The organism is Oleispirillum naphthae, assembly GCA_027864655.1.
GTDB classification, from domain to species: Bacteria; Pseudomonadota; Alphaproteobacteria; order Rhodospirillales; family Rhodospirillaceae; genus Oleispirillum; species Oleispirillum naphthae.
The window spans coordinates 1-56,480 of the sequence record JAQAZG010000010.1 but is presented as its reverse complement, the minus strand read 5'-3'; the positions used below and the strand labels follow the sequence as shown (position 1 = coordinate 56,480).

Genomic DNA, 56,480 nt, shown 5'->3' with positions numbered 1-56,480 from the left:
GCTTCACCGGGTCGAGGGTGTCGCGCTTGCGCTTGGAGGAGATGATGTAGTCGGTGTTGACGTCGTCGCCGAACACCCAGGCCTTGCCGGCCGCCGGATCAGACATCGGACAACCTCCGCGGATCGGTGATGTGGCCGGTGGCGGCGGAGGCCGCCACGGTGGCGGGAGAGGCGAGGAAGACCTCGGAATTGACGTTGCCCATGCGCCCCTTGAAGTTGCGGTTGGCGGTGGAAACCGCGACGCCGCCGTCGGCGGGAACGCCGTTGAGCGCGCCGCAGCACGGGCCGCAGCCGGGCGGCACGATCACCGCCCCCTTTTCGACGAACACCGAGATCAGCCCTTCGGCGATCGCCTGCGCGAGAATCTGCCGCGACGGCGGCACCACCAGCAGCTGCACCCCGGAGGCGATGCCGCGCGGCGCGAGGATGGCCGCGGCGATGCGCATGTCCTCCAGACTGCCGTTGGTGCAGGTTCCGATGACCGCGGAAGAGATCGCCGTTTCCTGCCAGTCCGCCACCGGGTGGACGTTATCGACGCGGTGCGGCGCGGCGAGCATCGGCTCGAGGCGGGACAGATCGACGGCGAGACGCCCGGCATAGGCCGCATCCGCATCCGCCGCCACCCCGCCCGCCGCCGCCGCGTCTTCGAGGTGCGGGTTGTCGCGGATCCAGCGCTCCGTCACCGCGTCGCACGGCATCACCGCCGCCTTGGCGCCGGTCTCCACCCCCATGTTGCAGAGGGTGAAGCGCCCTTCCATGTCGATGGAGGCGACGCCCGCGCCGCCGTATTCCAGCACGCGGTAGGTGCCGCCGTCGGCGCCGATCTCGCCGACCACATGCAGCGCCAGATCCTTGGCGTAGACCCCGGCGCCGAGCGCGCCCGCAAGCTCGATGCGGATCGAGGCGGGCGCCTGCAACCACAGCCGGCCGGTGGCGAGCACCCCGGCGAAATCCGAAGAGCCGATGCCGGCGGCGAAGGCGTTGAGCGCGCCGTAGGTGGTGCTGTGGGAATCCGCGCCGACGACCACCGCGCCGGGGCGGACGTAGCCCTGCTCCGGCATCAGGCGGTGGCAGATGCCGTCTCCGGCGCGGAACAGCTTGATGCCGTGGCGGGCGGCGAAATCCGCCATTTCCTTGAGCAGGCCCGCCACCTTGTCGTTGGGGCAGGGCACGTAGTGATCGACGACGAGGACGATGCGCTCCGGATGGCGCACCGGCATCTCCAGGCGGTCGAACAGGCGGATCGACATCGGCCCGGAGCCGTCGTTGGCCATCGCATAGTCGGCGTCGATCACCACCACGTCGCCGGGCGCGACCGCGCGGCCGGCCCGCCGCGAGAGAATCTTCTCGGCGATCGTCGCGCCCATCACGGCCGCTCCTCGATCGTGCCGAGGAGAGCCTCCATCCCCGCGCCGATGCGCCGGGTGATGCCGAGCCTGCGGGCGGCGAACTCCAGCGCCGAGACGCAGATCAGCGCATCCTTCTGGCGGAAGTGGCCCATATGGCCGATGCGCAGCACGTTGTCCTTGTACTGCAACAGCCCCGACTTGCCGACCACGCCGAACATCTCCTGCATCGGCTTGTTGATCTGCGCGGCCTTGAGCCCATCCGGCATCCAGGCGGCGGAGAGGGTGTCGCTGCGCGCCGCGCAGACATCGGGGAAGAGCGGGAAGCCGAGGGCGACCAGCGCCGCCTTGATCCCCTGCGAGAGGCGGCGGTGACGGGCATAGACCACGTCGGTCCCCTCTTCGAGAATCATCGAGGTGCTTTCCAGCAGCGCCGCGACCAGGGCGACCGGGGTGGAGCCGGGGGTCTCCGGCCGCTCGCGGCAGACGTTCTTCCGGATCGAGGCGAACTTGGTGTAGTACTTCGGCAGCGTCGAGGCCTCCACCGCCTCCCACGCGCGGTCGCTCAGCGCGGCGAAGGACAGCCCGGTCGGCCCCATCAGCGCCTTCTGCGAGGCGGTGACCGCGGCATCGACGCCCCAGGCGTCGAACTCGAAGGGCATGCCGCCGAGCGAGCTCACCGCATCGACGAAGACCATCCGCCCGTGCGCATGCGCCACCTTGGCCAGGGCCTCCACGTCGTTGGCCAGCGCGGTGGCGGACTCGCTGTGCACCAGGGTGAGGGCCTTGGCCGCGGGGTGCGCGGCGAGCGCGGCATCGACCGCGGCGAGGTCGGCGTCCTTCTCCCAGTCGGTGCAGACGCGGTGGGCGGTGACGCCGTAGGCCGCGGCGATATCGGCATACATCTCGCCGAAGCGGCCGTTGCAGACGCTCACCACCTCGTCGCCGGGGCTGAGCAGGTTGGTGATCGTCGCCTCCACCGCGCCGCGGCCGGTGGCGTGCACCGGCAGGATCGGCTGCGCGGTGCGGAAGATCGCCTGCATGTTGGAAAGCAGGCGCGCAAGCAGCGCCGAGAATTCCGCCGAGCGGTGGTGCATCGAGCGGATCTGCATCGCCTGCAACACCCGCTCGGGAATATTCACCGGGCCCGGAGACAGCAAATAGGTTTCCTCGAACATGATGGACATCGCTTCGTTGTGGGAGAAATCCGGTCAGATAAAGACCTTCTGTTCGAGCAGCATCTGCTGCCGCCGCTCGAACGCGCGGAGGAGGCTGTCGCCCTTGGCGCGGGCGAAGCCCCAGACCAGGGCGTTCAGCACCGCCATCGGCGCGACGTAGGAATAGAAGGGCGTGATCGTCGGCGCGAACAACGCCACATCCGCCAGCGGCACCAGCGGCGAGGCGCGCACGTCGGTCAGCACGATCACCCGCACGCCGCGCTTGGCGGCGAATTCGGCGAGGCGCAGCGAATTCCGCGCATAGCGGCGGAACGAGATGACGAGGAGGACGTCCTCCTCTTCGCCGGTTTCGAGAATCTCGAAGGCGTCTTCCGCCCCGGCGGGGAAATAGCGGACGTTGTCCACCATCTCGCGCAGCAGGAAGCCGGTGTAGTTGGCCAGCGCATAGGCCGACCGCGCGCCGGTCACGCGGATGCGCCGCGCCGCGCAGAGCAGGCGCACCGCCTCGGCGAAGGAATCGTCCTGCTGCAGGTTGGCGAGTGCGGCGAGGCCCTCCGCCTCATGACGCAGGCCTTCCGAAAGGGTGGGGAAACCGCCGCTGCCCGCGGCCTCCAGCGAGGCCTTGAGCTGGCTCATCGGCCGCTTGCCCGCCAGCACCAGCTCGTGCAGCTCGTCGGCGAAATCCGCAAACTTCTCGAAACCGAGAAGCTGGGTGAAGCGCACCACCGTGGCCGCCGAGGTGCCGGATTCCTCGCCGATCTGGGTGGTGGAGAGGAAGGCGGTCTCGAGGCCGCGCTCCAGCACCAGATCGGCGATCGCACGCTGCTGCTTCGCCAGGGTGGGGTAAAGCTGCCGGATGCGGTCGAACACGTTGGACGCTTCGGCGGAACGGGCGGGTGCTGTGAGTGAATCGATCATGAAAGCAGTGTTCCATGATTTTTAAAAAGTGCAACAGTCTTTTCATTTTACGTGCACAAAAACCTGCCAGAGGCGGAAACCCGCCACCGTCTGCACATGTTTGCATCGGAAAAAGCGCCGCCCGGCCGCCCTAGCCGCCGTCGCGGGGCGCGAATCGCCCCCGCGCAGCCACGCACAACTGCGCCGCCGCCGCCGGGCGGGGTGACGATCCGATTACCGGAAAATCTCCGCGTATCTTTCCGGCTTGAAGCCGATTTCCAGGGTGCCGGGGGCTTCCAGCACCGGGCGCTTGATCATTCCCGGCTGGGCCAGCATCAGGGCGATCGCCTTTTCCCGCGTCAGGTCCGCCTTGGCCGCGTCCGGCAGTTTGCGGAAGGTCATGCCCGCGCGGTTGATCACCTTCTCCCAGCCCGCCGCCTCGCACCAGCGCGCCAGCGCCTCTTCCGTCACGCCTTCCCTTTTGTAGTCGTGGAAGGCATAGGCGACGCCCCTCTCCGCAAGCCAGGCGAACGCCTTCCGCATGGTGCCGCAGTTCTTGATGCCGTAGACGGTGACGCTCATCGGGGGCTTACTCCTTGTAGGAAATCCTCACCTTCGCCGCAGCCGCCTTCGCCGCGGCGCGGGCGGCGTCGGCATCTCCGCCGCCGCACATCCGCGCCAGGGCCACGCCCATGCGGCGGTAGGGCCGCGTCGTCGGCTTGTTGAAGATGCGCAGGTCGAGGTCGATGCCCGGAACCTCCGGCGTCAGCGCCGCCGCCAGCCCCCCGGCCACGAAGTCCGCGGAATTGCGGTCGGCGAGGATCACCGCCGAGGCGCTCGGCCCGTATTGCCGGATCGCCGGAATCGGCAGGCCGAGGATGGCGCGGGCATGCAGGTCGAACTCGGTGAGGTTCTGCGAGATCAGGGTCACCATGCCGGTATCGTGCGGCCGCGGCGACAGTTCGGAAAAAATCACCTTGTCCCCCAAAACGAAGAACTCCACGCCGAAGATGCCGTAGCCGCCGAGGTTGTCCACCACCGCCTTGGCCTGGCGCTCCGCCTCCGCCACCGCGGCGGCGGACATCGCGGCGGGCTGCCAGCTTTCCTGATAGTCGCCGCGCTCCTGCCGGTGCCCCACCGGCGGGCAGAACAGCACGCCTTCGCGGGTGCGCACGGTGAGCAGGGTGATCTCGTAATCGAAGGGAATGAACGCCTCGACGATCACCCGCCGGCGGTCGCCGCGCATCCCCGCCACCGCATAATCCCAGGCGGCATCCACCTTGGCCGCGTCGCGCACGATGCTCTGCCCCTTGCCGGAGGACGACATCACCGGCTTGACCACGCAGGGAACGCCGATCTGCTCCACCGCGGCGCGCATCTCGTCCAACGTCTCGGCGTAGGTGTAGGTGGAGGTGGGCAGGCCGAGCTCCTGCGCCGCCACCTCGCGGATGCGGTCGCGGTTCATCGTCATCATCGTGGCGCGGGCGGAGGGCACCACGGTGAACCCCGCGTCCTCCACCTCCTTCAGCACCTCGGTACGGATCGCCTCGATCTCGGGGACGATGTAGTCCGGCTTGTGCTTCGCGATCGCCGCGTTGAGCGCCGCCGCATCGAGCATGGAAAACACCTCCGCCTCGTCGGCAAGCTGCATCGCCGGAGCCCCGGCGTAGGAGTCGCAAGCCACCACATGCGCCCCCAGGCGCTTGGCGGAAATCACGAACTCGCGGCCCAGTTCGCCGGAGCCCAGCAGCAGAATCTTCGCAATCGCAGTCATTCGTCCCCCCATGCTCGATCGATCGCGGCATCATAGCCGCGATTCTCGCGGGGGAAAACAAGGTCGGGCTTCGCCCGAACCCACAAGGGGCCGGGAGGCCCCTTGACCCCCTAACTGGCTTTTCGCCGCGCAGCGGCAAGCAACCGTCACGCCGCGCGATGGCTCTATCGCGCTGCGCGCAAAAACCAAGTTATGAGGTCAAGGGGACCGAGTCCCCTTGCGGGTCCAGGGCAGCGCCCTGGCCTGGTTTTTGAATCGGCTTGCCGTAGAGGCCGATGTGCGCGTCGCCCCAGGTCTTGAGCGCGAGGAGGACGGGTTCCATGCTGCGGCCGAGCGGCGAGAGGCTGTATTCCACCTTGGGCGGCACCTGGGCATAGACCTTGCGTTCGATCAGGCCGTCCTCCTCCAGCTCGCGCAGCTGGTTGGTGAGCATGCGCGGCGTGACCTTGACGATATGCCGCCGGATTTCGCCGAAGCGCAGGGTGCCCGCGAGCAGGTGGAAGAGGATGACCGACTTCCACTTGCCGTCGATCAGGCCGATGGCGGCCTCCACGGGGCAGCCGGGGCTGCCGTCGAAGCGGGCGAAGCGGACCTTGGCCATGACGGTATCCTTTTTTACACTAATGGCGTTCTTTGTGCGTATTGGCTTCAAGAGCATATAGCAGCATCTTCGGCTCATAGCCATCGCCGCCAAGGAGCACGAACCATGAAAGCCGTCGCCTACAAGACCGCCGGAGCCATCGACCGGGAGGATTCGCTTCTCGACGTCGAACTGGACGACCCCACCCCCGGTCCGCGCGACCTGCTGGTCGAGGTGGCCGCGGTTTCCGTCAATCCGGTGGACACCAAGGTGCGCCGCCGCGCCGGGGCCGAACCCGGACAGTGGGCCGTGCTCGGCTGGGATGCGGTGGGCCGCGTCGCCGCCGCCGGGGCGGAGGTGCGGGGGTTCAAGCCGGGGGACGCGGTGTTCTACGCCGGGTCGCTGGCCCGCCCCGGCAGCAACAGCCAGCTCCATCTGGTGGACGAGCGGATCGTCGGGCACAAGCCGAAAAGCCTCTCCGATGCGGAGGCCGCGGCCCTGCCGCTCACCAGCATCACCGCCTGGGAGATGCTGTTCGACCGCATCGACGTGCGCCGCCCGGTGGCGGGCGGGGCGAACGCCCTGCTCATCGTCGGCGGCGCGGGCGGCGTGGGCTCCATCGCCATCCAGCTGGCGCGCGCGCTCACCGGCCTCACGGTGATCGCCACCGCCTCCCGCCCGGAGACCGTGGCCTGGGTGAAGTCGCTCGGCGCGCACCACGTGATCGACCACCGCAAGCCGCTGGCCGCGCAGGTTGCGGCGCTCGGCCTCGGCGCGCCGTCGTTCGTCTTTTCCACCACGCAGACGCGGCTCCACCTTGCGGAGATCGTCGAGCTGATCGCGCCGCAGGGCCGCTTCGGCCTGATCGACGACCCGGAGACGCTGGACGTTCTGCCCTTCAAGCGCAAGGCGGTGTCCATCCACTGGGAGCTGATGTTCACCCGCCCGATCTTTCAGACCCCGGACATGGACGAGCAGGGCAAGCTGCTGGACGAGGTGGCCCGCCTCGTCGATGCGGGGCGCATCCGCACCACGCTCACCGAGGTGATGCGGCCGATCGACGCCGCCAACCTGAAGACGGCGCACGCCCTCCTCGAAAGCGGCAAGGCGTGCGGCAAGATCGTGCTGGAGGGGTTCTAGTCTTCGCGGGGCTGCCGCCTCGCTCCCCGCCTGGAGGGCTTTCCCTCCGGGGGATTTCCACCCTCAAATCGCCCCACCGGGGCGATTTGTCCCCTTCGGGGATCGGGGTTCCAATCCCTCCAGGCCTCCCCTAAGTTTTTCGCCGCGAAAGCGGCAGGCAGCACCCCTGTGGCAACCGCCGCAAACCTATGGCGCTTCGCGCGAAAACAAGAAGTTATGGGAGGCGCGGAGGGTCTAGACCCTCCGCAAGGTTTTGGTTTTCACCCGCAGCGTGGCGAGCGCGATGCCGGAGAGGATCGCCGCCATGCCGAGGGCGTGGTAGAGGTGCAGCGTTTCGTGGAGGAACAGCACGGCGAGGATCACCCCGAACACCGGGATGAGGTGGATGAACATCCCCGCCCGCGCCGCGCCGACGCGGGCGACGCCGATGTTGTAGAAGAGGTACGCCAGCACCGAGGGGAACACCCCGAGGTAGGCGAGCGCGGCGAAGCTTTCCGCCCGCCAGTTCGGCGCATAGCCGAAGGCGAGTTCCCCCAGGTACATCGGCACGAGAAACAGGAACGCCACGGCGATCTGCGCGCCCATCAGGCCGATGCGGTCGATCTCCGGCGGGATGGCGCGCAGCCACAGGGTATAGAGCGCCCACGAGATCATCGCGCAGAACACCACGAGGTCGCCCGCCGAGAAGGAGAGCGTGGCGAGCCTTTCCCACTCCCCATGCAGGATGATGGCGAGCACCCCCGCGAACGACAGCGCGAGGCCCGCGGCCTGCGCCAGGCTCAGCCTCTGGCGGTAGAACACCGCGCCGAAGAGGACGATGAGGATGGGGATGAAGGAATTGAGCAACAGGCCGTTGGCCGCAGCGGTCCATTGCAGGCCGACGTAGATCAGCGAGTTGAACGCCGTCACCCCCGCCAGCGCGATGCGCAGCAGGTGCCGGCGATAGCGCCAATAGAGCGGCCAATCGCGGCGCATCGGCTTCCACGCGAAGGGCAGCAGGCAGAAAAAGGCGATCACCCAGCGCCAGAACGACAGGGTGAACGGCGGCACGTCGCCGCGCATCGCCCGCCCGACGATGAAGTTGCCCGCCCAGAACAACGGCGGCGGCACCAGCAGCAGCAGCCCTACCGCCCGCGCGCTCAACACGCCACGCTTCACTCGTCCGCCTCCTTCGACTCCGATGTGCGCACTATCCGCCGCCTGCGCGGCGGCGGCAAACGAAAAGGCCCGCCGACTCCCGCCTTTTCGCCCGCTCGGCGTCACCGGATTGTCAACCGGCGGCAATGGTGACACTCTCGCTGCGACCTGATTCCGCCCAGCCCTTTCACGCAAAAACCGAGACCGCCATGAATAAGATTTCCCCCGAGATCTGGTTTCCCGAGTGGAAACCGACCACCGCCGACCGCGTCGCCCCGGACGAGCGCCTGCCCTGGCCGCAGACCGTGGTCGCGGGCTTCCAGCATGTGGTGGCGATGTTCGGCTCCACCGTTCTCGCGCCGATCATCATGGGCTTCGACCCCAACGTCGCGGTGCTGTTCTCGGGCATCGGCACGCTGCTGTTCTTCCTCGTCGTCGGCGGACGGGTGCCCTCCTACCTCGGGTCCAGCTTCTCGTTCATCGCGGTGGTGATCGCGGCCTCGGCCTATTCCGGCTCCGGCCCCAACCTCAACATCGGCACCGCGCTCGGCGGCATCATCGCGGCGGGCGTGGTTTATGCGGCAATCGGCCTGGTGGTCATCCGCATCGGCTACGGGTGGATCGAGACCCTGATGCCCCCGGTGGTCACCGGCGGCATCGTCGCGGCGATCGGCCTCAACCTCGCGCCGATCGCGGTGAAGGGGGTCAGCGCCAGCGGCTTCGACCGCGCCTCGGGCCTCGTCACCATCGTCGCCGTGGGCGTCGCCGCGGTCTATGCGCCGGGCGTGCTGCGGCGCATTCCGGTGCTGATCGGCGGCTTCGTCGGGTATCTCTTCTATGCGGTGGGCGCGGGCAGCATGGGCCTGGGCAAGCCGATCGACTTTTCCGGCCTCGCCGCCGCGCCGTGGCTCGGCATGCCGCAGTTCACCGCCCCGGCGTTCAACGCGGGCGCGATGGCGCTGATCGCCCCGGTGGCGGTCATCCTGGTGGCGGAGAACCTGGGCCACATCAAGGCGATCGGCGCGATGACCGGGCGCAACCTCGACCCCTACGTCGGGCGCGCCTTCCTCGGCGACGGGCTGGCGACCATCCTCTCCGGCTTCTGCGGCGGCACCGGCGTCACCACCTACGCCGAGAACATGGGGGTGATGGCGGTGACCCGCATCTACTCCACCCTGGTCTTCGTCGTCGCCGCGGGCTTCGCCATCCTGCTCGGCTTCTCGCCGAAGTTCGGGGCGCTCATCCTCACCATCCCCGGCCCGGTGATCGGCGGGCTGTCCATCGTCATCTTCGGCCTGATCACCGCCACCGCGGGGCGCATCTGGGTGGAGAACAAGGTGGACTTCTCCGAGACCAAGAACCTCATCACCACCGCCGCGGCGGTGATCGCGGGCGCGGGCGACCTCACCCTCAACCTCGGCGGCTTCACCCTGGGCGGCATCGGCACCGCGACCTTCGGCGCGATCCTGCTTTATGCGCTGCTCAACCGTAAAACCGAGGAACCGGCGGAGGAAGTTTCGCCCGAAGCGGCGGAGTGAGACCGCACCGCATCCTTCACGACGAAAAGGGCCGCCCCCGACCGGACGGCCCTATTTTTAGCCTGTTCGCTTCTCAGGCGAAGCCAAGGAACACGGCAAGAAGCCGTGTAACCGAGACCATGGTCTCGTCGTCCAGTTGCCCGATAACCCGCCCGATCTTCCCGCGGGGAATGGACTGGGGCTTGTCGATCATGATCTGCGAAAACAGGCGAAGGCCGTTGCTGGGGGAGGGCCCCAAAGGCAGGCGATATAACGGCGCGTCCCGCAGTTCGCTGGTGATCGGCAGGATCGTCACCGACATCATCTCGGCGAACAGGTCGGACTGGATGATCAGGGCGGGCCGGGGCTTGCCGTAATCCCCTTGCAAAGCGACGGTGACGACGCTGCCCGTGGCAGACCGGCGCCGCTTTCCACGCAAAGGGCGCCTCGCGGCGCCCTTTGTCTTCGTGTGTGCAGCCCCGTTTCAAGCGAGGTCGAAGCGGTCCGCGTTCATCACCTTGGCCCAGGCGGCGGCGAAATCGGCGGCGAACTTGCCGGTGTTGTCGTCCTGGGCGCAGACTTCGGCATAGGCCCGCAGGATCGAGTTCGAGCCGAACACCAGGTCCATCCGCGTCGCCGTCCACTTCACCGCGCCGGTCTTACGGTCGCGGATCTCGTAATGTCCGCCTTCGACGGGATGCCAGGTGTTGCCCATGTCGGTGAGGTTGACGAAGAAGTCGGTGGTCAGCGCGCCTTCGCGGGCGGTGAGCACGCCGTGCTTGGCGCCGCCGTAGTTGGCGCCCAGAACGCGCAGGCCGCCGACCAGAACCGTCATCTCATAGGCGGTGAGGCCCATCAGCTGGGTGCGGTCGAGCATCAGCTCCTCGGGGCTGACCACGTAGTCCTTCTTCAGCCAGTTGCGGTAGCCGTCGGCCAGGGGTTCGAGCGGCGCGAAGGAGGCGGCGTCGGTGGTGGCGTCGGTGGCGTCGCCACGCCCCGGCGCGAAGGGCACCGCGACGTCGAGACCCGCGGCCTTGGCCGCCTGCTCGATGCCGACGTTGCCCGCCAGCACGATGATGTCGGCGATGCTGGCGCCGACGGCGGCCGCGATCGGCGTGAGCGCCGCGAGCACCTTGGCGAGCCGCGCCGGTTCGTTGCCTTCCCAGTCCTTTTGCGGCGCAAGGCGGATGCGCGCGCCGTTGGCGCCGCCGCGCATGTCCGAGCCGCGGAAGGTCCGCGCGCTGTCCCAGGCGGTGGAAACCATCTCCGCAATGGTCAGGCCGGAAGCGGCGATCTTCGCCTTGGCCGCGGCGATGTCCCACGAGGCGCTGCCCTGCGGCACCGGGTCCTGCCAGATCAGGTCCTCGGCGGGCACGTCGGGGCCGATGTAGCGCGGCTTCGGGCCCATGTCGCGGTGGGTCAGCTTGAACCACGCGCGGGCGAAGGCGTCCTTGAAGTACTCCGGATCGGCCATGAACTTGCGGCAGATCGCGTTGTAGACCGGGTCCACCTTCATCGCCATGTCGGCGTCGGTCATCATCGGGTTGTGGCGCTTGGTGGGGTCGCTGGTGTCGAGGGGCTTGTCCTCTTCCTTGATGCTCACCGGCTCCCATTGCCAGGCGCCCGCCGGGCTCTTCCTCAGTTCCCACTCGTGGCCGAACAGCATGTCGAAGAAACCCATGTCGAATGTCGTCGGATGCGTCGTCCACGCGCCTTCCAGGCCGGAGGTCACGACACGGTTGGCGAGCCCCTGCTGGTCCGGGTTGTCCCAGCCCAGCCCCTGCATCTCGACGCCCGCGGCTTCGGGGTCGGGGCCGAGCTTGCTCGCGTCGCCGTTGCCGTGGGTCTTGCCGACGGTGTGCCCGCCGGCGGTCAGGGCCACCGTCTCCTCGTCGTCCATCGCCATGCGCGCGAAGGTCTCGCGCACCTGCGCGGCGGTCTTCATCGGGTCGGGCTTGCCGTTCACGCCCTCGGGGTTGACGTAGATGAGGCCCATCTGCACCGCGGCCAGCGGGTTTTCCATGGTCGTGGGGTCCTCGACGTCGCCGTAGCGCTCGTCGGAGGGGGCGAGCCATTCCTTCTCGGCGCCCCAGTAGGTGTCCTTTTCCGGATGCCAGATGTCCTCGCGGCCGAAGCCGAAGCCGAAGGTCTTGAGGCCCATGCTCTCATAGGCCACGGTCCCGGCGAGGATGATCAGGTCCGCCCAGGAAATCTTGTTGCCGTATTTCTTCTTGATCGGCCAGAGCAGCCGCCGCGCCTTGTCGAGGCTGACGTTGTCCGGCCAGGAATTGAGCGGCGCGAAGCGCTGATTGCCGGTGCCGCCGCCGCCGCGCCCGTCGGCGATGCGGTAGGAACCGGCGGAATGCCAGGCCATCCGGATGAACAGGCCGCCGTAGTGCCCCCAATCCGCCGGCCACCAGGTCTGGCTGTCGGTCATCAGGGCGAGCAGGTCGGCCTTGATTCCCTTATAGTCCAGCGTCTTGACCGCCTCGCGATAGCTGAAGCCCTTCCCCATCGGGTCGGTCTTGGCGTCGTGCTGGTGCAAGATGTCGAAGTTGAGCGCGTTGGGCCACCAATCCATGACCGAACTGCCGGCATGGGTATTCCCCCCGTGCATGATGGGGCATTTGCCCCCCATCGGTTTCATAGTGTCGCTGCTACCCATATCCTGCTCCTTCTTCGTTGTCCGAAACTTTCCAGGTGCAGCCCCTCCGTCGGGGCAGACCGCGCCGATACGCAAAAACCAGTGGAAGAACATCGGCATATGGCCGCCCGGGTCTTGCACCGCCCGGGTTCGGGCCCCGCGCACGGGGCCCAGGCGCGTTTTGCCGGCACGGCCTTCCGCGGCGCGTGCCGAGGCTTTCGCCTCACCATACGAGGACGGCGGGCACAGAACGTCCCGCGCATCAACCGAAACGGGGATCTCCCCCTTTGCACGATACGTCAAACAGATAAGATCGGAGCCCCCGCGGAAACAGAGAGCCGACCGGCGCGGCGCAGCGCGAAACCCGGATTTTCCGTCCAAAACGGCGGTTCTCCGTTCTGAATCAACGGGATAAATCTGCGGATTTTAATTATGGTTTTATTCTGAAATTACCGACGCTTTTGCCGATGCGTCAGGGGCCGCCGGAACCGGGGCAAAGACCGCGGAACTTGCGGATGCCGCGCAAATCGCCTAAAACCACGAAACCGTGGATGCAACGAACCGCAAAGGAGATTTTCGTGACGACGGCTGTTTTCGACACGGTCGGCAAGGCCGGGTGATCGGTCCCGCCCCCTGGGCGTGACTCATCGGCCTTGGAAACCGACCCTGCGGCCGGACGCCCTCAAACGGGCTCCGCGCCTGTTGTCGTACCTTCCGATTCCGCAGAGGAATCGCAACTGCCGGTGACACTCGAAATGACTTCACGGTTCTCCAGTCTGGCCGACCTCGGCTGGACCTCGTTTTTCGCCTCCCAGTTCTCCCCCGGGGACTCTCCCGATTTCCGCGCCGTCCGCGTCATGGCGGTGCATCGCGGCCTGCTCGCCGTCGCGGGGGACGGCTTCGAGTCCACGATTTCCTCCCACATGCCGAACGCGACGGCGGAGGAAGACTTCCCCACCATCGGCGACTGGCTGGTCGTCGAACGCACCACCCTGCGCCCCGAACGCATCCTGCGCCGCGCCAGCCTGTTCAAGCGGCGCGCCGCCGGAACCGGACGCGGCATTCAGTTGATCGCCGCCAACGTCGATACGCTGTTCGTCGTCTCCTCCTGCGACCGGGATTTCAACCCCGCGCGGCTGGAACGCTACCTGATCCTGGCGCGGGAGGCCGGGGTGATGCCGGTGGTGGTGCTGACCAAGGCGGACCGGACCGGCGACGCGGCGGACTACGCCAACGCGGCGCGGCGCCTCCTCCCCGGCCTCGTCGTCGAAACCCTCGACGCCCGCGACGCGGACGCCGCCGCCGGGCTCGGCGCATGGTGCGGACCGGGGCAGACGGTGGCCCTGCTCGGCTCCTCCGGCGTCGGCAAATCGACGCTGATCAACAGCCTTTCGGGAAGCTCCGCCGCCACCGGAGAGACCCGCGCCGACGACGACAAGGGGCGGCACACCACCACCGCCCGCGAACTGCACCGCCTGGAACGCGGCGGCTGGCTGCTCGACACCCCCGGCATGCGCGAACTGCAACTCGCCGACGCGCACGCCGGAACCGAGGAAGTCTTCGACGACGTCACCGCCCTGGCGCAAGAGTGCCGGTTCTCCGACTGCTCCCACGACGCCGAACCGGGCTGCGCGATCAAGGCGGCGATCGCGGCGGGAAGCCTCGACCCGGAACGCCTCGCGCGATGGCGGAAACTCGCCGCCGAGGAAAGCTTCAATACCGCCAGCCTGGCCGAACGCCGCGCCCGCGACCGCACCTTCGGCAAGATGGTCCGCGCGGTGATCAAGGACAAAACCACCCCCAAACGCCGCTAACCCGCCGCCGCTGCCATACGCAAGCTTAAGGGCGCTGAAAAGCGCACTTAAGCTTACCGGGCTGCCGCCCGGACCCGCCTGGAGGCACAGCCTCCAGGCCTCCGGTTTGTTTGCCAATCAGGCGAGGATGACCCGACGGCGGCCCGCCCCCGCAACACCAAACGACGGTACATCGGATACCGAAAGATGGGCAGCAGACCTGTCGAAACCCATCATGTCCTTCGTCAACCAAGAAGGTTAAGCGAATACGCAAATCAATTATGCTCTCTATACGGGTTTTTGCTTGATGCAACACGAACTCGGGACAATTATCTGTCCGAAGGCCGTGCATAGATCAAGAGGGACAGAAAATGAAATTCGTCGGTTTTTCAGGCCGGAAGAATATAACAAAAGCCGATGTCGAATCGCTACGGGGCACTGGCGTGCACAGAATTTGCTTTGCGCATCAACACGCAAAAGAGCCAAAACGAGCCGATCCGCCTAACATTGGATTCTTTAACGTACCCTTCCTCAATTCCGTAGGGTTTATTCTTGGAGAAGAAACAGATCTTGAGCTTTTCAAGGGAAAATATGGTTATTTTAGGTCAATTCAATCTGAAAGTGAATTTCGCACAATTGATACGTGGTGCAGAGGGCAAGGAACACGTATTTTCTTACGAGATTGCCTTGATTTATCAATTGCCCTCGACCAAAACCTTGTAGACAACGAATCAGGAACATACACCCATCTTGGTGCCTTAGAAGCAAGAGCAAAGAACGCGCCTGATGAAGCGGCCCTTTCTGAATTAACCGACATAATTGCAGATCAGATTCGCTCATTACCTGGATACCGAAATGCCCCTTTCATCGCCGCAGTTCCCCCAAAGCCCGGCAAAACCTACGATCTGCCCTCAGTTCTAGCCGCACGTGTAACGGCGTCACTTGGGAAAGAAGACCTAACCCCTCGCTTTTCTTTCAAAGAGAAGAAAGGAACTGTGAAGCAGCTTCCCGTTGATCAAAAATGGGAAGCATGGGAATCTACCGGCTTGGAACTCTCTCCACCAATTAAAGGCGGCGCGGTGATCCTTGTCGATGATAAGTATCAGTCGGGAACCACGCTCCAGTTCGTGGCATCAAAATTAATTAATGCCGGAGCCGATAAGGTATTTGGTCTTTGTATCGTTAAAACGCTCCGAGACACTGATAACACATAGAAAAAGCAAAAGAGTTCATAACAATGAATGCACCGCCCATCACTCAATTGACGCCGGAAAACGACTTATATCCTGGATCAGTGGTCGCTGCATTCAACGGCAAGGCTCCTACCCTCTGGTGTCAAGGTAACCTCTCTCTCCTCACAAAACCCGGCGTTGGATTCTGTGGATCGCGCAAGGCCAGCGACAAAGGGTTGGAAACAGCGAGAGACTGCGCGGAACAAGCCTGTTCCTTAGGTATCTCCGTAATCTCGGGCAATGCCGCAGGAGTCGATTTCATCGCGCATCGGACTACTCTAGAGGCCGGGGGAACCACGATTCTAGCCCTTCCGGAGGGGATAGATCATTTTCGCATTAGAAAAGAATTCCAACCCATATGGGACTGGAACCGAGTTTTGGTAATCAGCCAATTCACGCCAGATGCCGCCTGGAAAGTATACCGGGCAATGGATCGGAATACCCTGATCATCGCTTTAAGCCGTGCGATGATCGTGATCGAAGCGGGGGAGAAAGGTGGAACCCTAAACGCGGGACTTACCACGCTTTCCTTGTCCAAACCTTTATTTGTTGCCGTTTACGAACAGGCACGAGAAAGTGCTTTGGGCAATACTATCTTGATCGGAAAAGGAGGAATTCCGCTTGCTCGAAATCGAAGCACCGGGCGAGCTAACCTAAAGCGTGTACAAGAAGCTATCGAAGGCCAGTGGGAAGCCCCAGCGTCATACGGGCAACCATCTCTATTTTGAGAAAATCATTATCCGTATCGTAACCTCATAAAGTTGCGATGACTGCGAAACAATGAAAACCTGAAGGTCTCTAGGCTGCGCTCCAGGCGGGGCCGGGCGGGCAGCTCGGCCTTGGCGGCAGCCCGGTTCAACGAAAAGGGCGCTGTGCAGCGCCCTTGTTCATTCGTCGGGGGTGAGTTTGTGTCGGTCGAGGCGGCGCTGGGCGAGGGTTTCCTCGGCGGCGGCGTGCGTCTTTTCCGCCTTGGGGCGGCCGAATTTGGCGCGGTTTTCCTCGGCCCGGCGGTCCTTGTCCGCCCGCTGTTTGTGTTTGCGGGCCTGGCGCAGGTTGACGACCTCGGTCATCGACCGTTCACTCCCACTCGATCGTCCCCGGCGGTTTCGAGGTCACGTCGTAGGTGACGCGGTTGATGCCGCGCACTTCGTTGATGATGCGGTTCGCCACCCGCGCCAGGAACGCCATGTCGAAGGGATAGAAGTCGGCGGTCATGCCGTCGGTGGAGGTGACGGCGCGCAGGGCGCAGGCATAGTCGTAGGACCGCCCGTCGCCCATCACGCCGACGGTGCGCACCGGCAGCAGCACGCAGAAGGCCTGCCAGATCGTATCGTAGAGGCCCGCATTGCGGATTTCCTCCAGGTAGATCGCGTCCGCCTTCTTGAGGATGTCCAGCTTTTCGCGGGTGATCGGCTGCCCGGGAATGCGGATGGCGAGGCCGGGCCCGGGGAACGGGTGGCGGCCCACCATCTCGTCCGGCAGGCCGAGTTCGCGGCCCAGCGCCCGCACCTCGTCCTTGAACAGCTCGCGCAGCGGCTCCACCAGCTTCATCTTCATCCGCGCGGGCAGGCCGCCGACGTTGTGGTGCGACTTGATCGTCACCGAGGGCCCGCCGGTGAACGAGACGGACTCGATGACGTCCGGGTACAGCGTGCCCTGCGCCAGGAACTCCGCGCCGCCGATCTTCTTCGCCTCTTCCTCGAACACGTCGATGAAGGTGGCGCCGATGGTCTTGCGCTTCTTCTCCGGGTCGGTCTCGCCTTCCAGCTTTTCCAGGAACAGGTCCGAGGCGTCGCGCGTCACCAGCCGGGTGTTGAAGCGCCGCCCGAACACCTCTTCCACCTGGTCGCGCTCGCCCATGCGCAGAAGGCCGTGATCGACGAACACGCAGGTGAGCTGATCGCCCACCGCCTCGTGGATCAGGGCCGCGGCCACCGAGGAGTCCACGCCGCCGGACAGGCCGCAGATCACCCGGCCCTTGCCCACCTGCTTCCTGATCGCGGCGACCGCCTGATCGCGGAAGGCGGCCATCGTCCAGTCGCCTTTGCAGCCGCACACCCCGTGCACGAAATTGGCGAGCAACTGCGCGCCGTGGGGGGTGTGCACCACCTCGGGGTGGAACTGCACGGCGTAGAATTTCTTCGCCTCGTCGGCGATGGCGGCGAACGGCGCGCCCTCGCTGGTGCCCACCGCCTGGAAACCTTCCGGCAGGCGGGTGACGCGGTCGCCGTGGCTCATCCACACCTGTTCGCGCGCGCCCGGGGCCCACACCCCGGTGAACAGCGCGCAGTCGCCGGAGACGGTCACGTAGGCGCGGCCGAACTCCCGGTGGTCCGAGCCCTCCACCAGCCCGCCCAGCTGCGTCACCATGGTCTGCTGGCCGTAGCAGATGCCGAGCACCGGCAACCCCATCGCGAACAGGCCCTGCGGCGCGCGCGGGCTGTCCTCTTCCGTCACCGAGGCCGGGCCGCCGGAGAGGATCACCCCCTTCGGCCCGAAGGCGGCGATGCTCTCCTCCGTCACCTTCTGGAACGGGTGGATTTCGCAATAGACCCCGGCCTCGCGCACCCGGCGCGCGATCAGCTGCGTCACCTGGGAGCCGAAATCGACGATCAGAATCCGCTCGCTCATGGCGTCTCGTCCCCTTCCTCTGCCGCTGTCTCGGCGCGGCGCATCACCGCGACGAAAAATCCGTCCGTCCCATGCCGTCCCGGCGTCAGGTTCAGCGTCTGCATCTCCGCGAACGCCGCGGGAACCGGCCCCGCGCTTTCGGGCCACGCCTCCGCCACCGGGGCCAGGGAAAACTCCCCATGCGCCGACAGAAAGTCTTCGACCCGTTCGCGGTTTTCCTCAAGGAAAAGCGAACACGTGGCATAGACCAGCCGCCCGCCGGGCCGCACCAGCCGCGCCGCGCTCGCCAGAATCCGCCCCTGCAACGCGGTCAGCTCCGCCAGTCCTTCCGGCGAAAGCCGCCAGCGCGCATCCGGGTTGCGCCGCCAGGTGCCGGAGCCGCTGCACGGCGCATCCACCAGCACGCGGTCGCAGGTGCCCTTGTGGCGCTTCACCCACTTGTCGGCCTCGCCCGCCAGCACCCGGCGCATCACGTTGAACGCCCCGGCGCGGCGCAGGCGGACGGCGGAACGGTCGAGCCGCGCCTGCGCCACGTCGCAGGCGATCAGGCGGCCTGCGTTCTTCATCGCCGCGGCGAGCGCCAGCGTCTTGCCCCCGGCCCCGGCGCAGAAGTCCACCACCGTCTCGCCGGGCTGCGCATCCACCAGCAGGGCGGCAAGCTGCGCGCTCTCGTCCTGCACCTCCACCCAGCCTTCGAGAAAAGCCTTGGCCGCCGCCACGTTGGCGCGCTCGCGGCAGCGCAGCCCCAGGGGGGAGAACCGCATCGGGTCGGTGGCCACGCCCTCTTCGGCGAGGCGCGCCGCCGCCTCTTGCCGCGTCGCCTTCAGCGCATTGACCCGCAGGTCCACGCCCGCCTCGGCGCGGGCCGCGGCGATCTCCGCCTCCGCCGCGTCGCCATAAATCTCCTGAAAGCGCGGCCACAGCCATTGCGGCGTCTCGGCCCAGGCCCAGTCCGGCCGCTCCGCAAGCTTCGCCTGCTTCAGCGCCTTCACCCACGCCTGCTCCCGCGCCGCAATTTCCGCAGGCGCATAGTTCTGCCCGTCGAAGAGGGCGAGATCGGCCACCCCCGCCGTCTTCTCGCGCACGCACAGCGCAATCGCCAGCCGCCGCCCCGCCTCGGCGCGCACCGCCGCATCGGTGAGGTTGCGCCCGTCGGCCAGGGCGCAGTCGGCGGCCAGCCGCGCACGGCTGCGCATCAGGCCCCAGAACAACTCCGAAACCGCACGCCGGTCGCGCGCGCCGATGTAGCGCCGCTCCCGCAGATAATCGTGCAATACCCGGTCCGCCGGGCGATCCTCTTCCCGCGCCCGGTCGAACGCCTCGATCGCCGCCTGCAACCGCCCGCCCGGTGTCATGGCATCCCCCTGGAAACAACGAGGCCAGGGGTTTCACCCCTGGACCCCACCAAGGGCCTTGAGCCCTTGGATCCCGTCACTTGGCTTGCCGTGGGGCGGGGCGGAGCCCCGGCCTGGTGGTTTCCACGCGGCCCCATCACACCGACGGCGGCTGGTAGTTGGGGGCTTCGCGGGTGATCGCCACGTCGTGGACGTGGCTTTCGCGGAAGCCCGCGCCGGTGATGCGGCGGAAGCGCGCCTTTTCGTGCATGTCGTCGATGGTGGCGTTGCCGGTGTAGCCCATCGCCGCCTTGAGGCCGCCGACCAGCTGGTGGACGATCGGCGCCACCGGCCCCTTGTAGGGGACGCGGCCTTCCACGCCCTCGGGCACCAGTTTCAGGCTGTCCTTGACCTCGGCCTGGAAGTAGCGGTCCGCCGAGCCGCGCGCCATCGCGCCGATCGAGCCCATGCCGCGGTAGGACTTGTACGAGCGTCCCTGAAACATGAACACCTCGCCCGGGGCCTCGTCGGTGCCGGCGAGCAGCGAGCCCATCATCGCGGTGTCGGCCCCGGCGGCGATCGCCTTGGCCATGTCGCCGGAGTTCTTGAGGCCGCCGTCGGCGATCAGCGGCACGCCCGCGGCGCGGCAGATCTTCGAGGCCTCCATGATCGCGGAGAACTGCGGCACGCCGACGCCCGCGACGATGCGGGTGGTGCAGATCGAGCCCGGGCCGATGCCGACCTTGACGCCGTCCGCGCCCGCGTCGATCAGCGCCATCGCGCCTTCCGGCGTGGCGATGTTGCCCGCGATGATCTGGGTGGTGGCGGAGAGCTTCTTGATCGCCCGCACCGCCTCGAGCACGCCCCTGGAGTGGCCGTGCGCGGTATCGACGACGACCACATCGACCCCCGCCTCGATCAGCGCCAGCGCGCGGTCCATGCCGTCGGAGCCGACGCCGGTGGCCGCGGCGCAGCGCAGGCGGCCCTGCACGTCCTTGCAGGAATTCGGGAAGGTTTGCGCCTTCTCCATGTCCTTGACGGTGATCAGGCCGATACAGCGATAGGCGCCGTCCACCACCACGAGCTTTTCGATGCGGTGCTGGTGGAGCAGGCGTTTCGCCTCGGCGCGCTCGACGTTCTCGGTGACGGTGATCAGGCCTTCCTTGGTCATCAGTTCCGAGACGCTGAGCATCGGGTCGGTGGCGAAGCGCACGTCGCGGTTGGTGAGGATGCCCGCGAGCTTGCCCGAGCCGCGCTCCACCACCGGAATGCCGGAGATGTGGTGGCGGTCCATCAGGGCCAGCGCGTCGGCGAGCGTCTGGTCGGGATAGATGGTGACCGGGTTGACCACCATGCCGGACTCGAACTTCTTGACGCGGCGGACTTCCTCCGCCTGCGCGCCGATATCCATGTTCTTGTGGATCACGCCCATGCCGCCGGACTGCGCCATGGCGATCGCCATCGGCGCCTCGGTCACCGTGTCCATGGCCGCAGAGATCAGGGGAATGCCGAGTTCGATGTCGCGGGTGAGCCGGGTCTTGGTTTGCGCCTGCGCCGGCAGAACGCTGGATTCGGCGGGGACCAGAAGCACGTCGTCAAACGTCAGGGCTTCTTCGATGCGCACCTTCGCCTCCTGGAGAATTTCCGTTGCCGCACTATACACATTTAGGCGTCGGAGGGAAGGCGGCGGCCATGCAAAAACCGCGCTAGAGACTTGACGGTTTGCGGAAGCCCTTCGCCACCACATAGATTTCCGCGGAATCCTTGCGGCTGGCGGGGGGCTTGGCGTGGCGCACGGTTTCGAAGTCCTGCTTCATGCGGGCGAGGAAGTCCGACTCCGCGCCGCCCTGGAACACCTTGGCGACGAAACAGCCGCCCTCGGCCAGCACCTCGCAGGCGAAGGCGTAGGCCATTTCCAGCAGCGCGATGATGCGCAGATGGTCGGTCTGCGGGTGGCCGGTGGTGTTGGCCGCCATGTCGGAGAGCACCACGTCCACCGGCCCGCCGAGCAGCGCCTTGAGGCGGCCCGGCGCATCGTCGTCGGTGAAGTCGCAGACGAAGGTGACGGCGCCCGGCACCGGGTCCATGTCCAGCAGGTCGAGGCCGACCACCTGGCCGCCCGAGGCATCGGGCTTCACCGCCGCCACCGCCACCTGGGTCCAGCCGCCCGGCGCGCAGCCGAGGTCCACCACCCGCCGGCCGGGCTTGAGCAGGCCGAAGCGCTCGTCGAGTTCCAGCAGCTTGAAGGCGGCGCGGGAGCGGTATCCCTCGCGCCGCGCCGCGACGACGTAGGGATCGTTGAGCTGGCGCTGCAACCAGCGGGTGGACGAGGACTTGCGCCCGCGCGCCGTCTTCACCCGGGTGTGCAGCATGCGGGTGTTGCCGCGTCCGTCTCCCCCTCTGCGGCCGTCGCTCATATTCGATTCTCCGTGTTCGTTATTCTTCCGCCGCCGCCTGCGCGCGCGGTGTGGAACGCTTGCCGCCGGTCGCGGCGATCGCCGCGGTGTCCTCGTACATCATGTGCGGCAACAGGCAGGATACCACCCAGCGCGCCAGTTGCGCGCCGACGCCGGGATGGCGCGACACCAGATTGAAGCGCATCGATTCGACGTCGAGGACCAGCGAGGCGTGCATGCGGCGGTGCCTGGCGAGGCTAGGGGCGCGGATCGAGGCGAAGTAGGCCTCCTCCTCCGCGAAGTGATAGCGGGTGTAGTTTTCGAGAGCGGCGAGCGCCTCGGCGGCGATCTCGTCGGCGCGCCCCGCCGCCAGCGCCTCGCCGAGCAGGCTCGCCAGCTCGAGAAGACGGCGGTGCTGAGCGTCGATCGCCCAGTTGCCGGTGGCGTATTCATCCGACCAGGGAAAACTGTCCACGCCGCACCTCATCCGCCGTGCCACGGGCGGGATATACCTCTCCGGCGGCGGTACGGCAATCGCTTTCGGTCAAGAGGCGGGCGGAAGCGCCCAGGCGCGCGCCCAGACGGCAAGGTGCGCCGCGATATCGGCCACCGCCCAGCCGCCGTCCCGGGTTTCGGCGAAGGCGCGGATGCGTTCCGAGTCGCCCGCGCCCGCGCCGCGCAGCCACACCGCCCGGCGCGCCGCCGCGGCGCGCCGGGCGAGCGCCGCGTCGTCGGTGATGAGGAGGTCGCAGCGTTCGGAAAGCGCCGCCGCGGCGGAAACCGCCACCGCCTCCACCCCCGGCAGCGCCCACACCGGCTCCCAGTCCGGCGGCAGGCCGCCGCCGGCGCAGCACAGCGCGACGCGCGGCCGCGGCAGCCCGGCGGCGCGGCGCGCCGAAAGCAGGCGGGCGAGGTCGGCGTTCCACCCCGATTCGCCGGGGCGGTGCGCCACCGCGGCCTTGAGGTCGCGTTCGGCGGCGGCGGCGTCGCCGAGCTTCCCGAAGACCAGGCCGCGTTCGTGCAGCAGTTCCGGCGCTTCGGGGCGCAGGACGAGCGCCGCGGCGCAGTCGGCGAGCGCCGCCTCGGCGCGGCCGAGGCCGCGGCGCGCGCGGGCGCGGTTGAGCAGCGCCTCGACATAGCCTTCGCGCAGGGCGAGCGCGCGCTCCGCCGCCTCTTCCGCCTCCGCATGGCGGGCGAGCGCATTGAGCGCGGTGGCGAGATTGTTCCAGCTCACCGCGTTGCCGGGGCGGCGGTCGGTGGCGCGCCGCAGCACCGGCACCGCGGCGGCGGTGTCGCCCTTCTGGATGAGCAGGGTGCCGAGGGCGTGCAGGGTTTCCGGATGGTCCGGCGCGGAGGAAAGGATGCGCGAGAACACCTGCTCCGCCTGGTGCAGACGCCCGGCGCGCTGGTGCGCCAGGCCCTGGCTCAGCGCCTGCGGCAGGGACATCTCCGCCGCGGGCTCGCCCGCCCCGGCCTGGGCGGGCGGCGGGCGCAGCCCGGCGGCGGCCTCGATCACCGGACGGAAGCACGCCTCGGGCGACAGCGCGCCCACCGCCACCGCGAGCCCCGCATCGACCAGGCGGCGGCGCTCCACCGCGCTGCCGACGAGGAGCGCGAGCGCGGCGGCGAAGTCCTCCGCCGCCTCGGCGAGCAGGCAGGCCGGCGCGGCCAGGGAGAAGAGACCGGCGATCGCCGCGGGGGTGGCGAGCAGCGGCCGCGCGTGGCCCAGCGCCTCCACCACCGTGCGCGCCGCGCCGGGGGCGCGGTGCGGCGCCGCCACCACATCCACCGCGGCGAAGAACGGCAGGGCGCGGTCCACCGGCCCGACGAAACGGAAATCCGGGCACGCCTTCGGCAGGTCGCCCGCGCCGCCGACCGCGCCGCCCACCACCACCTCCACCGCGCCGCGCGCGGCGGCGAGCTCGGGCCGCCGCCACACCGCGTCGTGCAGCCAGGAGAGCGCCGCGGCGTCCACCCAGCCGTCGCCGAAGAACACGCCGATGCGCGCCACCTCGCGGCGCAGCGGCGGCAGGGGGTCGGCCACCGCCACCGGGTGCGGCGCAAAGCCGCAGCGCGCCGCACCCAGCGCGGCGGCGGCGCGGGCGTGCATGCCCTCGCAGGCGCACAGCACCCGGTCGAAACGGCGGGCGAGGGCGAAAAGCTCGGCCTCGCCCAGGCGCACCGGGGTTTCCGCCGCTTCGGCGTCGAGCAGAACGGGAATGGTGGCGGGCACGAAATCCGGCACCCAGGCGAGATCGTCGGACATCACCAGGACGCGGGAGGGGCGGCGCTCCGCGATCAGCCCGCCGAGGCGCGCCGCGGCGCGCCGCAGGTCCAGCGTCGGCACCAGAGCCTCGCAGCGGATCTCCCGCGCCGCGGCGGAGGCGGCGAGGTTGGCGGCAAGCCGCTCGAACTCGCCGAGCGCGGTGCCGAGGTAGATCAGGTCCACCGGCCCCTGTTCCGCCAGATAGCCCAGCATCTCGCGCTGACGCGCCGCGACGCCGGAGCCGGGACGCCAGAAGGCGCGGTCGGTGATGAATACCGAGCCGAAGGACAAGACCGCTCTCCCCCATGCGCCGGCCGCCGCGAGCCGCGCCGGCTTCAGGATTTTTTAACGGAACCCGAAGATAGTATACTGCGACGGCCTGTTTTCAAACGGAGTGTCCGACGGTGTGGAGGGTTCCTCTTTCCTGTCTCGCCCTGCTTACGCTCGGCGGGTGTTGGTTCTCTTCCCTCGACGACGCTGTGCCGAGCGCCGGGGTGGAGAAGCTCACCCCCTTCAACCACGGCTACCAGGCGCTGTTCGCCGCCGACGTCGCCACCCTGATGGTCACCGACAAGACCATGGTGGACCACATCGTCTCCTACTTCCGCTCGGAAGATTGCTCCTCGGTGCGCGCCAGCCAGGGCGACCGCTACTGCCGCCCCATCCGGATCGCCTATACCCCGCCGCCCGAGCCCTTCTGCTACCGCTCGCTCGCCGACGTCTCCTGCTTCGCCGCGCCCAACCCCTACGGCACCGACACCCGCATGGGCAGCTTCCTTCCCGGCATCACCCGCGTACGCTGAATGGACTGGACTCTCTACTGGGCGTTTCTCGCCGCCGCCTTCGCCCTTGCGGTCACGCCGGGGCCGGACCTCACCTACGTGATCGCCCGCAGCATCGCCCAGGGGCGCGGCGCGGGGCTTCTCGCCACGCTCGGCATCGCAGGCGCCCTGGTCATCCACGTCACCCTGATCACCCTCGGGCTGTCGCGGGTGTTCCTCGCCCTGCCGTGGGCCTATGCGGCGATCAAGATCGCGGGCGCGGTCTACCTGATCTGGCTCGCGGCGCAGGCCTTCCGCGCAGGGGCCGCGCCGCAGGCGGCGCTCGCCGCGGCGCGGCCCCTGGTGATCCTCCGCCAGGCGGCGCTGAGCTGCCTCCTCAACCCCAAGCTCGCGGTGTTCTTCATCGCCTTCCTGCCGCAGTTCACCAACCCGGCGGCGGGGCCGATCACGCCGCAGCTCTTCCTCCTCGGGGTGAGTTTCGCCGCGCTGGGGCTGACCGTGCTCGCCTCCGCGGCCATCGCCTTCGGCCCCATCGGCGCGGCGCTGGCGCGCCATCCGGCGGTGTGGAAGTGGCAGAGCCGCTTCACCGGCACGGTGCTCGCCGGGCTGGCCGCGCGGCTCGCCTGGCCGGACGGCGCATAGGCGGAAAACGCGCCGCCCCACGCCGCGGCGCAAACATTGAAATACCTCCCCGGAGATGCAACCTGTTCTTTATGACGGTCGCTGCGACGAAGAAGACCGGAGAATACCCGGAGGGAGAACGGACGCGATGCAAGATGAGATCGACGTCTCCGGCCTGCGCAAGTTCGTCGCCCCGGAATTCGTCTTCGGCGGCGGCTCCCGCAACCTCGCCGGACGCTACGCCCGCAACCTCGGCCTGTCCCGCATCCTGGTGGTGAGCGACCCCGGCGTCGCCGCCGCGGGCTGGCTGGACGAAACCCTTTCCACCGCCGCCGCCGCAGGGGTGGAGGCGGTGGCCACCACCGAGGTCAGCCCCAACCCGCGCGCCGCCGAGGTGATGCGCGGCGCGGCGCTCTATGCGGCGGAACGCTGCGACGGCATCATCGCCATCGGCGGCGGCAGCGTCATGGACTGCGCCAAGGGCATCGGCATCGTGGCGTCCAACCACCGCCCGATCGAGGACTTCGAGGGCGTCGATGCGGTGGGCAGGCCCTGCCCGCCCCTGATCTGCATCCCCACCACCGCGGGCACCTCCGCCGACGTCAGCCAGTTCGCGATCATCCGCCACCCCAGCGAGCCGGTGAAGATGGCGATCATCTCCAAGGCGGTGGTGCCGGACCTCGCGCTGATCGACCCGGAAACCACGGCGAGCATGCCGCCCTTCCTCACCGCCTGCACCGGCATCGACGCCCTGGTCCACGCCATCGAGGCGTTCGCCTCCGTCGCCTCCGGGCCGCTCACCGACATGCACGCGCTGGCCGCGATCCGCCTGATCCGCGAGAACCTGGCGGGCGCAGTGGCCTCCCCGGCGGATGCGGCGCGCCGCGAGGCGGTGATGATGGGCAGCCTGCAGGCCGGGCTCGCCTTCTCCAACGCCAGCCTGGGGGCGGTGCACGCCATGGCGCACAGCCTCGGCGGCCTGCTCGACCTGCCGCACGGGCAATGCAACGCGCTGTTGCTGGAGCACGTGCTCGCCTACAACTTCCCCGCGGCGGAGGACCGCTGCCGCCGCATCGGCGAGGCGCTCGGCCTCGACCTGCGCGGACTCTCCGGCCCCCGGGCGCTCTCCCGCATCTTCGGCTTCATCCAGGATCTGAAACGCGAGGTCGGCATCTCCGGCACGCTGGCCTCCTGCGGCGTGAAGCGTTCCGACATCCCCGACCTCGCGGACTATGCGCTCGCCGACGCCTGCATCGTCACCAACCCCCGCCGCCCCAGCCGCGGCGACATCGAGACGGTCTATGCCGAAGCGCTCTAGGACCATCGACTGGCAGGAACTCCAGGGCCGGATCATCGGCCTCGGCGAAGAGTCCCTGAAGAAGAGCCACTACCCGGAATTGCAGGAACGCCTGCGCGAACTGGAACGCTTCCGCGCGCTGTTCGACCTTTCCTCCGACATCGTGCTGATCCTCGACATCGCGGCGGAGCGCATCGCCGACTGGAACCGCACCGCCCAGGACGCCCTCGGCCACGCCGCGCCGCCGCCGCTTTCCGCCATCGGCGCGGAGGAGGTGCTCGCCTTCCTGCGCGAGGACCACTCCGGCTGCGCGCAGCGCCCGGAGATGTGCAGCCGCACCATCGTCACCGCATTCCGCCGCGCCGACGGCAGCCGCTTCCCGGTGGAGATCGCGGTCAGCCTGCGCGCCGGCGATGCCGAGCGCCTGGCCATCGCGGTGGGGCGCGACATCACCGAGCGCATGCGCACCGAACAGCGGCTGCGCCAGGCCGCGGCGGTGTTCGACAACGCGGTGGAAGGGATCATGGTGCTCGACGCCGCGCGCGACATCGTTGCGGTCAGCCCCGCCTTCGTGCAGGTCACCGGCTATGCCGCGGACGAGGTGGTCGGCCGCCCGGTGGCGGTGATGCGCTCGCTGCGCCACGGCGACGCCTTCTACGCCGCACTGTGGGCGGCGGTGGAGCAGACCGGCCAGTGGCAGGGCGAGATGTGGAGCCTGCGCAAGTCCGGCGAGGCGCTGCCGATGTGGATGGCGATCGGCACGGTGCGCGACGATGCGGGCGCGCCCGCGCAATACGTCTGCGTGTTCTCCGACATCTCGCGGCTCAAGGAGTCCGAGCGCCGCCTCGAACACCTCACCCACCACGACCCGCTGACCCAGTTGCCCAACCGCCTGATGCTGGGCGCGGCGCTGGAGCGCGCGCTGACCCGGGCGCGGCGCACCGGCCGCGCGCTGGCGCTGCTGTTCATCGACATCGACCGCTTCAAGACGATCAACGACACCCTGGGGCACCAGACCGGCGACCTTTTGCTGCAGGCGCTCGCCTCGCGCATCGCCAACTCGGTGCGCGCCGCCGACCTGGTGGCGCACATGTCGGGCGACGAGTTCGCGGTGCTGCTGGAGGACGTCTCCTCCGCCGACGACGCGGCGCGGGTGGCGCGCAAGGTGGTGCAAGCCTGCACCGAGCCGTTCGACCTCGACGGTTTCGAGGCGTTCGTCACCCTGTCCATCGGCATCACCCTCTTCCCCGAGCACGGGCAGAGCGTCACCGCGCTTCTGCGCAACTGCGATTCCGCCGTGCACCACGCGAAGAGCGAGGGCGGCAACCGCTTCCGCATCTATACCCGCGAACTCACCAAGATCGCCTTCAAGAACCTGCGGATCGAGACCAGCCTGCGCCGCGCCATCGACGCCGGCGAGATCGAGCTGTTCTACCAGCCGCAATTCCGCCTCGCCGACGATGCGCTCTGCGGCGCCGAGGCGCTGGCGCGCTGGCGCCACCCGAAGCGCGGCATCATCCCGCCCGACGCCTTCATCCCGCGCGCCGAGAAGACCGGCCTGATCGTGCCGATGGGCGAACACCTGCTGTTCGACGCCTGCCGCCGCGTCAAGACCTGGCTCGATGCGGGCCTCGCCGCGGTGCCGGTGGCGGTCAACATCTCCGGCGTGCAGATCACCTCCAGTCCGATCGTCGAGACCGTCGCCGCGGCGCTGGCGGACTCCGGCCTGCCGCCCGAACTCCTCAAGCTCGAAATCACCGAGAGCTTCGCGATGCGCGGCACCCAGGGGTCGATCGACCGCCTGCACGCCCTGCGGACCCTCGGCGTGGAACTCGCCATCGACGACTTCGGCACCGGCTACGCCTCGCTCGCCTACCTGCGCGACCTGCCGGTCACCATCATCAAGATCGACCGCGAATTCGTCCACAACGTGCCGGACCACCGCGGCGACTGCGCGATCATCGAGGCGATCGTCGCCATGGCCCACGGCCTCGGCCTGATGGTCGTCGCCGAGGGGGTGGAAACCGAGGCGCAGAAGGCCTTCCTCGCCCGCTCCGGGTGCGACATCATGCAGGGATACCTGGGCGGCCACCCCGCGCCGCACCGCGAGTTCGAACGGCGGCTGCCCCGCCGCACCGGCCCGCGCGGATGACAGGAGAGGCGGTTTGGCGCATAGTACGGCCTCGTCGCCTGTTGTGGGGGAAAGCGTGCTCGATATCCGTCCGGTGGTCTTCGTCGTCGGGCTGTTCCTGATCGTTCTGGCCGTGGCCATGGCGCCCGCCGCCGCCGTTTCCCTCTCCGAGGGCGGCGGCGACTGGGTGATCTTCGCCGCCGCCGCCGCGGTCACCGTGTTCGTCGGGCTGGCGATGATTCTCAGCTGCGGCGGCGCGAAACGCCGCGTCAACCTGCGCCACGTCTTCCTGCTCGCCACCTCGATCTGGGCGATCCTGCCGGTGTTCGCCGCCCTGCCCTTCTGCTTCGGCAGCGCCGCCCTGCCCTATACCGACGGCTTCTTCGAGGCGATGTCCGGGCTCACCACCACCGGCGCCACCATCCTCGCCGACGTCGGCGCGCAGAGTCCGGCGATCCTGCTGTGGCGCTCCACCCTGCAATGGCTGGGCGGCATCGGCATCGTGCTGATGGCGGTGACGCTGCTGCCGATGCTGCGCGTCGGCGGCATGCAGGTGTTCAAGACCGAGGCCTTCGACACCCCGGACAAGATCTTCTCCCGCGTCAGCCCGATCGCGCTCGAACTCGCCGCGATCTACGCGCTGCTCACCGCGCTCTGGGCGGCGCTCTACTGGCTCGTCGGGATGACCCCCTTCGACGCGGTCAACCACGCGATGACGACGCTTTCCACCGGCGGCTTCTCCACCCGGCCGGACGGCTTCGCCCATTGGCGCTCCCCGGCGATGCTCTCCGTCGCCACCGGCGGCATGATCGTCGCCGCCCTGCCGTTCGCCCTCTACCTACAGGCGGCGCGCGGCAACTGGCGGCCGCTCTTTTCCGACGATCAGGTGCACGTCTTCCTCGCCACGCTGGGCCTCGCCGCCGCGCTGATCGCCGCCTGGCTGATCTCCGACAGCGGCTACGACATCGGTCTCGCGGTGCTCGGCGCGGTGTTCCACGCCACCTCGATCATCACCGGCACCGGCTACACCGCCACCGACATCCAGCTGTGGGGCGGCCTGCCGGTGCTTCTGCTGTTCGTGCTGCAATACGTCGGCGGTTGCGCCGGGTCCACCACCTGCGGCTTCAAGGTGTTCCGCTTCCAGGTGCTGTTCCTCGCCGCGAAGCAGCAGGTGGCGCGCATGCTGCGCCCCCACATCGTGATGCTGCCGCACTACAACGGCCGCCCGCTCCTGACCGGCACCACCGATGCGGTGATGGCCTACTTCTTCCTCTACGCGCTGTCGGTGTCGTGGCTGGCGGTGGGGCTGTCGTTCCTCGGCCTCGACTTCACCACCGCGATCTCCGGGGCCTCCTCGGCGATCTCCAACGTCGGGCCCGGCTTCGGCGAGATCATCGGCCCGGCGGGCACCTACGCCACCCTGCCGGATGCGGCGAAGTGGATGCTCGCTTTCGGCATGCTGATCGGACGGCTGGAGATTCTCTCGGTGCTGGTGCTCCTCCAGCCCGCATTCTGGCGCGAATAGGCCACGGAAAAGCCGGGTTTCCCCGGCTTTTCCGTTTCCGCTCAGTTGCCCAGCGCCTCGGGCAGATAGCGCTTGATGTTGGCGCTCATCGCACGGTCGAACTCCTCGCCGAGCTTCTTGGTCAGCTCGTACCAGGCCTTTTCCCGGTCGTTGATCGAGGCGCCCTCCTGCACCGTCAGGCTGCGGCTGGCGGTGGTCTCCACCGAGCCGTGGTAGCTGCGCTCCGGATCGTCGAGGGTCAGCCGCGCGGTCAGCGTCGCGTCGTAGCGCTCCGCCGGTTCGTCGGTGAAGGTGCCGACGATGCCGGTCTTGACCTTGAGTCTGGTCTCCGTCACCCGCGCGTCGAGCACCTCGAAACGCGCCACCGCGCGGCCCGCGCGCAGCGGTTGCAGGCGGTCGAGCGCCCACTGCCGCGCCATGCGCTCCGGCGAGACCGGCATCAGGTGCTCGACGTTGGGCGACGCGAAGGTCGGCTGGTAGGAGGAAGAGATGTCCACCCGCATCGCCCGGATCGGCAGGGCCTCGCCCTGGCTGAAGCGGATGTCCGGATAGGTGGGCGCGGGCGGCGTGCTGGTGCAGGCGGCGAGCGCGAGCGCCGCGAAGAGGCCGAGCAGCAGACCGCGCCGGAAGGGGGAGAAGAACGGCATTTCGAAGCTCCTCGAAGCGATACCGGGGTTCAGGGTGCCCGCAGCGGGGCGTCCGATCAAGCGGGTTTATCGGACTCGATCGCCGCCGGGTCGAAGGTATAGCGCGTCTTGCAGAAATCGCAGGTGACCTCGATCACGCCGTCCTTCGCCGCAGCGGCGAGGTCGGCGGGCGGCAGCGCGGCGAGCACCGCGGCGAGGCGGCCACGCGAACAGCGGCAGGAAAAGCGCACCTCGGAGCCCGCATAGACCGCAAGCCCCGAAGCGTGGAACAGGCGGCGCAGCACCTCGGCCGCGGGCAGCGCCGGGTCGAGGAGTTCGTGCGCGGTGAGGCTCGCGTGGAGGATGCGCGCGGTCTCCCAGGCGTCCGCCTCCTCGTCGGCGGAGAGCGCCGCCCCGTCGGTGGGCAGGCGCTGCAGCAGGATGCCCCCGGCGCGCCAGCCGAAACCGTCCGCGGGCGGCGCGGCGGCGAGGGTGAGCGCGGTGTCGATCTGTTCCGACTGGCGGAAATAGGCGGCCGCGGTCTCCGCCAGGGAGGCCCCCTGCAACGCCACGATGCCCTGGTAACGGTCGGTGTGCTCGCCCTGGTCGATGGTGATCGCCATCCGGCCGTGCCCGGCAAGCGCGGCGAAGGCGGGCTCCGCCGCCGCCCGCAGCAGCGCGGCGAGCCGGGTTTCATCCACCGCCAGGCTGGCGCGGATGCCGCCCGCGGAGGTCATGTCGGCGACGATGCGCGGGACCGGCCCGTCGGAGGCGGTCTGCACGGTGATCACGCCGTCGAACTTGAGGCTGGACCCCAGCGCCGCGGCGAGCGCCAGCGCCTCACCGGCGAGGCGGCCGACCGCGGGGTGCGGCGCGTGGCCCGCAATCGCGGCGTCGGCGGCGGCGGAAAGGCGCACCAGGCACCCGCGGAACGCCCCGCCGCCGACGGTGAACGGCAGCACGAGATCCATGCTGCGCGCCGCATCGATCATGAAATCTTGCCCATGCACCAGACCATGATCGCCTTCTGCGCGTGCAGGCGGTTTTCCGCCTCGTCCCACACCACCGACTGCGGACCGTCCATCACCTCGTCGGTGACCTCTTCGTTGCGGTGCGCGGGCAGGCAGTGCATGAACAGCGCCGTGGGCTTGGCGCGGCTCATCAGGCGGCGGTTGACCTGGTAGGGCATCAGCAGGTTGGAGCGGTCGGTGTCGGTGTCGTGCATCGAAAGCCAGGTGTCGGTGACGACGCAGTCCGCGCCGTCCACCAGCGCCTCGGGGTCGGAGCCGAGGACGATGCTGCCGCCCGCCTTGCGCGCCGCGGCGACGATCTCCGCATTCGGCTCCAGCCCCTCGGGACAGGCGAGGCGCATCTCGAAGCCGAACTTCGGGGCCGCCTCGATCCACGACTGCGCGACGTTGTTGCCGTCGCCGGTCCAGGTCACCACCTTGCCCTCGATCGGGCCGAGATGCTGCTCGAAGGTGGCGATGTCGGCCATCACCTGGCAGGGGTGGGTCTCGTCGGTCAGGCCGTTGATCACCGGCACCGAGGCGTGGTCCGCCAGTTCGTGCAGGGTGGCCGGGTCGAAGGTGCGGATCATCAGGATATCGACGTAGCGCGACAGCACCCGCGCCGCATCGGCGATGGTCTCGCCGCGGCCGAGCTGGGTGTCCTGGTGGCTCAGCACCACCACTTCGCCGCCGAGCTGCTGCATGCCGACCTGGAAGGAGACGCGGGTGCGGGTGGAGGGCTTCTCGAAGATCATCGCCAGCGTCCTGCCGGCGAGCGGATGGCGCAGCGCCTCGGGGGCGGCGCCTTCGCGGTAGTGGGCGGCGAGGTTGATCATCCGCCGCAGGGTGCCCGCGTCGATCTCCGCGAGGTCGAGGAAATGCCGGGGCGGCGCCGTCCGTGACGGCGCTACGGCCCGGGGGGAAGTGGTTTTCATGACTTTTCGCTCCACGCCTCGCAGACCCGGTCGAGCTTCGCCATGGCGGCCTCGACATGCCCCTCGTCGATGATCAGAGGGGGCACGAAACGCAACGTGTTGTCGCCCGCGGGAACGGCGAGCAGCCCTTCCGCGAACAGGCGATCGACCAGATCGGTGTTGGCGACCCGGCATTTCAGCCCGGCCATCAGGCCGAGACCGCGGATCTCCTCGAAGATGTCGGGGTAGCGCTGCACCCGGTCGGCGAGCGCGCGGCGCAGCACCCCGGCCACCGCGTTGACGCGGTCGAGAAAGCCCGGCGCGGCGATCACGCCGTACACCGCGTTGGCCGCGGCCATCGCCAGCGGGTTGCCGCCGAAGGTGGAACCGTGGGTGCCCGCGACCATGCCCGCAGCGGCCCGCTCGGTGGCGAGGCACGCCCCGACCGGGAAGCCGCCGCCCAGGCCCTTGGCCACCGCCATCACATCCGGGGCGACGCCCGACCACTCGTGGGCGAAGAGCCTGCCGGTACGGCCGACGCCGCACTGCACCTCGTCGAACAAAAGCAGCAGGCCGTTCTCGTCGGCGAGCTTGCGCAGCGCGCGCAGATAGGCGAAGTCGGCGGCGACCATGCCGCCCTCGCCCTGCACCGGCTCCAGCAGGATCGCCGCGGTCTCCGCCCCGACCGCCGCCTTGGCCGCGTCGATATCGCCGAACGGCACGCGGTCGAAGCCGTCCATCTGCGGCCCGAAGCCGTGCTTGCCCTTGGCCTGGTCGCCCGCCGCCACGGTGGCGAGCGTGCGGCCGTGGAAGGCGTGCGTCATCACCACGATGCGGTAGCGCTCCGGCCGTCCCTGGTCGAACTGGAAGTGCCGCGCCACCTTGATCGCGCATTCCACCGCCTCGGCGCCGGAGTTGCCGAAGAACACGGTGTCGGCGAAGGTGGTCTCGGTCAGCCGCTGCGCCAGTTCCTCCTGCCCCGCGATGCGGTAGAGGTTGGAACAATGCCAGAGCTTTTCCGCCTGCGCCTTCAGGGCTTCCACCGCCACCGGGTGGCAGTGCCCGAGGGAGCACACCGCGATGCCCGCGGCGAAGTCGAGGAATCGTCGCCCGTCGGTCGCCACAAGCCAGGGACCTTCCCCATGCTCGAACACGACGTCGAGCCGCGCATAAGTCGGCATCACGGACGGGATCACGTCAACTCCTCCAGCGCAGGCGCCCGGCGCTGCCGGGACGCGGATTTCGAAAACACTTCAGGCGGTGGGTCCGTCCACCGCCTGGAATCCGGACGGGCCGGGCGATGGTCCGCCCGGTCTCTTTTTTAGAAAGCGCCTATTAGAAGGGGGCTCCGGGTACGGCGTCAAGCTCTTTCAGCGGCTTTTCACGCCTTCAGCTTGTAGCCGATGCGGAAGAGATGCTGCGCCCACCAGAGCAGCGCGAGGTTGGCCGCGGTCAGCGCCGCCAGCACCGGCAGACCGTGCGCCCCGCCGCCGAGAAACCCGGAACGGAAGCCGTCGATCAGGTAGTAGAACGGGTTGATCACGGCCACCCAGTGCAGCGCCGCGGGCAGGTGGTCGATGGAATAGAAGGTGCCGGAGAGGAAGGAAAGCGGCGTCACCACGAAGTTGGTGATCACCGTGGACTGGTCGAACTTCTCCGCCCAGATGCCGGTGAGCACGCCGATCGTCGAGAGCATCACCGAGCCCTCCAGCATGAAGGCGAGCGCGGTCGCGGGCGCGTGCAACGGCACCGGGGTGAACGCCAGGAGGATCGCCCCCACCGCCACGCCGACCAGCATGCCGCGCACCGCGCCGCCGCCGACATAGGCGAGCGCCAGTTCCCACGGCGACAGCGGCGGCATCAGGATATCGACGATGCTGCCCTGCACCTTGGAGATCACCAGCGACGACGAGGTGTTGGCGAAGGCGTTCTGGATCACCGTCATCATCACCAGGCCGGGCAGCAGGAACTGCTCGAACGGCACGCCGCCCATCACCCGCCCGGTGCGGCCGAGCGACAGGGCGAAGATCGCCATGAAGATCAGGGTGCTGATCACCGGCGCGGCCACCGTCTGCAGCCACACCTTGAGGAAGCGCCGCACCTCCTTGGCGAACAGGGTGTAGAAGCCGATCCAGTTGATCGGCCCCAGCGGGGTCATGCGTTCGGGAAAATGCGGTGTCATCGCGTCCGTCGTTTCTTCTGCGTCTCGGGCCAACCATATGACATCGCCGCGCCCGCGTCTCAAGTGCTATGATCGCCGCATGTCCGCAACCCAGCCGCCGAAAAGCCGCCGCGCCGCGCTGCGCCGCATCACCGCCGCCTCGCTGGAAAACGCGGCGCTCTACTACCTGCAACGCTTCGACGGCACCGCCGCCCACCTGCGCCGCGTGCTGCAAAACAAGGTGCGCCGCGCCGCGGCCCATCCCCAGGCGGAGGTGGATACGGAGGCCGCCCAGGCCTGGATCGACGCCGCGGTCGCCAAGATGCTGCGCCTCGGCTACATCGACGACGCGCGCACCGCGCGGAGCAAGGCGCGCGGCCTCTATGCCCGCGGCACGCCGCCCGCGGCGATCCGCCGCCGCCTCGCCGCCGCCGGGGTGGGCGCGGAAGACGCGGAGGCGGCGCTCGCCACCCTTTCGGAAGAGGAAGGCGAGAACCGCGACCTCACCCTCGCCGCCGCCCTCACCCTGGCGCGCCGCCGCCGCCTCGGCCCCTTCCGCGCCGCGGCGGAGCGGCAGGACAGGCGCGACAAGGACCTCGCGGCGCTCGGGCGCGCCGGTTTCGACTACGACACCGCGCGGCGGGTCATCGACGCGCCGGATGCGGAAGCCCTGGAAGAAGAAATGTCCTAGTTCGGCGGATTCACCGGAACCGCTTCCACCGCATAGGCGCGGTGGCCGTCGAGGCCGCTGTCCGCGACCTCGGGCCGCAGCACGTCGCGCAGATGCCGCGCCACGCCCTCGCGGAACTCCGGCTTGACGAACGACCAGGTGACATACACCCCGCCGCGCGCCTCGTAATCCATGATGCCCTTGTCGTCCTGCGCCGCGTCCAGCAGCGCGCCGAGATCGTCGGTGGCGCAGACGAACACCCAGCCGGGCTTCACCCCGCGGTGGAAGAACGCCGCAACGCCGCCACGGCCGGCAATCCCAAGAGTTGAGGGCCGGACCATCAAGAGTTTCCAAAAACGGCCCTTGTCGTTCTTCTCCCACGGAATGTCCATCGGCTCGGAGACCGCGACTGATGCATCATCCCGCTTCAGAAAACCGAACCACATGCGCGACCCTTTTCATGAATGCCGCGAAAAGTTCCTTGCCTCGGGCGAAGGTTGACGCGATTCCGCGCCGAGTCGTATACTATATTACGTAACTTTTACAATTATTCAACGTTTCTTCACAACCCTCGCGAGACGCATGGACCCCTTGATTGACGCACTGATCACCGAACTGGGATTGATCCCCCACCCCAGCGAGGGCGGATACTTCCGCGAAACCTGGCGCGCCGCGCAAATCCTCGCCGATCCCGCGCTCAGCCAGGCCTACGGCGGCCCGCGCTGCGCCGGAACCGCCATCTACTACCTGCTCACGCCGCAGACCCTCTCCGCCATGCACCGCGTGCGCTCGGACGAAATCTTCCACTTCTACCTCGGCGACGCCGTCGAGCAGCTTCGCCTAACCCCTGGAGGAAAAGGCGAAATCGTCCGCCTCGGCTCCGGCATCGCCGCCGGGGAACGCCCGCAGTCCCTGGTGCCGCACGGCACCTGGCAGGGCGCCCGCCTCAAACCCGGCGGCCGCTTCGCCCTGATGGGATGCACCGTCTCGCCGGGCTTCGAATTCGCCGACTACGAACACGGCGACCGCGCCAGCCTCACCGCGGAATGGCCGGAGTTCGCCGAAATGATCGCAACCCTCACCCCCGCCGACCCGGTGGCGCGGGGGTAGCAAGGGAAAACTCAGGAAAAGAAAAAACTTTACGAGGGATCTTGGACCCCTCGCGCTCCCCATAACTTTTGGTTTTTGCGCGTAGCGCCATAGAACCATCACGCCGCGTGACGGTTGATGGCCGCTGCGCGGCAAAAACAAGTTAGGGGGGTCAAGGGGTCTGCGACCCCTTGCGGGGGCCAGGGGCAGCGCCCCTGGCCTGGTTTTTACTTCCCCGCCGCGGGCGGATAGCCGGTGAAGCGGCCCATGCGGAAGAGGTTCAGGGTCAGGGTGTAATCCCTGTGGATCGGCACCGAGAGGGTGACCGGGCCGGAGACCGGGCCGGTGAATCCGGCGGCGTAGTCGGCGACGTCGGCGCGGCGGGTGGCGAGCCAGACCTCGCGGCCCTTGAAGTTCTTGAGGTCGGCGGTGAGGTCGTAGTGGTCGTCGATGTGGCCGTCGGCGTTCCATTTGGCGAGCGGCGGCTGCGGCTGCGGCAGGTAGTAGAGCATCGGCGTGAGGATCTTGCGTTCGTCGAAGGCGAGCACCGCGCCGTCGGTGCGCGCCGGGCCGAGCGCGTCGGCGAGCGCCATGCCCATGCGATCCCAGCCGCGCAGGCGCTTCATCGGGTCGGTCTTGGCGGAGAGCTGCACCCCGGCGGTGCGGGCCAGGGCGTCATAGTTGACCATGGCGAGCGCGGCGAGGAGGTGCACGCCGATGGCGAGGCGCAGCCAGATGTCGCGGCGGGAGAGCGCGGCGGCGACCCACAGGCTGCCCGCGACGTAGGCGGGGGCAGCCCAGTTGGCGTTGGCGCGGGAGAGGAAGCCCTCCACGGTCATGATCGCGAGCAGCGGCAGGGCGAAGGCGGCCATCAGGATGGTGCGGCGGCCCTCCGCCGTGGCGGCGTCGGGGCGGCGGCGGAAAAGCAGGACGGCGAGGCCGAGCAGCGCGGCGAAGGGGATCGGCCCGAACACCCCGAACTGCCCGCCGAGGAAGGCGAGCGCCTTGAGCGGGTGGAGGCCGCCCGCGTCGAGGTGGGCGTTGGCGCGGGTGTGGGCGAAGCTGACGAAGTGGTTGGCGGCGTTCCACGCGACGTTGGGGGCGAAGATCAGCGCGCCGAGGGCGAGCGCGATCCACGGCCCGGGTTTGCGCCACAGGCCGCGCCAGGCGGGCACGCAGGCGAAGGCGAGCGCGGCGGACAGCGGAAAGGCGATCATCGCGTACTTGGCGAGCATGCCGAGGCCGAGCGCGACGCCGAGGCCTATCCAGGCGGCAAGGGCGGGCCTGCCCTCCTCCTCATCGTCGAGCGCGGCGGCGAGCGCGGCGAGGCCCCAGCCCCAGGCGCACATCAGGAAGGGATCGGTGGAGATGAGGAGCGCGGAGAGCGACACCCCCGGCAGGGTGAGGAAGAGCACCGCGGCGAAGAAGCCGACGCGCCCGCCCCACAGCCGCCGCCCCAGCGCGAACAGCGCGAGCGCGGTGCCCGCGTGGGCCAAGGGCGAGCCGAGGCGCACCGCCCATTCCCCGTCGCCGAACAGCGCGGTGGTGACGGCGATCGCCCAGGCGACCACCGGCGGCTTGGAGAAATAGCCGAACGCCGGGGTGAGCGACCACGACCAGTACTGCGCCTCGTCGAAGGAGAGCGACAGCGGCGAGGCGGCGAGTTCGGCGATGCGCCACAGCGTCACCGCGGCCACCGCGAAGAGGACGAGGCCCCGGCCCGGCTCGCGGGATGCTGCCGCGGCGTCGCGCGGGGTCATCTCAGCCGTCCTCCTGGTGGAGCAGCACGGCGAGCGACATCAAAAGCGTCACCGCCACCGGCGACCAGGCGGCAAGGAACACCGGCAGGGTGTTGGAGAGCCCGAGCGCGTAGGTGATGCGGGTGAAGAAATAGAAGGAGAAGCCGACGGCCACTCCGGAGATGACGCGGAACAGCAGGCCGCCCTTGCGGATGTTGGGGTTGAGCGAGAACACCGCGGCGACGCACACCATGGCGCAGAGCAACAGCGGCGAGGCCAGGAGCGAATGCCAGTGCAGCAGGTGGCGGTGCGCCGAGAACCCGGCGGACTCGAAGAAGCGGATGAACCCCGGCAGATCCCAGAACGACAGGCTGGCGGGGGAGGAGAACTTCTCCTGGATCTTGGAGAGCGACAGCGCGGTGGGCTGGTGGATTTCCGCCACGTGGCGCGAGGGCTCCCCGGCCTTCAGCACCCAGACGTCGGCGAGGGTGAGCACGCGGTCGTGGATCGCGCCGGAGGCCGCCTCGTAGCGGGAGGCGAAGCCGCCGCCCTTGCCCATGGCGAGCACGCTCACCTGGCGCATGAACAGACGGCCCTCGCGCTGGTGCACGTCGAGCGCGTGGATCACCGCCTGGCCGCCGTCGCCGGTGGCCTCGCGCATCCACAGCCCGCCGGAAGAGAAGGTGAGCGGGTTGTCCATGCGCATCTGGAGGCTGTCTTCCATGCGCTCGTACTCGCGGTACATCGAGGCGGCGAGCGGGTTGATCGCGAACAGGTTGAACAGCCCGAACAGGAAGACGACCAGCAAGACCGGCGCGAGGAACTGCCACGCCGAAACCCCGACGGCGCGGATCACCACCAGCTCGTGGGTGCGGGTGAGCCGCCAGAAGGCGATCATCGCGCCCAGCATCACCGCGAACGGCAACACCGTGGTCATCATCTGCGGCATCTTGAGCACCGCCATCTCCAGCACCACGGAAAGGCCGACGTCGGCCTTGCTGGTCAGGCGGCGCAACAGCTCGATGCTGTCGAACAGCAGCGTGACGCCGATGATTCCGAGCAGCGTGAACACGAACGCCAACACGAAATGACGCGCGACATAGAAACTGATGATCGGTGACAGTCGCATTCCCGCGTCTCGTTGGTTACACTGCCGTCTTGCATCGTCGCGCCATAGCTTTCACGATCTAGGCGTCATTGCAACCGGAAATCCGGAGAGCCGCCCCACGCGGCCTCGGGGAGGGCCGGAAGACGGTGCGCGACCTCGAGGCAGGAAAGGATCACGGCAGCCATGGTACAGCTCACGCGCATTTATACCCGAGGCGGGGACAAGGGGAAAACCTCTTTGGGCGACGGCACGCGCGTCAACAAGGGGGCGCTCCGGGTCAGCGCCTACGGCACCGTGGACGAGGCCAACGGCATCATCGGCCTGGCGCGGGCGCACACCGCCGCCGACCCGGCGATGGCCGAGTCCGACGCGATGCTGGGGCGCATCCAGAACGACCTGTTCGACCTCGGCGCCGACCTCTGCACGCCGATCAAGGAAGGCGAGGACGCCTCGATGGCGCTGCGCATGCAGCCCGAGCAGGTGAAGCGCCTGGAAAAGGAAATCGACGCGATGAACGCCGACCTGATGCCGCTCAAGTCGTTCATCCTGCCCGGCGGCAAGCCCGCCGCGGCCTATCTGCACCTCGCCCGCTCGGTGATCCGCCGCGCCGAGCGCGAAATCTCGGAGCTGATCGAGAAGGAGCCGGTCAACCCCGAGGCGCTGAAATACGCCAACCGCCTCTCCGACCATCTGTTCGTGCTCGGCCGCTACCTCAACGACAAGGGCGCGGCGGACATTCTGTGGGTGCCGGGGGCCAACCGCTGAGCGGGGGACCCCCGCGCGGATCACGAATATCTTTTTTTCCGCGGCGGGAACGCGTAGCCTGCCGTCGCGGAGAACTGTGCGTGCGTAACATCAGGTGAGGGTGCGCCGATGAAAGTCCTGGTCGCGGTGAAACGCGTCGTCGATTACAACGTGAAGATCCGGATCAAGCCGGACGGCTCCGGCGTCGATACGGCGAATCTCAAGATGTCGATGAATCCCTTCGACGAGATCGCGGTCGAAGAGGCGGTGCGCTGGAAGGAAAAGGGCCACGCGGCGGAAGTGGTTCTCATCGGCATCGGGCCGCAGGCGGCGCAGGACACGTTGCGCACCGGCCTCGCCATGGGCGCGGACCGCGCCGTCCTGGTGAAGACCGAAACCGAGACGGAACCCCTGGCGGTGGCGAAGCTGATCGCCGCGGTGGCCAAGACGGAAAAGCCCGACGTCATTCTGCTGGGCAAGCAGGCGATCGACGACGACTCCAACCAGACCGGCCAGATGCTCGCCGCCCTGCTCGGCCTGCCGCAGGGCACCTTCATCTCCGCCGCGAAGCCGGACGAGGCGGGCCGCATCACCGTGATCCGCGAGATCGACGGCGGGCTGGAGACGCTCTCGCTGGCCACCCCCTGCGTGCTCACCACCGATCTGCGCCTGAACGAGCCGCGCTACGCCTCGCTGCCCAACATCATGAAGGCGAAGAAGAAGCCCTTGGACGTCACCACGCCCGCGGACCTCGGCGTCGATGTCGCGCCGCGCCTCGCCCTGCTCAAGGTGGCGGAGCCGCCGACGCGCAAGGCCGGGGTGATCGTCGGCTCGGTCGCCGAACTCGTCGATAAACTCAAGAACGAAGCGAAGGTGCTCTGAATGCGCGCCCTGGTCATCGCGGAACACGACAACCGCCACCTCAAGCCCGCCACCCTCGCCGCCGCCGAGGCGGCGCGGCAGCTCGGCGGCGGCGTGGACATCCTCGTCGCCGGGGCGCGCTGCGCCGCGGTGGCCGAGGCCGCCGCCGCCATCCCCGGGGTGGAGACGGTGCTGCTCGCCGACGACGCGGTGTTCGAGCAGGCGCTCGCCGAACCGCTCGCCGACCTCATCGCCGGGCTGGCCGGGGGCTACGATGCGCTGCTCGCCGCCGCCACCGCCGCGGGCAAGAACGTGATGCCGCGCGTCGCCGCCCTCCTCGACGTGCAGCAGGTCTCCGACATCGTCGCGGTGGTCTCCCCCGACACCTTCGTCCGCCCGATCTATGCGGGCAACGCGCTCGCCACGGTGCGCTCCGCCGACGCCAAGAAGGTGATCACCGTGCGCACCACCGCCTTCGAGGCGGCGGCAGGCAGCGGCGCGGCGGCGGTGAAGCCGGTGGCCGCGGTGGCGGACGCCGGGCTGTCGCAGTTCCTCGAACGCCGGGTGACGGAATCGGTGCGGCCGGAACTCACCTCCGCGCGCGTCATCGTCGCGGGCGGCCGGGGCATCGGCTCCGACGGCGCGTTCGCCCTGGTTTCGCAGCTTGCCGACATTCTCGGCGGCGCGGTGGGGGCAAGCCGCGCCGCGGTGGACGCGGGCTTCATCCCCAACGATGCGCAGGTCGGCCAGACCGGCAAGATCGTGGCGCCGGACCTCTACATCGCGGTCGGCATCTCGGGCGCGATCCAGCACCTCGCGGGAATGAAGGACTCCAAGGTCATCGTCGCGATCAACAAGGACGGCGAGGCCCCGATCTTCCAGGTCGCGGACTACGGCCTCGTCGCCGACGTGTTCGAGGCGGTGCCCGCGCTGATCGACTGCCTCAACCGCTGATCCGCCCGACGACAGAATGAAGGGGGCCCCTCGGTGCACCGCCTGCTGACCGGTTTCCGCCCCTATCTCGCGCTGCTGCTGCTCTGCCTCGGCCTCTATCTGCCCGGGCAGGCGGCGGTGCCGCCCTTGGACCGCGACGAATCCCGCTATATGCAGGCCTCCCGCCAGATGCTGGAGAGCCGCGATTTCGTCTCCATCCACTTCCAGGACACCCCGCGCAACAAGAAGCCGGTGGGCATCTACTGGGCGCAGGCCGCCTCCGTCGCCCTCTTCTCCGACGCCGCGTCCGGCGCCGCGTGGCCCTACCGCCTGCCCTCGCTGATCGGCGCCGCCGCCGCGGTGCTGTTCACCTTCGGCTTCGGTCAATACCTGTTCGACCGGCGCGTCGCCTTCGTCGGCGCGGCGCTGCTCGCCTCCTCGCTGATCCTGGTGGCGGAGGCGCACCAGGCGAAGACCGACGCGGTGCAGCTCGCCTGCGTCGCCGCGGCGATGGGCGCGCTCGGGCGGCTCTACATGCAGGCGCGCAAGGGTCCCGCGGTGCCCGCGGCGCAGGTCGCGGCGATGTGGCTGGCGCTCGGCGTCGGCATGCTGGTGAAGGGGCCGATCCCGCCGATGGTGATGATCCTCGCCATCGCCGCGCTCGCCATCGCCGACAAACGCTGGCGTTGGCTCGGCACGCTGCGCCCGGTCACCGGCATTCCCATCGCGCTCGCCGTGGTGGTGCCCTGGCTCGTCGCCGTGGCCGCCGGGCCGCAGACCGGATTCGTCTCCGAGGCGGTGCAGAAGGACCTGCTGCCCAAGCTGATCGGCGGGCAGGAGGCGCACGGCGGCTTCCCCGGCCTGTATGCGGCCATCGCGCTCGCCACCCTGTGGCCCGGCTCGCTGCTGCTCGCCCCCGCGCTGGTACGCGCATTCAAGGAGCGCGCCCAGCCCGGCGTGCGCTTCTGCCTCGCCTGGGCAGTGCCCTCGTGGCTGGTGTTCGAGATCGTGCCGACCAAGCTGCCGCACTATCCGCTGCCGGTCTATCCGGCGCTCTGCCTGCTCATCGCCGCCGCCCTGTTCGCGGTGCGGGAGGACGCCTACGCCCTGTTCTCCCGCCTCTGGGCGAAGGCGCTCGGCGTGCTGTGGGCGGTGGTCGGGGTGGCGCTCGCCGCCGCTTCCCTGGTGCTGCCCGTGGTCTACGGCGACGGCTTCGCCTGGATGAGCGTGCCGGTCGCCGCCTGCGCGCTCGCCGCCGCCGCCATCCCGCTCGCCCGCTTCCAGCGCGGCAGGCCGCTGCCCGCCGCGGTGTTCGCCATCGCGCTTTGCATTCCCGTCTACGCCGGGGTGTTCCAGGTGGTGCTGCCCGCGCTCTCCCGCCTGTGGGTGGGGCCGCGCCTCGCCGAGGCGGCGCGCATCCTCGCCCCCGAGGGCGCGGCGGTGGCGATCAGCGGCTATCACGAACCCAGCATGGTGTTCGCCCTCGGCACCGGGACCCGCCTCACCGGCCCGGAGGGCGTGGCCGACGCCCTCGCCGCCGATCCCGCCGCCATCGGCATCGTCGAGGCGCGCGGCGAAGAAGCCTTCGCCGCGCACATCGCCGCCCTCGGCATCGCGCCGCCCGCGCCGCGCGCCGAGGTGGACGGCTTCAACTACTCCAAGGGCAAGCCGGTGCGCCTCTTCCTCTATCGCCTGCAGGGCGGGCCATGACGCCCCGCGAGGCCGCCGCACGCGCCGCCGCCGCCGCGCGCGCCTTCGGCCGCTTCTGCCGCCGCCACCCCTGGACCGCCGCCACCTGCGGCGTCTGCCTGCTGTGCGCGGCGATGATCGCCTGGATCGACCTGCCGCTCGCCCACGTCCTGCGCAACCGCCTGCCGCCCAACACCTACGGCTTCTTCAAGGTCCTCACCGACGTCAGCCTCACCGGCCTGTGGTACGTGCTCGCCGCCGCGCTGCTGCTCGGCGCGCGCATCCTCGCCGGGTTTTCCGGCTCCACCACCACCCACGACCAGTTCATGAACCTCGCGCGCTCCGCCTGGTTCATCATCGTCTCCATGGCCTCCTCGGGCATCCTCGGCCAGATCGTCAAGTTCTGCGCCGGACGCTACCGCCCGCGCTACCTGTTCGAGGAAGGGCTCTACGGCCTCGACCCCTTCGGCGTCCACATGGGCATGTACAGCTTCCCCTCCGGCCATACCCAGACCATCGTCGCGGCGATGACCGCGCTGATGCTGATCTATCCGCGCTACAACCTGCTCTATGTCCTCATCGCCGTGCTCGTCGGCAGCAGCCGCGCGCTCACCACCATCCACTACCCCTCCGACGTGATCATGGGGGCCTATCTCGGCTTCGCCGTCACCATGGGCCTGCGCCGCCTGTTCGAACGCCACGGCCGGTCGTTGCGGGTGGACCGGTAACGGGGGAAAACCAGGCCGGGGCTGCAGTTCGGAAAATGCTCAAGGCATTTTCCTCATCCTCGGCTTCGCCTCGGACCGTTGCCTTCGGCAACGTCCCTACGAACGCCTTCGGCGTTCTCCGTGCCCCGGACCCCGCTGGGGCCTTGGCCCCAGACCCCATAACTGGTTTTTCGCCGCGTAAGCGGCAGGCAACCGTCACGCCGCGTGATGGCTCTATGGCGCTGCGCGCAAAAACCTAAAGTTATGGGGTGCGCGAGGGGACCGAGTCCCCTCGCAAAGTTTTGGTGTTTAGGGCAGGGTGCCGGTTTTGGCGAAGATGCGCAGCAGGTCCTGGGCGGGTTGCTGGCGGAGGTCGAGGTCGTTGGCGAAGGCGAGCGCCCGGCCGTCCTTGTCGATGAAGAAGAGGCTGGGCAGCGCGCGGCCGCCCATCGCTTCGAGGAATTCCTGGCCGTGGTCGAGGAAGAACGGCAGGGTATCGACATCCGCGCCGCGGAAGAAGTGGCGCGCGCCGTCGATCCCCGACTTGTCGGCGGTCATCACCGGCACCACGGCGAGGCCGAGGCGGGTGAGTTCGCCGTACATCTTGTCGAGTTCGATCACCTCGGGGCGGCAGGGGCGGCACCACGACGCCCAGAAGGCGAGCAGCACCGGCCGGCCCGCGAAGTCGGCGATCGAGGCTTCGAGCCGCCGGGTGCTGCGGGAATCGATCGGGATGTGCTGGGTGAAGGTGTTGGGCGGCACCGGACGCGGCGTCTTGAAATCGATCACGCGGGCGCGCGCCGCGGCGACGTCGCGGTACTTTTCGTCGTCTCCGGGTCTTGCAAATTGCCGCTGGATCAGCAAGAAGAGGCTGCCGACGACGGCGAGGAGCACCGCCGCCGTGGCGATCGCCTTGATCAGCGTGCGGCGGTCCGTCTCCGGGTTTTCGGCTTGCGGATTCTCCGGCGGCGTGGAAGGCTCCAAGTCCATCGTTCTGCGTTCCCCAGGTGTTCGTCGCGCGACCCGTTTTTCTCAGATTACAGAGACGCTCATGAGCCAGACTTCCGATTCCGAGACCCCCAGCAGCATCTGGGGCGGGCGCTTCGCTTCCGGCCCCGCCGCCGTGATGCAGGAAATCAACGCCTCGATCGGCTTCGACAAGCGTCTCTACCGCCAGGACATCGCGGGGTCGAAGGCGCACTGCGCGATGCTGGCGGCGTGCGGCATCATATCCGAAGCCGACGGAAACGCCATCGTTTCCGGCTTGGACGCCATCCTCGCGGAAATCGAGGCGGGCGCCTTCCCCTTCCGCGTCGCCTTCGAGGACATTCACATGAACGTCGAGGCGCGGCTCAAGGAACTGATCGGCGAGCCCGCCGGGCGGCTGCACACCGCGCGCTCGCGCAACGACCAAGTGGCCACCGACTTCAAGCTGTGGGTGCGCGACGCGCTGGACGCCGCGGACGTCCAGCTGCGCGCGCTCCAGTGCGCGCTGCTCGCCCAGGCGGAGGCGCAGGCCGATGCGGTGATGCCGGGATTCACCCATTTGCAGACGGCGCAGCCGGTGACCTTCGGCCACCACATGCTGGCCTATGTGGAGATGTTCGGCCGCGACCGCGGGCGCTTTGCGGATGCGCGCAAGCGGGCGGGCGAATGCCCGCTCGGCGCCGCCGCGCTGGCCGGAACCTCGTTCCCCATCGACCGCTTCCACACCGCGGCGGCTCTCGGTTTTGCCGCGCCCACCGCCAATTCGCTGGATTCGGTCTCCGACCGCGATTTCGCGCTGGAGGCGCTCGCCGCCGCCGCGATCGCGGGGGTGCACCTGTCGCGCCTCGCCGAGGAACTGGTGATCTGGACCTCGGCGCAGTTCGCCTTCGTGCGGCTGCCCGATTCCTTTTCCACCGGCAGCTCGATCATGCCGCAGAAGCGCAACCCCGATGCGGCGGAGCTGTGCCGCGCCAAGGCCGGACGCCTGATCGCCGACCTCAACGCGCTCCTGATCGTGATGAAGGGCCTGCCGCTGGCGTACTCCAAGGACATGCAGGACGACAAGGAGCCGACCTTCGAGGCGTTCGACACCCTCGCGCTCTGCCTCGCCGCGATGACCGGCATGATCTCCGAGCTTGCCGTGGACCGCGAGGCGTGCAAGGCGGCGGCGGGCAAGGCCTTCGCCACCGCCACCGACCTCGCCGACTGGCTGGTGCGGGCGCTCGGCATGCCCTTCCGCGAGGCGCACCACGTCACCGGCGCGCTGGTCAAGGCGGCGGAGGCCGCGGGCTGCGGCCTGACCGACCTGCCGCTCGCCGCGATGCAGGCGGCCGAACCGCGGATCACCGCCGACGTCTATTCCGTGCTCACCGTCGAAAGCTCGGCGGCGAGCCGCATGAGCTTCGGCGGCACCGCGCCCGCGCGGGTGCGCGAACAGTGCGCCGCGGCGCGCACCCGCTTCGGACTGTGAGGGGAACCGCCATGGCCAAATCCCGTTTCCTGATCGCCGCTGCGCTGCTCTCCGCGCTGCTCGCCACCGCCGCCTGCGGCAAGAAGGGACCGCCGGAGCACGTGCCCGACGGCAACTACCCCACCACCTATCCGACCCGCTGAGGACAGCCGCGATGAACCATTTCCATTACCGCGACGGACGGCTCTTCGTCGAGGACAAGGCGCTCGCCGACATCGCGGCGGAGGTCGGCACGCCGTTCTATTGCTATGCCTCCGCCACCCTCGCGCGGCACTACGACGTGTTCGCCGCCGCGATCGCCGACAACGGCCTCGATGCCGCGATCTGCTTCGCGGTGAAGGCCAACGCCAGCCTCGCGGTGATCCGCACCCTGGCGCAGCGCGGCTGCGGCGCCGACGTGGTGAGCGAGGGCGAGCTGCGCCTCGCCCTGCGCGCCGGGGTTCCGGCGGAGCGCATCGTGTTTTCCGGCGTCGGCAAGACCGGGCGCGAACTTTCCTTCGCCCTGGTCTCCGGCATCCGCCAGATCAACGTCGAATCCCTGCCGGAGCTGGAAAGCCTGAACGCGCTCGCGGTGCGCATGGGCAGGCGCGCGCCGGTGGCGGTGCGCGTCAACCCCGACGTGGACGCCCACACCCACGCGAAAATCTCCACCGGCGCCGCCGAGCACAAGTTCGGCATCGCCTGGGACTCCGCCCTCGCGGTCTGCCGCCATGCCGACGAACTGCCGGGCATCGACTTCCGCGGCCTCGCGGTGCACATCGGCTCGCAGCTCACCGAGCTTGCGCCCTTCGCCCAGGCCTTCGCCAAGGTGCGGGACCTCACCCTCGCCCTGCGCGAGGCGGGCGTGCCGGTCTCCCACCTCGACCTCGGCGGCGGCCTCGGCGTGCCCTATGCGCCGGGGGAGGAACCGCCCTCGCCCGCCGCCTATGCCGCGATGGTGCGCGAGACCCTGGGCGGCCTCGGCTGCGCCCTGATGTTCGAACCCGGCCGCATGCTGGTGGGCAACGCGGGCGTGCTCGTCGCCAAGGTGATCTACGTCAAGGAAACCGGCACCAAGACCTTCGTCATCGTCGATGCGGCGATGAACGACCTGATCCGCCCCTCGATGTACAGCGCCCACCACGAGGTGATCCCGGTGGCCGAACCCGCGCCCGACGCCGAGATCGCCCCGGTGGACGTGGTCGGCCCGATCTGCGAGACCGGCGACACCTTCGGCCGCGCCATGCTGCTGCCGCCGCTCGCCGCGGGCGACCTCGTCGCCTTCGGCACCGCCGGGGCCTACGGCGCGGTGATGTCGTCCTCCTACAACGGACGCCCCCTGGTGCCCGAGGTGCTGGTCAAGGGCAGCCAAAGCTGCGTCACCCGCCGCAGACCCGACTACGAGGACATGCTCGCCCTCGAAACCCTGCCCAACTGGCTGTGACGGGTTGAAAACCAAAACGTCGCGGGGGGACTCGGCCCCCCCGCCCCCCCATAACTTTTGGGTTTTGCGCGCAGCGCCGCAGAGCCGTCACGCGGCGTGACGGTCGATAGCCGCTACGCGGCGAAAAAACTTGGGGGAGGTGCGGAGGGTCCGCGACCCTCCGCGAAGTTTTGGTTTTACGGCTTGGCCGGGGCCGGGGCTTCCGGCTTGGCGGCAGGTTTTTCTTCCTGCATCGCGGACTTGGCGGCCGGGGCCTCGGCGAAGGTGACCTCGTAGCGCACCGCCGCGGCGGAGGGGTCTTCCATACGGATCTGGAAGCCGACCTGGGCGCCGCCTTCGAGGCTGTCCTTGCGCGGCTTGGCGTAGGCTTCCTGGATGGTGCTGCCGCCGGTGTCCAGGAGGACGAGGCGCAGCAGGGGAACCGGGCGGTCCTCCTTCACCACGTTGGCGATGACGCCGCGCACCAGCAGCACGGAGAGCTTGCCCTCCTTGACCATTTCCGAGGTGACGCCGCGGAATTCCAGGCCGTCGCCGAGGACCTCGATCGGCACGCCGAGCGACTTGTAGAGCGGCGCTGCGCCGGGGAAGCGCTGCACGATCTGCACCCGCGCGAACCACAGGGCCGCGCCGATGCCGCCGAGCAGCACGACGAGGAAGATCAGCTTGCCCCAGATGCCCTTCTTCTCGGTGGTTTCGATGCGGTTGGCGAGCACCTTGGGGATATCTTCGGCGCGCGCGCCGAGCAGGGAATCCACGTCCATGGTGTTGGCGGAGGCGTCGTCGGCGCTGCGCGTCCCGGCGAGGGCGGAGGGGTCGTCCGGCGGCGCGATGGTGGGGATGTCGAAGTCGTCGTCCGCCTTCGCCGCAGGGACGTCGAGGCCCGCCTCCATCGGCAGGCTGCGGCTGCCCATGGGAGGCGGCGGCGCGATATCCGGCATGCCGACGGGATCGGATTCGAGCGGCAGGTCGCCCGCGCCGACGGTGGCGGTCGGCGGCATCAGGGGCGGCGGCGCGGGGCGGCGCGGCGGCAGCTCCATCGCATCCATCGGCCCCATCGGCTCCACGGAGACCGGCGGCTGTGCGAAGGGGGCGGCTTCCGGCATCTGATGCCACGTATGGCCGCACTTGAAACAACGCACCTTGCGGCCCTTCGTTCCCAGGATCGCATCGGCGATCGAGAACTTAGTCGCGCACTCGGGGCAGGAGATGATCATGCCGCCAGACCTTCTTTAGCAATTGGCCGGACTACGGTTTTTCACTTATATGGGAGTGCCGCCCGGAACTCAAGCATTCCCACGCGCACCGCCCGAGCGGAAGCTGGACCGCGCCCTTTGCTCGTGCCATTGTGAGCCCCATGAAACCCGAACGCCCCCTGCCTGGCCGCCGCGCCCCTGTCGAGTCCGCGATCGTGCGGCTCGAAAACGTCGGTTTGCGCTATGGCCAGGGGAACGAGATTCTGCGCGACATCTCGATGGTGCTGGAGGCCGGGTCCTTCCGTTTCCTCACCGGCGATTCCGGCGCAGGCAAGTCCTCGCTGTTGAGCCTGATGTACCTGGCGCGGCGGCCCTCGCGCGGCCGCATCGAAATGTTCGGCATCGACGCGACGCGGATGTCGCACGCCATGCTGCCGCGGGTGCGCCGCCGCATCGGCGTGGTGTTTCAGGATTTCCGCCTGCTCGACCACCTGACCACGCTCGACAATGTGGCCCTGCCGCTGCGCGTCGCCGGGGTGAAGGAATCCGAGATCGCCCGCCACGTGCCGGAGCTGCTGCACTGGGTCGGCCTGGGCGAGACGATGAAGGCGAAGCCGCCCGAGCTCTCCGGCGGCGAAAAGCAGCGCATCGCCATCGCCCGCGCGGTGATCAACCGCCCCGACCTGCTGCTCGCCGACGAGCCCACCGGCAACGTGGACGACCGCATCGCGCAGCGCCTGATGCACCTGTTCATCGAACTCAACCGCCTCGGCACCACGGTGGTGATCGCCACCCACAACGAGCCCCTGATCCGCCGCTTCGGCTTTCCGCGGCTGCACCTCGAGGGCGGCGGCCTGGTCACCCTCGGCCCGATGGAGGCGGAACCATGATCCGCTTCCGCCGCCGCGCCGACCTGCCGTTCGACCACGACGCCACCGCCGCCTTCCTCCCCGCGATGATCGCGATGATGGTGTTCCTCGCCACGCTCGCGCTCTCCGGGGCGCTGGTGCTGGACAACCTGCTCTCGCGCTGGAACCGCGACATCAAGGGCACGCTCACCGTGCAGGTGCTGCCCGCGGAGTCCGACCCGTCCTCGAAGCTGACCAGAGAGCGCGTCGAAAAGGCGGTGCGCATCCTCGAGGAGACGCCGGGCGTCACCCAGGTGCGGCCCCTCTCGGCGCAGGAGCTTGCGGCGCTGATCGAACCCTGGCTCGGCGACTCCGGTCTGGTCGCCGACCTGCCGCTGCCGCGCCTCATCGACGTGACGATCAGCGAGGACAGCCCGCCCAGCCTGGAGGGCCTTGCCGCGCGCCTGAAGAAGGCGGTGCCCGGCGCCTCGGTGGACGACCACCGCATCTGGCTCGCCCGCGTCGTGCGCCTCGCCGACGGGCTCGAGATGCTGGCCAAGGCGGTGATGGTGCTGGTGACGCTGGCCGCCGCCGCGGCGGTGGTGTTCGCCACCCGCGCCGGGCTTTCGATCCACCGCCAGAGCATCGAGATTCTGCATCTGGTCGGCGCGCGCGACGGCTATATCGGGCGGCAGTACGCGCTGCGCGCGCTCACGCTCGGCGGCGGCGGCGCGGCGGCGGGGTTCGCCCTCGCGGCGCCGGTGCTGCTCGGCCTCGGCGCCATGGCCAAGACCCTGGAGGGCGGCCTGCTGGCGGAGATCGGACTGTCCCCCGCGCACTGGGCGATCCTCGCCGCGGTGCCGGTGGCCGCCGCCCTGCTCGCCATGGCCTCCGCCTTCCTCACCGTGCTCGGAACCCTGTCCAGGATGCTATGAGACGCGCCGCACGCACCCTCCTGGTCGCCTTCGCCATCGCCCTTGCCCTGTGGGCGCTGGGGCTGGTGCGCTTCGTCGCCACCATGCCCGGCGAGGTCTCCGACAACCGCACCCGCACCGACGCCATCGTCGTGCTCACCGGCGGCAGCGACCGCCTCGCCACCGGCCTCAAGCTGCTGCGCGAGGACTATGCCGGACGCCTCCTGATCTCCGGCGTCGCCGAGACCCTGACCCTCGAACGCCTGCTGGAGCAGCAGAACCTCACCGACTATCCGGCGGAGCTGCGCCGCCGCGTCTCCCTCGGCCACATGGCCACCAACACCGTGCAGAACGCCTTCGAGACCGCCGCCTGGTGCCGCGAAGAGGGGGTGCGCTCGATCCGCCTGGTCACCGCCGGATACCACATGAAGCGCAGCCTGCTCGAGTTGCAGCACGCCATGCCCGACGTGCGCATCATCCCGCACCCGGTGTTCCCCGACGCGGTGAAGCAGGGCCAGTGGTGGAAGTACCCCGGCACCCTGCTGCTGATGACCCGCGAATACTCCAAGTTCCTGGCCGCGAGCCTGGTTCACATGTTCGGCCTGACTTCCGAGGAATTCCCGTGATCCGATCGTTCTTCTTCAACATCCTCTACATCGTCTGGACCATCCTGCTGAGTACCGGGCTGGTCCTCCTCCTCCCCCTGCCGCGCCGCTACATGGTCGAGGGCAAGCGCCTGTGGACCGGCGGCATCGTGTTCATCGCACGTTGGGTCGCGGGCATCCGCCACGAGGTGCGCGGCCTCGAGAACCTGCCCAAGGGGCCGGTGATCCTGGCGGTGAAGCACCAGTCGGCGTGGGACACCCTCTTCTTCGACAGCATCCTGCCGGATGCGGTCTACGTACTGAAGAAGGAACTGCTCTCCATACCCTTCGTCGGCTGGCACATGCGCAAGACGGAGATGATCGCGCTCGACCGCTCCGCCGGGGTGAAGTCGATGCACCTGCTGCTCGCCAAGGCGCAGGCGACGCTCGACGCCGGACGGCAGATCGTGATCTTCCCCGAGGGCACCCGCACCGCGCCCGGCGCTTCGGTCCGCTACATGCCGGGACTCGCCATGCTCGCCGCCGCGGTGGATGCGCCGGTGGTGCCGGTGGCGCTCAACTCCGGCCTGTTCTGGGCGCGCAAGGCCTTCCTCAAGCGGCCGGGGACGATCATCGTGGAATTCCTGCCGCCGATGCCGCGGGGGATGGAGCGCCGCGCCTTCCTCAACGAACTGCAAAGCCGCATCGAGGACAAGACCCGCGCGCTCGAGTCCGAAGGGCGCAAACAGTTCTCCTCCCAATGAGTGATGTGGATAACTCTGTGGACGGAAAACCGTACATCAGTATTTTATGATATATAGGGCCGGGCGGCGAGTCGAAGCCGCTTTCCCGGCTTTGCGGCAAGCCCACGGGGGAAATTCCGGGGCCGCGCCGCCGAATCGCCGGCAGGCGCCGCGACCCCACTTAATCATCATTCAAAATCAACGGACAAAGCCGCCGCAGCGGCGGCCTGCCGCGGCGGCGGCACGACTCGGCGGCGGCCTGCGCGCCGCGCGCACCGCGCGCAGGCGGCGAAACAGCCGAGAAATCCCAAGGCGTTTCACATGGCGCTGGACCTGTGGACAACTCCTCACTAAAAATTTCCGGTTCGGGTTCCGGCATCGCCGCCGCGCCGCCCCGTCCGCCCGGCGCGGAAGCGCGCCTTCCCCTCACCGGAGCTTCCCGCATGCCTTTCTCCTTCGGCGACCTGCGCCAGGCGATTTCCGAAATGATCTGGCGCGAGAAATACCGCGCCGTCTCCGCCACCGGCGAGTCCATGGAGGAAACCCCGGCGGACACCCACGCGCGGGTCTGCGCCGGAGTGTACGCCGCCGACCCGAAGGCCGAGACCGAAGCGCCGCGCGCCGCCGCCGCGATGAACGCGATGGAGTGGTGCCCCGCCGGGCGCATTCTCGCGGGCGCGGGCACCGGCCGCGCGGTGACGATGATCAACTGCTTCGTCAACGACATGGTGCCGGACTCGATGGCGGGGATCATGGCCGCCAACACCCGCGCCGCGCTGACGATGCAGCAGGGCGGCGGCATCGGCACCGATTTCTCCACCATCCGGCCGAAGGGCGCGCTGGTGGACAAGACCGGCTCCATCGCCTCCGGGCCGATCTCGTTCATGGAGATCTGGCAGGCGATGTGCGGCACCATCATGTCCGGCGGCACGCGGCGCGGCGCGATGATGGGCACGCTCGCCGACGACCATCCCGACCTTCTCGACTTCATCGCCGCGAAGCGGCAGCCGGGGCGGCTGAGCAACTTCAACGTCAGCGTGCTGGTCACCGACGCCTTGATGCGCGCGGTGGATGCGGATGCGGACTGGGACCTCGGCTTCTCGGTGAAGCCCGCCGACCCCGCCCGCATCGTCGCGGTAAAGGAGAAGGACGGCCGCCCGTGGTACGTCTACGAGCGCCTGCCCGCGCGCGCCCTGTGGGACCGCATCATCCGCGCCACCTACGACGCCGCCGAACCCGGGGTGATCTTCATCGACCGGGTGAACGCGGCGAACAACCTGGCCTATGCCGAGACCATCCACTGCACCAACCCCTGCGGCGAGCAGCCGCTGCCGCCCAACGGCGCGTGCAACCTCGGCTGCGTCAACCTCGCCGCGCTGGTGCGCGAGCCGTTTTCCGAAGAGTCGCGCCTCGACTTCGCGCGCCTGGCGGAAGTGGCGGCGATCGGCGTGCGCTTCCTCGACAACGTGCTCGACACCACGCCCTATCCGGTGCCGGAGCAGGCCGCCGAGGCGGCGGCGAAGCGGCGCACCGGCATCGGCATCATGGGCCTCGGCACCGCGCTTCAGATGCTCGGCCTGCGCTACGGCTCCGACGACGCGGAGGCGGCGACCGCGCGGATCATGGAGACGCTGCGCGACGCCTGCTACCGCGCCTCGGTGGAGCTGGCGCGCGAGCGCGGGCCCTTCCCGCTGTTCGACAAGGAGGCCTTCCTCGACCGGCCGTTCGTCCACGCCCTGCCGCAGCCGATCCGCGACGCCATCGCCGAGCACGGCATCCGCAACGGCGTTCTCTTGACCATCGCCCCCACCGGCACCACCGCGCTCTACAACGCCAACGTCTCCTCCGGGTTGGAGCCCACCTTCGGCTGGCGCTATTTCCGCAAGGTGTTGCAGGCCGACGGCGCGCAGCGCGAGTTCGCGGTGCTCGATGCGGGCTTCCTCGCCTGGTGCCGGGTCAACGGCCTCGACCCGGAGAGCGCGCCGCTCGCCGACCTGCCTTCCTACATGGTCACCGCGCTCGAGCTTTCGGTGGAGGAGCACCTGCGCACCCAGGCGGTCTGCCAGCGCTATGTGGACGCGAGCATCAGCAAGACGATCAACTGCCCGGCGGAGATGGACTTCGACGCCTTCAGGGCGGTCTATGCGCTGGCCTACGAGCTCGGCTGCAAGGGCTGCACCACCTACCGCCCGTCGCCGCTGCGCAAACCCATCCTCAGCACCGAGGGAAGCGGCGGCGAGGAGCCGCCGCCGTGCGCCGCCCCCGCGCCGCGGCCCGAGGCGCTCTCCGGCACCACCTACAAGCTCAAGTGGCCGCTCACCGACGAAAACTTCTACGTCACCATCAACGACGTGGAGACCGAGGGCGGCGGGCGCAGGCCCTTCGAAATCTTCATCGCCTCGCGCTCCGCCGAGTTCGCGGAGCTGCTCTCCGCGCTCACCATCACCATCTCGGCGATCATGCGCCGCACCGAGGACCCCTCGTTCCTCATCGAGGACCTGAAGACGGTGCGCGGCGCGCAGGGGGCCTGGGTGCAGGGACGCTACGTCAACGGCGTGGTCGCCCTGATCGCCGAGGTGATGCGCCGCCACATGGCCGACCTCGGCCTCGGCGAAACCGGGGAGGAACCCTCCGGCGCATTGCCGCCCGCGGACTCCGGCGCGCCGGTGGGCGAGATCTGCCCGAAGTGCCACGCCCCCACGGTGTTCCGCCAGGAGGGCTGCAAGAAGTGCCTCAACTGCGGCTATTCCACCTGCGGCTAGATGAGTGCGGCGCCTCCGCCTTTTGTGAATTCTCAATCTAAAAGCGACTCCGCCTGTGGTTTTCCGGGGAGCGGCGTGCTGCCGATCCGGACGGCAATGCGCGCATAGGACGCATGTGGCGGATTTTCCGCCCCCTTCCGGCCTTGTGAATATCCGCTATCCCTATGAAAAGACTCAAATAATACGAAAGTACAGGCTCATTTATATTAAGACGTTTCTTATATATGCCGCTATCTATCTGAAAAGACTCAAAATATAGTCAGCAGCAGTGTAGCATGCCGCCGAGTTGGAAGGCTGCGCAGACCTCCGCCATATCTCACCCCCCGAAATCGCTGCTGCCCGTTCACGGCAGAAACGAGAAGGAGATGTACTGTGCGTTCCATAGACAACATCAAGATCAACGGCAAAATCGGCATCGTCATCGGCGTGCTCGCCCTGGCCTCCGCTCTCATCAGCGGCGTCGGTTATTACGGCCTGCAGGAAATGGAAGGCATCACGCAACAGGTCGGCACCTATGGCGACATGAGCCGCTACGGCGCCCGCCTGAATGCGCAGCTGGAGGCGATCAGCCGCTCCACCTACCGCTTCGCCGCCAATCCCGCCGATCTGGAAGACGCAACGCAGAAACTGAACAACGATGCGCGTCAGTTCGAGGAACGCAGCGCCAAGATGCTGTCCCTCGTCCCCGCCGAACAGAAGGCGGAGATCGAGGCGATCCGGCAGGATTTCGCGGTCTACCTCGACAAGGTGAACGCGGCGGTCGCCGTCGCCCGCAAGCAGGAAAACCTGCAGATCGGCGCGGCGCAACAGGCGATCTATGCGGCGGTCCGGGAATCCCGCACCATCGCCCGGCCGTTGGAGGAAAAGGTCAACGCCCTGGTGGCCCGCCTCAACAAGCAGAGCGACGAGGTCTCCCTGGCGGCGAGCCGAGAAGCCGACACCCTGTCGCTGCTGATGATCGCGGCCGCGGCGGCGGGCATCGCGCTCGGCATCGGCATCGGCCTGGCGATCTCCAAGAAGAGCCTGGTCAACCCGATTCACGCGGTGATCGAGGCGCTGAAGGCGCTCACCGCGGGACGCCTC

The 56,480-nt window shown here is 68.7% G+C and carries 53 protein-coding genes (1 of these 53 running past the window's edge); 26 read left to right on the top strand and 27 right to left on the bottom strand.

All coding sequences use genetic code 11. From position 1 onward, the window contains the following. From O7R11_RS11575 to O7R11_RS11545, 7 genes are all read right to left on the bottom strand, one after another. Positions 1–106, bottom strand: the beginning of a protein-coding gene (locus tag O7R11_RS11575; RefSeq protein WP_337997680.1) for a LeuD/DmdB family oxidoreductase small subunit. It extends 431 nt beyond the left edge of the window; only the first 106 of its 537 coding nucleotides appear in the window; it begins with the start codon at positions 104–106; the stop codon falls past the left edge of the window. After that, positions 99–1,367 (bottom strand): 3-isopropylmalate dehydratase large subunit, encoded by a 1,269-nt coding sequence (locus tag O7R11_RS11570; RefSeq protein WP_337997679.1) that lies wholly within the window; start codon positions 1,365–1,367, stop codon positions 99–101. Before O7R11_RS11570 ends, O7R11_RS11575 begins: the two co-directional genes overlap by 8 nt. Then, on the bottom strand, positions 1,367–2,533 hold the full coding sequence (locus tag O7R11_RS11565; RefSeq protein ID WP_337997678.1) for a pyridoxal-phosphate-dependent aminotransferase family protein: 1,167 nt from the start codon (positions 2,531–2,533) through the stop codon (positions 1,367–1,369). Before O7R11_RS11565 ends, O7R11_RS11570 begins: the two co-directional genes overlap by 1 nt. Before the next feature lie 24 nt (positions 2,534–2,557). Next, complete coding sequence (locus tag O7R11_RS11560) at positions 2,558–3,442, bottom strand: MurR/RpiR family transcriptional regulator (RefSeq protein ID WP_337997677.1); 885 nt, start codon at positions 3,440–3,442, stop codon at positions 2,558–2,560. Positions 3,443–3,655: 213 nt separating this feature from the next. After that, positions 3,656–4,003 carry an arsenate reductase gene (locus O7R11_RS11555; protein WP_337997676.1) on the bottom strand — a complete coding sequence of 116 codons (348 nt, stop codon included), beginning with the start codon at positions 4,001–4,003 and terminating at the stop codon, positions 3,656–3,658. A gap of 7 nt (positions 4,004–4,010) precedes the next feature. Next, positions 4,011–5,195 (bottom strand): formate-dependent phosphoribosylglycinamide formyltransferase, encoded by a 1,185-nt coding sequence (gene purT, locus O7R11_RS11550; RefSeq protein WP_337997675.1) that lies wholly within the window; start codon positions 5,193–5,195, stop codon positions 4,011–4,013. A 190-nt stretch (positions 5,196–5,385) separates the two neighbouring features. Beyond that, the gene (locus tag O7R11_RS11545) at positions 5,386–5,796 is read right to left on the bottom strand and encodes a winged helix-turn-helix transcriptional regulator (protein ID WP_337997674.1); all 411 of its coding nucleotides are present in this window, start codon (positions 5,794–5,796) and stop codon (positions 5,386–5,388) included. Between the two features lie 105 nt (positions 5,797–5,901). Here O7R11_RS11545 and O7R11_RS11540 point away from each other — a divergent pair, with 105 nt between their 5' ends. After that, positions 5,902–6,915, top strand: a complete 1,014-nt coding sequence (locus O7R11_RS11540) for a zinc-binding alcohol dehydrogenase family protein (RefSeq protein WP_337997673.1) — start codon at positions 5,902–5,904, stop codon at positions 6,913–6,915. Positions 6,916–7,149: 234 nt separating this feature from the next. On the opposite strand, the gene O7R11_RS11535 is transcribed toward O7R11_RS11540, so the two are convergent. After that, a complete protein-coding gene (locus tag O7R11_RS11535; RefSeq protein ID WP_337997672.1) occupies positions 7,150–8,073 on the bottom strand; it encodes a DMT family transporter in 924 nt (307 codons plus the stop codon). A 188-nt stretch (positions 8,074–8,261) separates the two neighbouring features. On the opposite strand from O7R11_RS11535, the gene O7R11_RS11530 reads away from it, so the two are divergent. Next, positions 8,262–9,590 carry a solute carrier family 23 protein gene (locus O7R11_RS11530; RefSeq protein ID WP_337997671.1) on the top strand — a complete coding sequence of 443 codons (1,329 nt, stop codon included), beginning with the start codon at positions 8,262–8,264 and terminating at the stop codon, positions 9,588–9,590. 73 nt (positions 9,591–9,663) lie between these two features. Here O7R11_RS11530 and O7R11_RS11525 read toward each other — a convergent pair whose 3' ends face one another. Together O7R11_RS11525 and katG are read right to left on the bottom strand one after the other, a co-directional pair. Beyond that, entirely contained in the window at positions 9,664–10,008 is a 345-nt protein-coding gene (locus O7R11_RS11525; protein ID WP_337997670.1) for a type II toxin-antitoxin system PemK/MazF family toxin, read from the bottom strand. Between the two features lie 45 nt (positions 10,009–10,053). Then, positions 10,054–12,234 carry a catalase/peroxidase HPI gene (gene katG / locus O7R11_RS11520; RefSeq protein WP_476445262.1) on the bottom strand — a complete coding sequence of 727 codons (2,181 nt, stop codon included), beginning with the start codon at positions 12,232–12,234 and terminating at the stop codon, positions 10,054–10,056. Between the two features lie 734 nt (positions 12,235–12,968). Here katG and rsgA point away from each other — a divergent pair. From rsgA to O7R11_RS11505, 3 genes are all read left to right on the top strand, one after another. Continuing rightward, positions 12,969–14,027 carry a ribosome small subunit-dependent GTPase A gene (gene rsgA / locus O7R11_RS11515; RefSeq protein WP_337997669.1) on the top strand — a complete coding sequence of 353 codons (1,059 nt, stop codon included), beginning with the start codon at positions 12,969–12,971 and terminating at the stop codon, positions 14,025–14,027. Between the two features lie 350 nt (positions 14,028–14,377). Further along, positions 14,378–15,220, top strand: a complete 843-nt coding sequence (locus O7R11_RS11510; protein ID WP_337997668.1) for a hypothetical protein — start codon at positions 14,378–14,380, stop codon at positions 15,218–15,220. Between the two features lie 23 nt (positions 15,221–15,243). Beyond that, the gene (locus O7R11_RS11505; RefSeq protein WP_337997667.1) at positions 15,244–15,966 is read left to right on the top strand and encodes a DNA-processing protein DprA; all 723 of its coding nucleotides are present in this window, start codon (positions 15,244–15,246) and stop codon (positions 15,964–15,966) included. 159 nt (positions 15,967–16,125) lie between these two features. On the opposite strand, the gene O7R11_RS11500 is transcribed toward O7R11_RS11505, so the two are convergent. The 7 genes from O7R11_RS11500 to O7R11_RS11470 form a co-directional block, all read right to left on the bottom strand. Further along, the gene (locus tag O7R11_RS11500; RefSeq protein WP_337997666.1) at positions 16,126–16,308 is read right to left on the bottom strand and encodes a DUF4169 family protein; all 183 of its coding nucleotides are present in this window, start codon (positions 16,306–16,308) and stop codon (positions 16,126–16,128) included. 7 nt (positions 16,309–16,315) lie between these two features. Continuing rightward, a complete protein-coding gene (gene guaA / locus O7R11_RS11495) occupies positions 16,316–17,869 on the bottom strand; it encodes a glutamine-hydrolyzing GMP synthase (protein ID WP_337997665.1) in 1,554 nt (517 codons plus the stop codon). Further along, on the bottom strand, positions 17,866–19,224 hold the full coding sequence (locus O7R11_RS11490) for an RsmB/NOP family class I SAM-dependent RNA methyltransferase (protein WP_337997664.1): 1,359 nt from the start codon (positions 19,222–19,224) through the stop codon (positions 17,866–17,868). Before O7R11_RS11490 ends, guaA begins: the two co-directional genes overlap by 4 nt. Positions 19,225–19,360: 136 nt before the next feature. Then, positions 19,361–20,827, bottom strand: a complete 1,467-nt coding sequence (gene guaB, locus O7R11_RS11485) for an IMP dehydrogenase (RefSeq protein ID WP_337997663.1) — start codon at positions 20,825–20,827, stop codon at positions 19,361–19,363. Positions 20,828–20,909: 82 nt separating this feature from the next. After that, entirely contained in the window at positions 20,910–21,620 is a 711-nt protein-coding gene (locus O7R11_RS11480) for an RlmE family RNA methyltransferase (RefSeq protein WP_337997662.1), read from the bottom strand. Positions 21,621–21,639: 19 nt separating this feature from the next. Next, a complete protein-coding gene (locus O7R11_RS11475; RefSeq protein WP_337997661.1) occupies positions 21,640–22,074 on the bottom strand; it encodes a bacteriohemerythrin in 435 nt (144 codons plus the stop codon). 69 nt (positions 22,075–22,143) lie between these two features. Then, complete coding sequence (locus O7R11_RS11470; RefSeq protein ID WP_337997660.1) at positions 22,144–24,156, bottom strand: tetratricopeptide repeat protein; 2,013 nt, start codon at positions 24,154–24,156, stop codon at positions 22,144–22,146. 113 nt (positions 24,157–24,269) lie between these two features. On the opposite strand from O7R11_RS11470, the gene O7R11_RS11465 reads away from it, so the two are divergent. The 5 genes from O7R11_RS11465 to O7R11_RS11445 all read left to right on the top strand — a co-directional run bounded on the left by O7R11_RS11465 (position 24,270) and on the right by O7R11_RS11445 (position 30,221). Continuing rightward, a complete protein-coding gene (locus O7R11_RS11465) occupies positions 24,270–24,668 on the top strand; it encodes a hypothetical protein (RefSeq protein ID WP_337997659.1) in 399 nt (132 codons plus the stop codon). After that, on the top strand, positions 24,669–25,289 hold the full coding sequence (locus O7R11_RS11460; RefSeq protein WP_337997658.1) for a LysE family translocator: 621 nt from the start codon (positions 24,669–24,671) through the stop codon (positions 25,287–25,289). A 127-nt stretch (positions 25,290–25,416) separates the two neighbouring features. Then, positions 25,417–26,586 carry an alcohol dehydrogenase-like regulatory protein ErcA gene (ercA, locus tag O7R11_RS11455; protein WP_337997657.1) on the top strand — a complete coding sequence of 390 codons (1,170 nt, stop codon included), beginning with the start codon at positions 25,417–25,419 and terminating at the stop codon, positions 26,584–26,586. After that, positions 26,570–28,717 (top strand): putative bifunctional diguanylate cyclase/phosphodiesterase, encoded by a 2,148-nt coding sequence (locus O7R11_RS11450; protein WP_337997656.1) that lies wholly within the window; start codon positions 26,570–26,572, stop codon positions 28,715–28,717. The genes ercA and O7R11_RS11450 overlap by 17 nt, the downstream gene beginning before the upstream one ends. Positions 28,718–28,730: 13 nt before the next feature. Next, positions 28,731–30,221 (top strand): TrkH family potassium uptake protein, encoded by a 1,491-nt coding sequence (locus O7R11_RS11445; protein WP_337997655.1) that lies wholly within the window; start codon positions 28,731–28,733, stop codon positions 30,219–30,221. A gap of 41 nt (positions 30,222–30,262) precedes the next feature. Here O7R11_RS11445 and O7R11_RS11440 read toward each other — a convergent pair whose 3' ends face one another. The 5 genes from O7R11_RS11440 to O7R11_RS11420 form a co-directional block, all read right to left on the bottom strand. Then, the gene (locus tag O7R11_RS11440; RefSeq protein WP_337997654.1) at positions 30,263–30,868 is read right to left on the bottom strand and encodes a hypothetical protein; all 606 of its coding nucleotides are present in this window, start codon (positions 30,866–30,868) and stop codon (positions 30,263–30,265) included. 56 nt (positions 30,869–30,924) lie between these two features. Further along, a complete protein-coding gene (gene hslO / locus O7R11_RS11435; RefSeq protein WP_337997653.1) occupies positions 30,925–31,839 on the bottom strand; it encodes an Hsp33 family molecular chaperone HslO in 915 nt (304 codons plus the stop codon). Next, complete coding sequence (argF, locus tag O7R11_RS11430; RefSeq protein WP_337997652.1) at positions 31,836–32,792, bottom strand: ornithine carbamoyltransferase; 957 nt, start codon at positions 32,790–32,792, stop codon at positions 31,836–31,838. The genes hslO and argF overlap by 4 nt, the downstream gene beginning before the upstream one ends. After that, complete coding sequence (locus O7R11_RS11425; protein ID WP_337997651.1) at positions 32,789–33,967, bottom strand: aspartate aminotransferase family protein; 1,179 nt, start codon at positions 33,965–33,967, stop codon at positions 32,789–32,791. The genes argF and O7R11_RS11425 overlap by 4 nt, the downstream gene beginning before the upstream one ends. Positions 33,968–34,152: 185 nt before the next feature. Beyond that, positions 34,153–34,953: an ABC transporter permease gene (locus O7R11_RS11420; RefSeq protein WP_337997650.1), complete on the bottom strand. Its 801-nt coding sequence runs from the start codon at positions 34,951–34,953 to the stop codon at positions 34,153–34,155. Between the two features lie 79 nt (positions 34,954–35,032). Between O7R11_RS11420 and O7R11_RS11415 the strand changes: the two genes are divergently transcribed. Further along, the gene (locus O7R11_RS11415; RefSeq protein WP_337997649.1) at positions 35,033–35,623 is read left to right on the top strand and encodes a regulatory protein RecX; all 591 of its coding nucleotides are present in this window, start codon (positions 35,033–35,035) and stop codon (positions 35,621–35,623) included. On the opposite strand, the gene O7R11_RS11410 is transcribed toward O7R11_RS11415, so the two are convergent. After that, the gene (locus O7R11_RS11410) at positions 35,620–36,048 is read right to left on the bottom strand and encodes a hypothetical protein (protein WP_337997648.1); all 429 of its coding nucleotides are present in this window, start codon (positions 36,046–36,048) and stop codon (positions 35,620–35,622) included. The two genes, O7R11_RS11415 and O7R11_RS11410, sit on opposite strands and share 4 nt — an antisense overlap. A gap of 136 nt (positions 36,049–36,184) precedes the next feature. Between O7R11_RS11410 and O7R11_RS11405 the strand changes: the two genes are divergently transcribed. Further along, entirely contained in the window at positions 36,185–36,712 is a 528-nt protein-coding gene (locus O7R11_RS11405; RefSeq protein ID WP_337997647.1) for a cupin domain-containing protein, read from the top strand. Positions 36,713–36,918: 206 nt separating this feature from the next. On the opposite strand, the gene O7R11_RS11400 is transcribed toward O7R11_RS11405, so the two are convergent. Continuing rightward, the gene (locus O7R11_RS11400) at positions 36,919–38,451 is read right to left on the bottom strand and encodes an ArnT family glycosyltransferase (protein WP_337997646.1); all 1,533 of its coding nucleotides are present in this window, start codon (positions 38,449–38,451) and stop codon (positions 36,919–36,921) included. 1 nt (position 38,452) lies between these two features. After that, complete coding sequence (lptG, locus tag O7R11_RS11395) at positions 38,453–39,559, bottom strand: LPS export ABC transporter permease LptG (RefSeq protein ID WP_337997645.1); 1,107 nt, start codon at positions 39,557–39,559, stop codon at positions 38,453–38,455. A gap of 162 nt (positions 39,560–39,721) precedes the next feature. On the opposite strand from lptG, the gene O7R11_RS11390 reads away from it, so the two are divergent. The 5 genes from O7R11_RS11390 to O7R11_RS11370 all read left to right on the top strand — a co-directional run bounded on the left by O7R11_RS11390 (position 39,722) and on the right by O7R11_RS11370 (position 44,493). After that, positions 39,722–40,303 carry a cob(I)yrinic acid a,c-diamide adenosyltransferase gene (locus O7R11_RS11390; RefSeq protein ID WP_337997644.1) on the top strand — a complete coding sequence of 194 codons (582 nt, stop codon included), beginning with the start codon at positions 39,722–39,724 and terminating at the stop codon, positions 40,301–40,303. A 108-nt stretch (positions 40,304–40,411) separates the two neighbouring features. Beyond that, a complete protein-coding gene (locus O7R11_RS11385) occupies positions 40,412–41,164 on the top strand; it encodes an electron transfer flavoprotein subunit beta/FixA family protein (protein ID WP_337997643.1) in 753 nt (250 codons plus the stop codon). Beyond that, the gene (locus tag O7R11_RS11380; protein ID WP_337997642.1) at positions 41,165–42,097 is read left to right on the top strand and encodes an FAD-binding protein; all 933 of its coding nucleotides are present in this window, start codon (positions 41,165–41,167) and stop codon (positions 42,095–42,097) included. It begins immediately after the preceding gene. A 33-nt stretch (positions 42,098–42,130) separates the two neighbouring features. Next, positions 42,131–43,786 (top strand): ArnT family glycosyltransferase, encoded by a 1,656-nt coding sequence (locus O7R11_RS11375; protein WP_337997641.1) that lies wholly within the window; start codon positions 42,131–42,133, stop codon positions 43,784–43,786. Continuing rightward, positions 43,783–44,493 carry a phosphatase PAP2 family protein gene (locus O7R11_RS11370; RefSeq protein WP_337997640.1) on the top strand — a complete coding sequence of 237 codons (711 nt, stop codon included), beginning with the start codon at positions 43,783–43,785 and terminating at the stop codon, positions 44,491–44,493. The genes O7R11_RS11375 and O7R11_RS11370 overlap by 4 nt, the downstream gene beginning before the upstream one ends. A gap of 288 nt (positions 44,494–44,781) precedes the next feature. On the opposite strand, the gene O7R11_RS11365 is transcribed toward O7R11_RS11370, so the two are convergent. Beyond that, complete coding sequence (locus O7R11_RS11365; RefSeq protein ID WP_337997639.1) at positions 44,782–45,462, bottom strand: TlpA disulfide reductase family protein; 681 nt, start codon at positions 45,460–45,462, stop codon at positions 44,782–44,784. Between the two features lie 46 nt (positions 45,463–45,508). Between O7R11_RS11365 and argH the strand changes: the two genes are divergently transcribed. From argH to lysA, 3 genes are read left to right on the top strand one after another with little or no spacing between them, the layout of a single operon-like run. Beyond that, positions 45,509–46,930 (top strand): argininosuccinate lyase, encoded by a 1,422-nt coding sequence (gene argH, locus O7R11_RS11360; RefSeq protein ID WP_420792991.1) that lies wholly within the window; start codon positions 45,509–45,511, stop codon positions 46,928–46,930. Between the two features lie 11 nt (positions 46,931–46,941). Continuing rightward, on the top strand, positions 46,942–47,073 hold the full coding sequence (lptM, locus tag O7R11_RS11355) for an LPS translocon maturation chaperone LptM (RefSeq protein ID WP_337997637.1): 132 nt from the start codon (positions 46,942–46,944) through the stop codon (positions 47,071–47,073). Positions 47,074–47,084: 11 nt separating this feature from the next. Continuing rightward, positions 47,085–48,353 (top strand): diaminopimelate decarboxylase, encoded by a 1,269-nt coding sequence (gene lysA / locus O7R11_RS11350; RefSeq protein WP_337997636.1) that lies wholly within the window; start codon positions 47,085–47,087, stop codon positions 48,351–48,353. A gap of 176 nt (positions 48,354–48,529) precedes the next feature. On the opposite strand, the gene O7R11_RS11345 is transcribed toward lysA, so the two are convergent. After that, complete coding sequence (locus O7R11_RS11345; protein ID WP_337997635.1) at positions 48,530–49,567, bottom strand: DUF3426 domain-containing protein; 1,038 nt, start codon at positions 49,565–49,567, stop codon at positions 48,530–48,532. A gap of 140 nt (positions 49,568–49,707) precedes the next feature. Between O7R11_RS11345 and ftsE the strand changes: the two genes are divergently transcribed. From ftsE to O7R11_RS11315, 6 genes are all read left to right on the top strand, one after another. Continuing rightward, complete coding sequence (gene ftsE / locus O7R11_RS11340) at positions 49,708–50,436, top strand: cell division ATP-binding protein FtsE (protein WP_337997634.1); 729 nt, start codon at positions 49,708–49,710, stop codon at positions 50,434–50,436. Beyond that, complete coding sequence (locus O7R11_RS11335; RefSeq protein WP_337997633.1) at positions 50,433–51,329, top strand: cell division protein FtsX; 897 nt, start codon at positions 50,433–50,435, stop codon at positions 51,327–51,329. Before ftsE ends, O7R11_RS11335 begins: the two co-directional genes overlap by 4 nt. Continuing rightward, the gene (locus O7R11_RS11330; RefSeq protein ID WP_337997632.1) at positions 51,326–51,934 is read left to right on the top strand and encodes a YdcF family protein; all 609 of its coding nucleotides are present in this window, start codon (positions 51,326–51,328) and stop codon (positions 51,932–51,934) included. Before O7R11_RS11335 ends, O7R11_RS11330 begins: the two co-directional genes overlap by 4 nt. Further along, positions 51,931–52,656 (top strand): lysophospholipid acyltransferase family protein, encoded by a 726-nt coding sequence (locus O7R11_RS11325; protein ID WP_337997631.1) that lies wholly within the window; start codon positions 51,931–51,933, stop codon positions 52,654–52,656. Before O7R11_RS11330 ends, O7R11_RS11325 begins: the two co-directional genes overlap by 4 nt. A gap of 422 nt (positions 52,657–53,078) precedes the next feature. After that, a complete protein-coding gene (locus tag O7R11_RS11320) occupies positions 53,079–55,397 on the top strand; it encodes an adenosylcobalamin-dependent ribonucleoside-diphosphate reductase (protein WP_337997630.1) in 2,319 nt (772 codons plus the stop codon). Between the two features lie 372 nt (positions 55,398–55,769). After that, positions 55,770–56,480, top strand: a 711-nt coding sequence (locus tag O7R11_RS11315; protein ID WP_476445261.1) for an MCP four helix bundle domain-containing protein, incomplete at its 3' end; no start/stop codon positions are given.

Excerpts from the sequence above, each read along its gene's own strand:
- O7R11_RS11400 (WP_337997646.1), bottom strand. The coding sequence starts at position 38,451 with ATGACCCCGCGCGACGCCGCGGCAGCATCCCGCGAGCCGGGCCGGGGC.
- O7R11_RS11505 (WP_337997667.1), top strand. The coding sequence starts at position 15,244 with ATGAATGCACCGCCCATCACTCAATTGACGCCGGAAAACGACTTATAT.
- O7R11_RS11385 (WP_337997643.1), top strand. The coding sequence starts at position 40,412 with ATGAAAGTCCTGGTCGCGGTGAAACGCGTCGTCGATTACAACGTGAAG.
- O7R11_RS11570 (WP_337997679.1), bottom strand. The coding sequence starts at position 1,367 with ATGGGCGCGACGATCGCCGAGAAGATTCTCTCGCGGCGGGCCGGCCGC.
- O7R11_RS11565 (WP_337997678.1), bottom strand. The coding sequence starts at position 2,533 with ATGTCCATCATGTTCGAGGAAACCTATTTGCTGTCTCCGGGCCCGGTG.
- O7R11_RS11510 (WP_337997668.1), top strand. The coding sequence starts at position 14,378 with ATGAAATTCGTCGGTTTTTCAGGCCGGAAGAATATAACAAAAGCCGAT.
- ftsE (WP_337997634.1), top strand. The coding sequence starts at position 49,708 with ATGAAACCCGAACGCCCCCTGCCTGGCCGCCGCGCCCCTGTCGAGTCC.
- argF (WP_337997652.1), bottom strand. The coding sequence starts at position 32,792 with ATGAAAACCACTTCCCCCCGGGCCGTAGCGCCGTCACGGACGGCGCCG.
- O7R11_RS11500 (WP_337997666.1), bottom strand. The coding sequence starts at position 16,308 with ATGACCGAGGTCGTCAACCTGCGCCAGGCCCGCAAACACAAACAGCGG.
- ercA (WP_337997657.1), top strand. The coding sequence starts at position 25,417 with ATGCAAGATGAGATCGACGTCTCCGGCCTGCGCAAGTTCGTCGCCCCG.
- O7R11_RS11460 (WP_337997658.1), top strand. The coding sequence starts at position 24,669 with ATGGACTGGACTCTCTACTGGGCGTTTCTCGCCGCCGCCTTCGCCCTT.
- rsgA (WP_337997669.1), top strand. The coding sequence starts at position 12,969 with ATGACTTCACGGTTCTCCAGTCTGGCCGACCTCGGCTGGACCTCGTTT.
- O7R11_RS11420 (WP_337997650.1), bottom strand. The coding sequence starts at position 34,953 with ATGACACCGCATTTTCCCGAACGCATGACCCCGCTGGGGCCGATCAAC.
- O7R11_RS11365 (WP_337997639.1), bottom strand. The coding sequence starts at position 45,462 with ATGGACTTGGAGCCTTCCACGCCGCCGGAGAATCCGCAAGCCGAAAAC.
- O7R11_RS11335 (WP_337997633.1), top strand. The coding sequence starts at position 50,433 with ATGATCCGCTTCCGCCGCCGCGCCGACCTGCCGTTCGACCACGACGCC.
- O7R11_RS11415 (WP_337997649.1), top strand. The coding sequence starts at position 35,033 with ATGTCCGCAACCCAGCCGCCGAAAAGCCGCCGCGCCGCGCTGCGCCGC.
- O7R11_RS11440 (WP_337997654.1), bottom strand. The coding sequence starts at position 30,868 with ATGCCGTTCTTCTCCCCCTTCCGGCGCGGTCTGCTGCTCGGCCTCTTC.
- O7R11_RS11405 (WP_337997647.1), top strand. The coding sequence starts at position 36,185 with ATGGACCCCTTGATTGACGCACTGATCACCGAACTGGGATTGATCCCC.
- O7R11_RS11530 (WP_337997671.1), top strand. The coding sequence starts at position 8,262 with ATGAATAAGATTTCCCCCGAGATCTGGTTTCCCGAGTGGAAACCGACC.
- O7R11_RS11380 (WP_337997642.1), top strand. The coding sequence starts at position 41,165 with ATGCGCGCCCTGGTCATCGCGGAACACGACAACCGCCACCTCAAGCCC.
- O7R11_RS11450 (WP_337997656.1), top strand. The coding sequence starts at position 26,570 with ATGCCGAAGCGCTCTAGGACCATCGACTGGCAGGAACTCCAGGGCCGG.
- O7R11_RS11330 (WP_337997632.1), top strand. The coding sequence starts at position 51,326 with ATGAGACGCGCCGCACGCACCCTCCTGGTCGCCTTCGCCATCGCCCTT.
- O7R11_RS11390 (WP_337997644.1), top strand. The coding sequence starts at position 39,722 with ATGGTACAGCTCACGCGCATTTATACCCGAGGCGGGGACAAGGGGAAA.
- hslO (WP_337997653.1), bottom strand. The coding sequence starts at position 31,839 with ATGATCGATGCGGCGCGCAGCATGGATCTCGTGCTGCCGTTCACCGTC.
- O7R11_RS11480 (WP_337997662.1), bottom strand. The coding sequence starts at position 21,620 with ATGAGCGACGGCCGCAGAGGGGGAGACGGACGCGGCAACACCCGCATG.
- lysA (WP_337997636.1), top strand. The coding sequence starts at position 47,085 with ATGAACCATTTCCATTACCGCGACGGACGGCTCTTCGTCGAGGACAAG.
- lptG (WP_337997645.1), bottom strand. The coding sequence starts at position 39,559 with ATGCGACTGTCACCGATCATCAGTTTCTATGTCGCGCGTCATTTCGTG.
- O7R11_RS11345 (WP_337997635.1), bottom strand. The coding sequence starts at position 49,567 with ATGATCATCTCCTGCCCCGAGTGCGCGACTAAGTTCTCGATCGCCGAT.
- O7R11_RS11560 (WP_337997677.1), bottom strand. The coding sequence starts at position 3,442 with ATGATCGATTCACTCACAGCACCCGCCCGTTCCGCCGAAGCGTCCAAC.
- O7R11_RS11545 (WP_337997674.1), bottom strand. The coding sequence starts at position 5,796 with ATGGCCAAGGTCCGCTTCGCCCGCTTCGACGGCAGCCCCGGCTGCCCC.
- lptM (WP_337997637.1), top strand. The coding sequence starts at position 46,942 with ATGGCCAAATCCCGTTTCCTGATCGCCGCTGCGCTGCTCTCCGCGCTG.
- O7R11_RS11540 (WP_337997673.1), top strand. The coding sequence starts at position 5,902 with ATGAAAGCCGTCGCCTACAAGACCGCCGGAGCCATCGACCGGGAGGAT.
- katG (WP_476445262.1), bottom strand. The coding sequence starts at position 12,234 with ATGGGTAGCAGCGACACTATGAAACCGATGGGGGGCAAATGCCCCATC.
- purT (WP_337997675.1), bottom strand. The coding sequence starts at position 5,195 with ATGACTGCGATTGCGAAGATTCTGCTGCTGGGCTCCGGCGAACTGGGC.
- O7R11_RS11370 (WP_337997640.1), top strand. The coding sequence starts at position 43,783 with ATGACGCCCCGCGAGGCCGCCGCACGCGCCGCCGCCGCCGCGCGCGCC.
- O7R11_RS11555 (WP_337997676.1), bottom strand. The coding sequence starts at position 4,003 with ATGAGCGTCACCGTCTACGGCATCAAGAACTGCGGCACCATGCGGAAG.
- O7R11_RS11320 (WP_337997630.1), top strand. The coding sequence starts at position 53,079 with ATGCCTTTCTCCTTCGGCGACCTGCGCCAGGCGATTTCCGAAATGATC.
- O7R11_RS11410 (WP_337997648.1), bottom strand. The coding sequence starts at position 36,048 with ATGTGGTTCGGTTTTCTGAAGCGGGATGATGCATCAGTCGCGGTCTCC.
- O7R11_RS11490 (WP_337997664.1), bottom strand. The coding sequence starts at position 19,224 with ATGACACCGGGCGGGCGGTTGCAGGCGGCGATCGAGGCGTTCGACCGG.
- guaA (WP_337997665.1), bottom strand. The coding sequence starts at position 17,869 with ATGAGCGAGCGGATTCTGATCGTCGATTTCGGCTCCCAGGTGACGCAG.